The 57671-nt window shown below is 64.3% G+C and carries 50 protein-coding genes and 2 pseudogenes (2 of these 52 running past the window's edge); 29 read left to right on the forward strand and 23 right to left on the reverse strand.

Translation table 11 applies throughout. The features are described from left to right. A protein-coding gene (locus tag ADBZ9O_RS30225) for an arsenate-mycothiol transferase ArsC (protein ID WP_526527152.1) crosses the window boundary here: on the forward strand, nt 1-256 show its 3' portion. It extends 104 nt beyond the left edge of the window; only the last 256 of its 360 coding nucleotides appear in the window; the start codon falls outside the window, past its left edge; the stop codon is at nt 254-256. Here the strand turns inward: ADBZ9O_RS30225 and ADBZ9O_RS30230 are convergent. Together ADBZ9O_RS30230 and ADBZ9O_RS30235 are read right to left on the reverse strand one after the other, a co-directional pair. Beyond that, a complete protein-coding gene (locus ADBZ9O_RS30230; RefSeq protein ID WP_526527154.1) occupies nt 240-1418 on the reverse strand; it encodes an MFS transporter in 1179 nt (392 codons plus the stop codon). The genes ADBZ9O_RS30225 and ADBZ9O_RS30230 overlap by 17 nt on opposite strands. Next, nucleotides 1415-2740 carry an NAD(P)-binding domain-containing protein gene (locus ADBZ9O_RS30235; RefSeq protein WP_526527156.1) on the reverse strand — a complete coding sequence of 442 codons (1326 nt, stop codon included), beginning with the start codon at nt 2738-2740 and terminating at the stop codon, nt 1415-1417. The genes ADBZ9O_RS30230 and ADBZ9O_RS30235 overlap by 4 nt, the downstream gene beginning before the upstream one ends. Before the next feature lie 84 nt (nt 2741-2824). On the opposite strand from ADBZ9O_RS30235, the gene ADBZ9O_RS30240 reads away from it, so the two are divergent. The 4 genes from ADBZ9O_RS30240 to ADBZ9O_RS30255 all read left to right on the forward strand — a co-directional run bounded on the left by ADBZ9O_RS30240 (nt 2825) and on the right by ADBZ9O_RS30255 (nt 6061). Continuing rightward, nucleotides 2825-3187, forward strand: coding sequence for an ArsR/SmtB family transcription factor (locus ADBZ9O_RS30240; protein WP_526527158.1), 363 nt, complete (start codon nt 2825-2827; stop codon nt 3185-3187). A gap of 135 nt (nt 3188-3322) precedes the next feature. Then, nucleotides 3323-4174: an SDR family oxidoreductase gene (locus ADBZ9O_RS30245; protein ID WP_526533674.1), complete on the forward strand. Its 852-nt coding sequence runs from the start codon at nt 3323-3325 to the stop codon at nt 4172-4174. After that, nucleotides 4171-5145, forward strand: coding sequence for a Bug family tripartite tricarboxylate transporter substrate binding protein (locus ADBZ9O_RS30250; RefSeq protein ID WP_526527160.1), 975 nt, complete (start codon nt 4171-4173; stop codon nt 5143-5145). Before ADBZ9O_RS30245 ends, ADBZ9O_RS30250 begins: the two co-directional genes overlap by 4 nt. Nucleotides 5146-5155: 10 nt before the next feature. Beyond that, a complete protein-coding gene (locus tag ADBZ9O_RS30255; RefSeq protein WP_526527161.1) occupies nt 5156-6061 on the forward strand; it encodes an EamA family transporter in 906 nt (301 codons plus the stop codon). Between the two features lie 285 nt (nt 6062-6346). Here the strand turns inward: ADBZ9O_RS30255 and ADBZ9O_RS30260 are convergent. Then, nucleotides 6347-7255 (reverse strand): annotated as a pseudogene (locus tag ADBZ9O_RS30260) (FAD-dependent oxidoreductase); the annotation flags it as partial. A gap of 78 nt (nt 7256-7333) precedes the next feature. On the opposite strand from ADBZ9O_RS30260, the gene ADBZ9O_RS30265 reads away from it, so the two are divergent. The 3 genes from ADBZ9O_RS30265 to ADBZ9O_RS30275 all read left to right on the forward strand — a co-directional run bounded on the left by ADBZ9O_RS30265 (nt 7334) and on the right by ADBZ9O_RS30275 (nt 11853). Next, complete coding sequence (locus ADBZ9O_RS30265) at nt 7334-7939, forward strand: TetR/AcrR family transcriptional regulator (protein ID WP_526527163.1); 606 nt, start codon at nt 7334-7336, stop codon at nt 7937-7939. Next, on the forward strand, nt 7936-9303 hold the full coding sequence (locus ADBZ9O_RS30270; protein ID WP_526527165.1) for an FAD-binding oxidoreductase: 1368 nt from the start codon (nt 7936-7938) through the stop codon (nt 9301-9303). Before ADBZ9O_RS30265 ends, ADBZ9O_RS30270 begins: the two co-directional genes overlap by 4 nt. A 276-nt stretch (nt 9304-9579) precedes the next feature. Beyond that, nucleotides 9580-11853 (forward strand): GAF domain-containing SpoIIE family protein phosphatase, encoded by a 2274-nt coding sequence (locus ADBZ9O_RS30275; RefSeq protein WP_526527167.1) that lies wholly within the window; start codon nt 9580-9582, stop codon nt 11851-11853. Here the strand turns inward: ADBZ9O_RS30275 and ADBZ9O_RS30280 are convergent. After that, the gene (locus ADBZ9O_RS30280) at nt 11834-12478 is read right to left on the reverse strand and encodes a cation efflux transmembrane domain-containing protein (RefSeq protein ID WP_526527169.1); all 645 of its coding nucleotides are present in this window, start codon (nt 12476-12478) and stop codon (nt 11834-11836) included. The two genes, ADBZ9O_RS30275 and ADBZ9O_RS30280, sit on opposite strands and share 20 nt — an antisense overlap. Next, on the reverse strand, nt 12478-12816 hold the full coding sequence (locus ADBZ9O_RS30285; RefSeq protein ID WP_526527171.1) for an ArsR/SmtB family transcription factor: 339 nt from the start codon (nt 12814-12816) through the stop codon (nt 12478-12480). Before ADBZ9O_RS30285 ends, ADBZ9O_RS30280 begins: the two co-directional genes overlap by 1 nt. Nucleotides 12817-12916: 100 nt before the next feature. Here ADBZ9O_RS30285 and ADBZ9O_RS30290 point away from each other — a divergent pair, with 100 nt between their 5' ends. Then, nucleotides 12917-13621, forward strand: coding sequence for an SDR family oxidoreductase (locus tag ADBZ9O_RS30290; RefSeq protein ID WP_526527173.1), 705 nt, complete (start codon nt 12917-12919; stop codon nt 13619-13621). Here the strand turns inward: ADBZ9O_RS30290 and ADBZ9O_RS30295 are convergent. After that, nucleotides 13615-13893, reverse strand: a complete 279-nt coding sequence (locus ADBZ9O_RS30295) for a YchJ family metal-binding protein (RefSeq protein WP_526533676.1) — start codon at nt 13891-13893, stop codon at nt 13615-13617. The genes ADBZ9O_RS30290 and ADBZ9O_RS30295 overlap by 7 nt on opposite strands. A 63-nt stretch (nt 13894-13956) precedes the next feature. Then, a pseudogene (locus tag ADBZ9O_RS30300) lies at nt 13957-14001 on the reverse strand (hypothetical protein); the annotation flags it as partial. Nucleotides 14002-14222: 221 nt separating this feature from the next. Here ADBZ9O_RS30300 and ADBZ9O_RS30305 point away from each other — a divergent pair. Next, nucleotides 14223-15254, forward strand: coding sequence for a hypothetical protein (locus ADBZ9O_RS30305; protein ID WP_526527175.1), 1032 nt, complete (start codon nt 14223-14225; stop codon nt 15252-15254). Nucleotides 15255-15263: 9 nt separating this feature from the next. Here ADBZ9O_RS30305 and ADBZ9O_RS30310 read toward each other — a convergent pair whose 3' ends face one another. The 5 genes from ADBZ9O_RS30310 to ADBZ9O_RS30330 are packed head-to-tail and all read right to left on the reverse strand — an operon-like array spanning nt 15264 to nt 20088. After that, nucleotides 15264-16532 (reverse strand): amidohydrolase family protein, encoded by a 1269-nt coding sequence (locus ADBZ9O_RS30310; RefSeq protein ID WP_526527177.1) that lies wholly within the window; start codon nt 16530-16532, stop codon nt 15264-15266. 19 nt (nt 16533-16551) lie between these two features. Further along, on the reverse strand, nt 16552-17325 hold the full coding sequence (locus ADBZ9O_RS30315) for a class II aldolase/adducin family protein (protein WP_526527179.1): 774 nt from the start codon (nt 17323-17325) through the stop codon (nt 16552-16554). Next, nucleotides 17322-18929: a class I adenylate-forming enzyme family protein gene (locus tag ADBZ9O_RS30320; RefSeq protein WP_526527181.1), complete on the reverse strand. Its 1608-nt coding sequence runs from the start codon at nt 18927-18929 to the stop codon at nt 17322-17324. Before ADBZ9O_RS30320 ends, ADBZ9O_RS30315 begins: the two co-directional genes overlap by 4 nt. A 30-nt stretch (nt 18930-18959) precedes the next feature. Beyond that, a complete protein-coding gene (locus ADBZ9O_RS30325) occupies nt 18960-19730 on the reverse strand; it encodes a FadR/GntR family transcriptional regulator (RefSeq protein WP_526527183.1) in 771 nt (256 codons plus the stop codon). Between the two features lie 28 nt (nt 19731-19758). Then, nucleotides 19759-20088, reverse strand: a complete 330-nt coding sequence (locus ADBZ9O_RS30330) for an Rv1352/Rv1906c domain-containing protein (protein WP_526527185.1) — start codon at nt 20086-20088, stop codon at nt 19759-19761. Nucleotides 20089-20437: 349 nt separating this feature from the next. Between ADBZ9O_RS30330 and ADBZ9O_RS30335 the strand changes: the two genes are divergently transcribed. The 5 genes from ADBZ9O_RS30335 to ADBZ9O_RS30355 are packed head-to-tail and all read left to right on the forward strand — an operon-like array spanning nt 20438 to nt 26152. Next, nucleotides 20438-22090: an ABC transporter substrate-binding protein gene (locus ADBZ9O_RS30335; RefSeq protein WP_526527187.1), complete on the forward strand. Its 1653-nt coding sequence runs from the start codon at nt 20438-20440 to the stop codon at nt 22088-22090. Nucleotides 22091-22105: 15 nt separating this feature from the next. After that, the gene (locus ADBZ9O_RS30340) at nt 22106-23143 is read left to right on the forward strand and encodes an ABC transporter permease (RefSeq protein ID WP_526527189.1); all 1038 of its coding nucleotides are present in this window, start codon (nt 22106-22108) and stop codon (nt 23141-23143) included. Further along, entirely contained in the window at nt 23143-24105 is a 963-nt protein-coding gene (locus ADBZ9O_RS30345) for an ABC transporter permease (protein ID WP_526527191.1), read from the forward strand. The genes ADBZ9O_RS30340 and ADBZ9O_RS30345 overlap by 1 nt, the downstream gene beginning before the upstream one ends. Continuing rightward, entirely contained in the window at nt 24102-25148 is a 1047-nt protein-coding gene (locus ADBZ9O_RS30350; RefSeq protein ID WP_526527193.1) for an ABC transporter ATP-binding protein, read from the forward strand. Before ADBZ9O_RS30345 ends, ADBZ9O_RS30350 begins: the two co-directional genes overlap by 4 nt. Further along, on the forward strand, nt 25145-26152 hold the full coding sequence (locus tag ADBZ9O_RS30355) for an ABC transporter ATP-binding protein (RefSeq protein ID WP_526527195.1): 1008 nt from the start codon (nt 25145-25147) through the stop codon (nt 26150-26152). The genes ADBZ9O_RS30350 and ADBZ9O_RS30355 overlap by 4 nt, the downstream gene beginning before the upstream one ends. A gap of 146 nt (nt 26153-26298) precedes the next feature. Here the strand turns inward: ADBZ9O_RS30355 and ADBZ9O_RS30360 are convergent, their stop codons facing one another. From ADBZ9O_RS30360 to ADBZ9O_RS30375, 4 genes are all read right to left on the reverse strand, one after another. Continuing rightward, nucleotides 26299-26664, reverse strand: coding sequence for an Rv0313 family protein (locus ADBZ9O_RS30360; protein ID WP_526527197.1), 366 nt, complete (start codon nt 26662-26664; stop codon nt 26299-26301). Between the two features lie 89 nt (nt 26665-26753). Next, a complete protein-coding gene (locus ADBZ9O_RS30365; protein ID WP_526527199.1) occupies nt 26754-28589 on the reverse strand; it encodes an Hsp70 family protein in 1836 nt (611 codons plus the stop codon). Between the two features lie 119 nt (nt 28590-28708). Beyond that, nucleotides 28709-29764: an NAD(P)H-dependent amine dehydrogenase family protein gene (locus ADBZ9O_RS30370; protein WP_526527201.1), complete on the reverse strand. Its 1056-nt coding sequence runs from the start codon at nt 29762-29764 to the stop codon at nt 28709-28711. Between the two features lie 4 nt (nt 29765-29768). Then, the gene (locus ADBZ9O_RS30375; protein WP_526527202.1) at nt 29769-30998 is read right to left on the reverse strand and encodes a hypothetical protein; all 1230 of its coding nucleotides are present in this window, start codon (nt 30996-30998) and stop codon (nt 29769-29771) included. A 38-nt stretch (nt 30999-31036) separates the two neighbouring features. On the opposite strand from ADBZ9O_RS30375, the gene ADBZ9O_RS30380 reads away from it, so the two are divergent. Continuing rightward, nucleotides 31037-31657, forward strand: a complete 621-nt coding sequence (locus ADBZ9O_RS30380; protein WP_526527204.1) for a TetR/AcrR family transcriptional regulator — start codon at nt 31037-31039, stop codon at nt 31655-31657. Here ADBZ9O_RS30380 and wrbA read toward each other — a convergent pair. The 3 genes from wrbA to ADBZ9O_RS30395 are packed head-to-tail and all read right to left on the reverse strand — an operon-like array spanning nt 31611 to nt 33697. Next, the gene (gene wrbA, locus ADBZ9O_RS30385) at nt 31611-32228 is read right to left on the reverse strand and encodes an NAD(P)H:quinone oxidoreductase (protein WP_526527206.1); all 618 of its coding nucleotides are present in this window, start codon (nt 32226-32228) and stop codon (nt 31611-31613) included. The genes ADBZ9O_RS30380 and wrbA overlap by 47 nt on opposite strands. Continuing rightward, on the reverse strand, nt 32225-33028 hold the full coding sequence (locus ADBZ9O_RS30390) for a hypothetical protein (protein WP_526527208.1): 804 nt from the start codon (nt 33026-33028) through the stop codon (nt 32225-32227). The genes wrbA and ADBZ9O_RS30390 overlap by 4 nt, the downstream gene beginning before the upstream one ends. Before the next feature lie 24 nt (nt 33029-33052). Next, the gene (locus tag ADBZ9O_RS30395) at nt 33053-33697 is read right to left on the reverse strand and encodes a LysM peptidoglycan-binding domain-containing protein (RefSeq protein WP_526527209.1); all 645 of its coding nucleotides are present in this window, start codon (nt 33695-33697) and stop codon (nt 33053-33055) included. Between the two features lie 92 nt (nt 33698-33789). Between ADBZ9O_RS30395 and ADBZ9O_RS30400 the strand changes: the two genes are divergently transcribed. Next, a complete protein-coding gene (locus ADBZ9O_RS30400; protein WP_526527211.1) occupies nt 33790-34248 on the forward strand; it encodes a nuclear transport factor 2 family protein in 459 nt (152 codons plus the stop codon). On the opposite strand, the gene ADBZ9O_RS30405 is transcribed toward ADBZ9O_RS30400, so the two are convergent. Then, on the reverse strand, nt 34249-34914 hold the full coding sequence (locus ADBZ9O_RS30405; RefSeq protein ID WP_526527213.1) for a L,D-transpeptidase family protein: 666 nt from the start codon (nt 34912-34914) through the stop codon (nt 34249-34251). It lies immediately after the preceding gene. Between the two features lie 122 nt (nt 34915-35036). Here ADBZ9O_RS30405 and ADBZ9O_RS30410 point away from each other — a divergent pair, with 122 nt between their 5' ends. From ADBZ9O_RS30410 to ADBZ9O_RS30430, 5 genes are all read left to right on the forward strand, one after another. Next, the gene (locus ADBZ9O_RS30410) at nt 35037-35513 is read left to right on the forward strand and encodes a hypothetical protein (RefSeq protein ID WP_526527214.1); all 477 of its coding nucleotides are present in this window, start codon (nt 35037-35039) and stop codon (nt 35511-35513) included. Nucleotides 35514-35842: 329 nt separating this feature from the next. Beyond that, entirely contained in the window at nt 35843-36289 is a 447-nt protein-coding gene (locus ADBZ9O_RS30415; protein WP_526527216.1) for a hypothetical protein, read from the forward strand. Nucleotides 36290-37215: 926 nt separating this feature from the next. Then, nucleotides 37216-38589 carry a DUF5631 domain-containing protein gene (locus ADBZ9O_RS30420; protein WP_526527218.1) on the forward strand — a complete coding sequence of 458 codons (1374 nt, stop codon included), beginning with the start codon at nt 37216-37218 and terminating at the stop codon, nt 38587-38589. Continuing rightward, nucleotides 38586-39551 (forward strand): hypothetical protein, encoded by a 966-nt coding sequence (locus ADBZ9O_RS30425; RefSeq protein WP_526527220.1) that lies wholly within the window; start codon nt 38586-38588, stop codon nt 39549-39551. Before ADBZ9O_RS30420 ends, ADBZ9O_RS30425 begins: the two co-directional genes overlap by 4 nt. Nucleotides 39552-39575: 24 nt before the next feature. Then, nucleotides 39576-41066, forward strand: coding sequence for a bifunctional phosphatase PAP2/diacylglycerol kinase family protein (locus ADBZ9O_RS30430; protein ID WP_526527222.1), 1491 nt, complete (start codon nt 39576-39578; stop codon nt 41064-41066). Here ADBZ9O_RS30430 and ADBZ9O_RS30435 read toward each other — a convergent pair. Further along, complete coding sequence (locus tag ADBZ9O_RS30435) at nt 41020-41694, reverse strand: phosphatase PAP2 family protein (RefSeq protein WP_526527224.1); 675 nt, start codon at nt 41692-41694, stop codon at nt 41020-41022. The genes ADBZ9O_RS30430 and ADBZ9O_RS30435 overlap by 47 nt on opposite strands. 80 nt (nt 41695-41774) lie before the next feature. On the opposite strand from ADBZ9O_RS30435, the gene ADBZ9O_RS30440 reads away from it, so the two are divergent. Next, nucleotides 41775-43334, forward strand: coding sequence for a hypothetical protein (locus ADBZ9O_RS30440; protein ID WP_526527226.1), 1560 nt, complete (start codon nt 41775-41777; stop codon nt 43332-43334). A 110-nt stretch (nt 43335-43444) separates the two neighbouring features. Further along, nucleotides 43445-45103 carry a purine-cytosine permease family protein gene (locus ADBZ9O_RS30445; RefSeq protein WP_526527228.1) on the forward strand — a complete coding sequence of 553 codons (1659 nt, stop codon included), beginning with the start codon at nt 43445-43447 and terminating at the stop codon, nt 45101-45103. Between the two features lie 22 nt (nt 45104-45125). Here ADBZ9O_RS30445 and ADBZ9O_RS30450 read toward each other — a convergent pair whose 3' ends face one another. After that, nucleotides 45126-46559 carry an HNH endonuclease signature motif containing protein gene (locus ADBZ9O_RS30450; RefSeq protein WP_526527230.1) on the reverse strand — a complete coding sequence of 478 codons (1434 nt, stop codon included), beginning with the start codon at nt 46557-46559 and terminating at the stop codon, nt 45126-45128. Between the two features lie 92 nt (nt 46560-46651). Here ADBZ9O_RS30450 and ADBZ9O_RS30455 point away from each other — a divergent pair, with 92 nt between their 5' ends. From ADBZ9O_RS30455 to ADBZ9O_RS30475, 5 genes are all read left to right on the forward strand, one after another. After that, nucleotides 46652-48010, forward strand: coding sequence for a sulfatase family protein (locus tag ADBZ9O_RS30455; protein WP_526527232.1), 1359 nt, complete (start codon nt 46652-46654; stop codon nt 48008-48010). A 65-nt stretch (nt 48011-48075) separates the two neighbouring features. Then, entirely contained in the window at nt 48076-48879 is an 804-nt protein-coding gene (stf0, locus tag ADBZ9O_RS30460) for a trehalose 2-sulfotransferase (protein WP_526527234.1), read from the forward strand. After that, on the forward strand, nt 48876-49793 hold the full coding sequence (cysD, locus tag ADBZ9O_RS30465) for a sulfate adenylyltransferase subunit CysD (protein WP_526527236.1): 918 nt from the start codon (nt 48876-48878) through the stop codon (nt 49791-49793). Before stf0 ends, cysD begins: the two co-directional genes overlap by 4 nt. Then, nucleotides 49790-51667, forward strand: a complete 1878-nt coding sequence (gene cysN, locus ADBZ9O_RS30470) for a sulfate adenylyltransferase subunit CysN (protein WP_526533678.1) — start codon at nt 49790-49792, stop codon at nt 51665-51667. The genes cysD and cysN overlap by 4 nt, the downstream gene beginning before the upstream one ends. 110 nt (nt 51668-51777) lie before the next feature. Next, nucleotides 51778-57030, forward strand: a complete 5253-nt coding sequence (locus ADBZ9O_RS30475; protein WP_526527239.1) for a beta strand repeat-containing protein — start codon at nt 51778-51780, stop codon at nt 57028-57030. Here the strand turns inward: ADBZ9O_RS30475 and ADBZ9O_RS30480 are convergent. After that, nucleotides 57027-57671, reverse strand: the end of a protein-coding gene (locus tag ADBZ9O_RS30480) for a hypothetical protein (RefSeq protein ID WP_526527241.1). 1107 nt of this gene lie beyond the right edge of the window; the window shows 645 of its 1752 coding nt (coding positions 1108-1752); its start codon lies off the right edge, out of view — the gene reads right to left on this strand; the stop codon is at nt 57027-57029. The two genes, ADBZ9O_RS30475 and ADBZ9O_RS30480, sit on opposite strands and share 4 nt — an antisense overlap.

Below are 57671 nucleotides of genomic sequence, written 5' to 3' on the forward strand. Positions count from 1 at the left end.
TGCCGAAGTTGGCATCGACATCACCGCCGAGACGCCGAAACTCCTTGATCCTGAGGTCATTCGAGGCGCCGACGTAGTGGTCAGGCTCGGGCGTGAGGCGCAGGTCGAACCGGTGCCCGGCACGCGCTTCGAGAATTGGGATACCGACGAACCCTCGGAGCGCGGCATCGACGGCATCGAACGGATGCGGCTGGTCCGCGACGATATCGCTGCCCGCGTCGCCGACCTCGCCAAGCGCCTCAGCTTGGCGCTTTGACCGACGTGGCGGCGGCCATGGTCGCCGCGGCAGCGGCCACCCCGCCGAGGACGAGAAACATCGCCGCGTATCCGTTCAACAGGGTGGCCAGGGCCGCACCGGCGAATGGCCCCAGCGCCGTCGTGATCATGATGGGCGCCGACAGAATGCCACTGAGGTGTCCGTAATGCGTGCTGCCCCAACGCTCGGTGACCGCAGTGGCCTGCAACAGGGTCATGATGCCGCGGACCATGCCTGAGGCCATCGCCACCACGATCAGGACGGCCAATGATGTGAAGAGCCCCAGCAGCGCAGTGGTGGCCGCAACGCCGCCCATGATGAGCACCGTGCGCGGCACGACGCTGATGCGCTGCACCAACGCGCGATAGCCCAGTCGGCCCAGAACCTGGCCGACTCCGCCCAAACCGAGCGCTACCGCGGCGTCGCTCGTGCTGATCCCCCGTTGAGTCATCAGCGGAATCAGATTCACGATGACGGCGTATGAGGCCAATCCCGCCAACGCAAACGCCAGTGTCATCGCCACGAACGGGCGGCTGCGCGCGGTCCGCGACGGCGCCTCCACCGCATGATGGGTCGCGATCGCCGGCCAGGGTAGGCGTAGCCCGAAGTAATGGGCGGGAATTGTCACGACAGCGAGCGCAGCAGCCAAGATCACATACGTAGTGCGCCATGTGAAATGGGATTCGAGCAACGCCGTCAGCGGGGCGAAGACCGTACTTGCCAATCCGGCCACCAACGTCAACACCGTCAGCGCCCGCACCGCGTCCGGGGCGAAATGTCGGGTGAGGGTGGCAAAAGCCGGAGCGTAGAACACCGCACTCATGGCGAACCCGGCGAGCACCCACGCCGCCACAAAGCACCAGTAATTCGGTGCGGCAACCACTGCCAGCAGTGACAGCACTCCGAGAGCCGACCCGCTGGTCATGATCCAACGCGGTCCGTACCGGTCCAACCAGCGTCCGACGATGATGCCCATCAGCGCCGCCGTCACCAAGCCTGCGGAGAAGGCTCCGGTCACGGCGGGGGCAGACCAGCCCGTGTCGGCGCCAATCCGGGCAGACAACACGGTGAACGCGTAGTACAGCACCCCCCAGCTGGTGATTTCAGTGACGCACAGCGTCAGCAACACCTGGCGCAGCGTTGGTCCCCGAACGGAACTCATCCGCCAATCGGGCTCAGCGACAACGGTTGTGGCGCCGCGGCCGCGCCGCAACAACCTCCGACGGACGAGCCTTCGGGCTCGTCGAACAAGCCAGCTCCGCTACAAACCCCTGTCTCCGGCAGGACCAGCTCGACCCGGCGGGCCGCCTCATGGTCGCCGGCAAGTTCGGCGGCCACACTACGAACCTGCTCATAACCGGTCAGGGCCAGGAATGTTGGCGCACGACCGTAGGACTTCATGCCCACGATGTAGAGGTCCGGTTCGGGATGCGCCAACTCCGCTGCGCCGTGCGGGGATACGCTGCCACACGAATGCAGGTTCGGATCGATCTCGGGAGCCACCTTCACAGGTGCCTGCAAGATCGGGTCCAGCTCGATCCGCATCTCCGAGAGGAAGGACAGATCGGGCCGGAACCCGGTCAGCACCACCACGTGATCGGCCACCGGCAGTGACCGCCCGTCCTCGGCAATTACCGTGACGCGGCCATCGGCGACATCGATGCGCTCTGTGCGAAAGCCGGACAATAGTGTCACCCGACCATCATCGACGGCTTCGCGGGACCGCACCCCAAGGGCCCCACGCTGCGGAAGTTCGTCGGCCGCTCCCCCGCCGAAGGTGTCACCCACCACACCCCGGCGTAGCGCCCACGTCACCGTCGTAGACGGATCTCGGGCAACGATCTCGGCCAACTCGATCACCGCTGTCATCGCCGAATGCCCACTGCCGATCACCACAACGTGCTTACCGGCGAGCGCTGTGGTGAGCGCCGGCGTCGGCGGTAGGTAAGACAGCAGTCCCGCTGCCGCGGCGGTCCGCTCCCCGATCGCCGGAACCCCATCAGCTCCAGCAGGATTGGGCTGGGACCAGGTCCCCGATGCATCGATCACCGCGCGGGCCTCCAGTCGGGACTCGCTGCCCGCAGAGTCGGTGACATGCACGACGAATGGCTGCTCGCGGCGGCCGGGACTGACCAGGCGGTCGCGACCGCGCCGGGATACCGCCACAACCCGCGTCCCATACCGAACGTGTTCGCCCAGAGCCACACCCAGCGGGGTAAGGTAGCTGTCGATCCACTCGCGGCCGGTCGGGAATCCCTCTCGCGGTGGTGTCCACCCGGTGGGCTCCAACAACCTGACAGCCGCCGAGTCGATCAATTCCGGCCACGGCGAAAACGTCCGCACCTGTGACCACTGCTCGATCGCAGCGCCGGGGCCTGCACCCGCCTCCAGCACCAACGGCTCGAGGTTGCGTTCCAACAAGTGTGCCGCTGCAGCCAACCCCTGTGGCCCGGCACCGATCACAACGACAGGCAACGACGACATTTCACTCCTCAGATCGACAACTATCGATGCGTCGACTGTGATCGATACATCGATGATTGTCAATACGTGTGGCAGAATGCCAGCATGACCAGCGCAGCGGTGCCGATCACGGCCGACGATCTGGCCGCGTGCTGTTCACCATTGACCGGCGGCATCATCGACGATGACAGCGCACAACGACTCGCCGCGGTATTCAAAGCCCTGGCAGATCCCGCACGGGTGAAGCTGCTGTCGCTCATCGCGGCCGGGGACGGCGGCGAAGCGTGCGTCTGCGACCTCACCGCCCCGCTGAATCTGACGCAACCCACCGTGTCGCACCACATGAAGCAACTCGTCGCCGCTGGACTCGTCGGTCGCGAACAGCGGGGAAAGTGGGCTTACTACCGCGTAGATCAGACCGCCCTCGAACGGGTCGCGCAGATCATCTCGGTGCCCGTTCGACGCTGACCCAGCGAATAGGTTAATTTGCTGCAGTAGCACGCGGCGGGCTCTACATTCATCAGAAACGGCCAGCACTGTGCCGACCAGACGGGGGCGCAGGCAGTGATTTCAGACGTCAAGAGGGCCCTACGGCTGGCCGGAATGCGGCCGTTGCCGCACTTTCCCTCGCGAACATCGGTGGATCTGCGGGGTAAGCGGATTCTGCTGACCGGTGCGTCGTCGGGAATCGGGGCCGTTGCTGCACACAAGCTCGCCGCGCACGGCGCGATCGTCATCGCAGTCGCGCGTCGCGAACAACTGTTGAGCGAACTCGTCGAAGAGATCACCGCAGCCGGCGGGACCGCGACTGCCATCCCGACTGACCTGTCCGATCTGGAGCAGGTGGACCAGTTGGTGACGAGGATTGGCCCCGTCGACATCCTGATCAACAACGCGGCCAGATCCATTCGCAGGCCGCTCGGCGAGTCACTGGATCGTTGGCACGATATCGAGCGCGTCATGCAGCTGAACTACTTCGCCCCCCTGCGACTCATCCGTGGCCTCGCTCCCGGCATGATCGAACGCGGTGACGGGCACATCATCAACATCGCCACCTGGCGCGTGCTACCGGAATCTTCACCAATGTTCGCCGCCTACAACGCATCCAAGGCGGCCCTAAGCGCTGTCAGCCGCGTCATCGACACAGAGTGGGGTCGATCGGGAGTGCACTCGACGACCATCTACTACCCGTTGGTCGCGACCCCGATGATCGCTCCCACCCGCGCCTACGCAGGCGTACCGGCGCTGTCGCCCGACGAAGCGGCCGACTGGATGGTCACCGCGTGCCGCACCAGACCTATCCGGATCGCCCCACGTAAGGCACTTGCGCTGCGGGCACTCGACGTCGTCGCACCCCGCAAGCTCAACGCCATGCTGGAGCGCGAGACCAACCGGATGAACGCCAGGAGTGGCGCCACTGAACTCACTAAACCCCTTAGGAGCGAACGACTTTGATCATCAAATCCACCATCAGGGCAATACTGGCTGCCGCACTGGTCCTGACCGGCTGCCACGCCACCGCGCTGGCCGCCGCCGACGACAGCTATCCCTCAGGTCCGGTGACGATGACGGCGGGAGCCAACCCGGGCAGCGGTTTCGACCTCACGATCCGCTCGGTCGTCGACGCCCTGCAGAAGGAACGCATCGTCGATGTGCCACTGCCGGTGGAGAATCGACCGGGCGCCAGTGGAGCCGATTTCCTGGCCACCATGGTGGAGAAGTACCGGGGCGCCGACAACCACGTCTCCGTCACGTCGCTGTCGATGATGATGAATCAGCTTCGCGGCAAATCCCCGTACGGCTACAACGACGTCACCATGATCGCCCGACTGATGACCGAGTACTTCGTGGTGGTGACTCGACCTGACTCCGCTTTCAAGAACCTCAACGACGTCATGGCGGCCATCAAGGCTGACCCCAACGGTGTCACGGTCGGTGCCGCCAATGACGACCAAGCCCCCTTTGACCTACTGGTATCCGCCGCCGGTGGAGATCCGTCCACCATCCACTACGTCACCCATGAGGGCGGCGGTGACCAGATCACCGCGCTCAACGCAGGCGAGGTCAGCGTCGCAATCGGTGGGGTCAGCGAATTCATCAGCCAGGTAAGAGCCGGAGAGCTTGCCGCACTTGGTGTTCTGGCCGAAAACCGCCTGCCCGGCTTTGATGTACCGACCGCCAGGGAACAAGGACTCGACGTCACCCTGTCGAACTGGCGCGGCCTGTACGGACCGCCGGACATGCCCGCGTACGCCGTCGCGTACTGGCAGAACGTGCTCGGCCAGATGGTGGAATCACCCACCTGGAAGCAGATCGCCGAGCAGAACCAATTCACCACCACCTTCATGGTCGGTGACGAGTTGCAGGCGTTCCTGGCCGAGACCCAGGCAGACGTCACGGCCGCGCTCGACGATGCGGGCCAGTGACTGAAAGTCCATGAGCGACGCCGATAAGCCCGACGTCGGCGCCGGCCGCAGACCCGAGAACCTCGTCGTCGGCGCCGCGCTGACCACCGCGGCGTTCTTCTGCGTAGCCATGGTGGGCACTCTCGCCAAAGTGTCAGGGCAGTACACCTCCACCGGTGTGCTTCTGCTGTTCCAGAACTTCATCGGACTGTTGTTCGTCATACCGGTGGCACTGCGCAACGGCTGGTCAACTCTGCGGACCGAGAGGTTCGGACTGCACCTTCTGCGGGCGGCGACGGGAACCGCGTGTTGGTACGCCCTGTTCTTCGCGATCACGCAGATACCGCTGGCCAACGCGACTCTGCTGACCTACAGCGCGCCGCTGTGGATGCCGTTGGTGGCCTGGGCCGTAACACGCCAACCCGTGGCCAGAGCAACATGGGTCGGCGCCGCGGTCGGCTTCATCGGCGTGATGTTTGTTCTGCAGCCGCAGGGCCACAGCTTCAAGTTCGGTGAATTGTCCGCTCTGGCAGGGGCTCTCTTCCTCGCCGTCGCGATGATGTCGGTCCGCTGGCTTGGGGCAACCGAACCGATGATCAGGGTGCTCTTCTACTACTTTCTGCTGTCGACGGTGATGTCCATTCCCATCGCAATAGTGGGGTGGCGGCCAATACCGTCAGAGGCGTGGGGCTGGTTGATCGGCATTGGGTTCGCCCAGTTGTTATCTCAGGCCCTCATCGTGGTGGCTTATCGCTACGCCTCAGCGGAGAAGGTCGGCCCTTTCATCTACTCCGTGATCGTGTTCACCGCACTCATCGACTGGATTATCTGGGATCACCCGCCGACGCTGTTCACCTATCTCGGTATGGCACTGGTGATCGGTGGCGGGCTGGTGGCCATCCGGGCCAAACCGCGGGCCGCCGCGAAGAACATCTGAGGGGTCAAGCGCCAGTTCGTTCGCTGCCGATCGGAGCTGGGTCTGCAGCAGGTGGGCGAGGCCGAGTCGCTGCAGCGTAGGCACCAGGCACAGCTTGATATTTCGGCCCAGCAGCTGCCTGCGGGTACGCGAGATCACCGTGGAGTCGGTGCGCAGCGCCAAGTTCTGATTCTTCACGACGTAATCACGCAACCTGCGTTCGTACGCCGCGAAGGCACACTCCGGCTGCTCGTGCTGGACCAATTCAGCGGCGAGTACGTAGGCGCCGGCAATCGCAATGCTGGTGCCCTGTCCAGACAGAAACGCCGGCGCATACGCGGCGTCGCCGACGAGGGCGACTCGACCCGCGCTCCAGCAATCCATCCGGACCTGGCTGACCGTATCGAAGTAAAGATCGGTCGCGTCCGGCAGTGTGTCGATGATTTCCTTTGTGCGCCAACGGTCTCCACCGAATGCGCTGCGCACAGCGCGAAGAATCTCGTCGGGGTCGTACCGGTTCACCGTGCTAGGGTCCTGGTGCATGAAGGCCAGGAATGCCCGGGCCGGGCCACCGGCGGCGGGCCGTTCGACGAGGGCGGTTCGGCCGGCGTGGGAGTACATGAAACCGCCTCCAGGAGAGAACATGTCAGCGGGTAGGTCCCAGATTGCTGCGTACGGCCCGAGATGACGGATGAACCGTGACTCGTCACCGAAGGTCAGTCCACGCACCTTGGAGTGGATGCCGTCGGCGCCGATCACCACATCGAACGTCTGGGGTGCCCGGTGTTCGAAGCGGGCATCGACGCCTGCGTCGGTCTGAGTCAGCGCGGTGATCGAGTCGCCGAAGACATAGTCGACCCGATCGCTGCTCGCGTCGTACAGGATCTCACTGAGCACGCCGCGGGAGATCTCGACGTCGCCGGCGCCCTCATCGTTGAGCAGGTCACCGAAGTCCAGTGTCTGGAGCCGACGCCCGCGCGGGGTCAGCAAGGTCATCGGAACGTGCCGGTAGCGTTCGGCCGAAATCTGCTCCTGCAGACCCATCCGGCGGACGACTTCGACTGCGGTCCCGCGAATATCGACCGGGTAGCCGCTGGTGCGCAGACGCTCCGCCCGCTCGATCACGGTGACATCCCAGCCGGCGTCTGCCAACCAGAACGCGAGAACCGGCCCGGCAATACTCGCCCCGGAAATCAGGGCGCTGCGTGCGGTCATGGTCTTCCTCCAGACTCTTTAGCTACACATGTGTCGCTTATGGGCCAGGACGCTAACACCGTGCGATAAGCTACGCAAGTGTCCTCTAAAGGAACGGGCGGTGCCCGACGGCGTGGTGCAGCGCTGGAACACGCGATCCTCGACGCCGGTTGGGATCAGCTCCTCGAAGCCGGCTATGAACGCTTCACCATCGACGCCGTCGCGATGAGGTCTTCCGCGGCCCGCTCGGTGTTGTACCGGCGCTGGCCGTCGCGGTTTGACCTGCTCAAGGCCGTCATTCGTCGTCGCGGCGAGATCGACGAAATCCCGACACCGGACACCGGGACTCTGCGCGGTGACGTCTTGGCCATCCTCACCGAGTTCAGCGACCGGCGGTCCCGCATCATCGGTCTGATCGCGGCACGCCTGGGGGCGTACTACGACGAGGCAGGCGGTTCGCCGAAAGAGCTCCGCGAATGGTTCGTCTCCGAAGGGCCCAGCACCATGGACACGATCGTCGAGCGCGCCGTCGCCAGAGGTGAACTGGCGACAACTCCCCCGGCCCGGATTGTCGCACTGCCGGCCGACCTGATCCGGCACGAACTCTTCATGACGATGACGGCGGTACCGGCGGAGACCATCCGCGAGATCGTCGACGACGTTTTCCTCCCGCTGGCGACGGCGTACCCGAGAATCTATCCATGACCGCACAGCAGGTGGCGTTGACGGGCCGGGTGATCCGACCTGGCGACGACGGGTACGCCGACGCCAGCGCCGGATGGAATCGGCTCTTCACCCACCGGCCGGCGGCGATCGTCTTCGCCCAGGACACGGCCGACGTCGTCAATGCGCTGACATGGGCACGCCTGCAGGGCGTTCCGGTGCGGGCACGCAGCGGCCGGCACTGTCTGGAGGGCTGGAACGCCGTCGATGACGGTGTCGTCATCGACGTCAGCGACATCAAATCGGCGACCATCGACGCGGCGGCGCAGACCGCCACCGTCGGCGCCGGGCTCAACCAGTTGGAGGCTGTTACCGCGCTCGGCGCCGCCGGCTTCGCGGCGCCGACCGGGACCGAAGGCACCGTGGGACTCGTCGGTGCGACGCTCGGCGGCGGCTTTGGTTTACTCACCCGCAGCTACGGCATGGCCTCCGATAACCTGCTGGCCGCCGAAGTCGTGGTCGCCTCCGCCGGCGGCGGGGCCGAGGTGGTGATCGCCGATGAGCAGAACAACCCGGACCTGTTATGGGCGCTGCGCGGCGCAGGCAACGGAAACTTCGGGATCGTCACCTCACTGACCTACCGCATTCATCCACTGGCACAGACGATTTACGTGGTGGCGACCTGGTCGGGCCTTGACGACCTGGAAACGCTGTTCGACACCTGGCAGCGCTGTGCGCCGTACACCGACAACCGGCTCACCAGCCAACTCGAAATCGACCGAGACAAGATCGTCCTCATTGCCGTCCTCGCCTCCGGGTCGGAAGCTGAAGCCCGACAACTGCTTTCGCCGGTGCTATCGGTTGGCGCCCCCGGTATCGTCGTGACGGACGCGGGGTGGGCCGATACCTACGCGGGATTTCAGATCCCCTCTGACGAAGAACCCGCGAACTGGAAGTTCAGCTCCCAGTTCATGTCCGCGCCGCTACCACCCCAGGCGATCGGTGTGATCGCCTCCTTCGCCGCGGACGCCCCGCCAGGATGCAACTACTTCACCAACGCGTTCGGCGGGGCCGTCACATCCAGCGAACCGGCGGGCGGGTCGGCATTCGCCCACCGCAACGCCCTCTTCTACGCCGAGCCCGGTGCCGGCTGGGGTGTGCGCGGCGGGCCACCAGCCACCGATGACTCACTGGCCGAACGGTGCCTGACGTGGGTCGCGGAGTTCGCCAAAGCGATGCGGCCCTATGGCGACGGCGCCTACGTCAACGTGCCCAACGCCGGGGCGACCGACTGGGAGCGTGCGTACTGGGGACCCAACGCCGCACGACTGCGTGATGTCAAATCCAGCTACGACCCCGATAACGTCTTCAGTTTCGAGCAGAGCATCCCGCCACGGGCAGACTGACGCGTCAGCCATATTCGGTTGTCGTGCAATAACTTTCGCGAGGCGCCGACGAGCAATTCTCGGCAAGAGTCTTGAGCACATTTTGTGGCGGCGTGAGCCGATTCGCCCAGCCATTTCAGCAGTGCGTGTTTGTTTCTTCCCGCCAACGGGGACACCAAGCTGATGGTGATACGACATCTCCTGAGTGGCTACAGTGAACGCAAGTGACCAACGACCGACCGCGCGTGCGCAAACTACCAGCTGTCCGGCAGGCGCCGAATTGACCAAGTTGGTCTCATGAGCAGCGGCGATAGGCGTCTGTCGGCCCTCGATCTAGCCAAGGACCTCGTCCCGCACGGCACACCGATCGATTTGGACAACTGTGCCCGCGAACCCATCCACATTCCGGGCAGTATCCAACCGCGCGGTGTGCTGGCGGTGGTGCGAGAGCCCGACTTCGAGGTACGTCAGGTCAGTGCCAACGTCTCTGACCTGCTCGGCCGGTCCGTCGACGATGTTCTGTACCGGCACCTCTCCGTGCTGATCGGCGCGCAGCAGGCCGCCCGGATCGAGCAGGCGTCGTCGACCTTCAGCGACCTTCACGAACGCAATCCGCTCAACTGCACGCTCGATGTCAACGGCGAGCTACGCGCCTTCGACGTCATCCTGCATCGCGAGCCGGGCGGGGTCCTTCTGGTCGAGGTCGAAATCGCCTACGGCGAGCGACCCTTCTCTTTCCCGAACACCTATCAGGCGGTGCGCAGTTCGGTCGAGGCGCTGAATATGGCCAACACTCTGCCCGAGTTGTACGAGACCACCACGCGAGCAGTCCGCGACCTGACCGGATTCGACCGCGTCATGGTGTACCGCTACGACGAGGACTACAACGGCGAGGTCGTAGCCGAATCCAAGCGTGAGGACCTCAACACGTTTGTCGGCTTGCACTACCCGTCCACCGACATCCCGGCGCAAGCCAGGGCGCTGTATGAAAAGAGTTGGCTGCGACTCATTTCCGACGTCGACTACACCCCGGCTCCCCTACTACCGGCGATCGATCCGACCACCGGGGCACCGCTGGACCTCACGCATGCCACGCTGCGCAGCGTCTCGCCCATCCACATCGAATATTTGCAGAACATGGGGGTGCGGGCATCGATGTCGATCTCATTGCTACGGCACGGGCGGCTGTGGGGACTCATCGCATGCCATCACTATTCCGGTCCACACCTGCCGCCATTCGGTGCCAGGGTTGCGGCCGAGTTCCTCGGTTCGACCTTGTCGTTGAGACTGGTCGATCGGTTCGAAGAGGACCAATTACATACACGGCTGGCGGCACAGGCAGTACTACTTAAACTCTCCGCCGCCACCCTGGACGGCCATAAACCGCTCACCACAGCCCTTCTCGGCGCACCCGGCTTGCTCGACCTGGTGCCCGCCGATGGTGTCGTCGTGAACGTTGAGGGTCACCGACAGACGCGCGGGACCGTTCCGTCGAGGGATGTCGAATCGGCTATCACCGCCTGGGCCCGCGACGCGGGCGACGAGATCGCCGCTAGCGACTACTTGTCTCGTGAGCTGTCCGCTGAAGACCTCGACCCGGAGTCTGCCGCAGGCGCGCTGGCCATCAATCTGCCCGACGGGCAGTACGTGGTCTGGTTCCGCGGCGAGGTGCTGCGCACCGTTGACTGGGGCGGCGACCCGCACAACAAGGACATCGCCGTCGGCGAGGGCGACGGCGTCAGGCTCAGCCCACGCAAATCGTTCGAGCGGTGGCGCGAGACTGTCAACCAGCACAGCGAATCGTGGTCATTGAACGAGACGGAGTCCGCCGAGGCGTTGCGACGCCACCTCGTCGAGACGCTGTATCGCCGTACCCGTGACGAGCTACGCATGGCCGAGACGCTGCAACGCAGCCTGTTGCCCCAGTCGATACCGACCGTTGCGGGCTGGCAGCTATCGGCGCACTACGAGCCTGCTGCGGGCGGTCGCATCGGTGGCGACTGGTACGACGCGTTCGAGTTACCCGACGGCCAGTTGGTTGTGCTGCTCGGTGACGTCGCCGGGCATGGCATCGCCGCCGCAGGCACGATGGCGCAGCTTCGGAATGTGCTGCGCGCGCACCTCTTCGCCGGAGCCGCACCGGCTGAGGCGCTCAATCGGCTCAATGCCTTTTGCGTGCACATGATGCCAAGGGCGTTCGCCACCGTCATCGCCGCGCGCGTCGACCCGAGTTCAGGGCACGTCGAGGCAGCGTCTGCCGGCCACCTGATGCCGTACCTGACGAACTCGGCGCCGAAGGCGGTCGCGGCACCCATCCGGCTCTCCCCACCCATCGGCATCAGAGAGATGACCTACACATCCAGCTCGTTCTCCATCGCGCCCGGATACGGCCTGGTGATGTATTCCGACGGCCTGGTAGAACGCCGCGGGGAGGCGGTCGACGACGGTATCGACCGGTTGGCTACCACCCTTGGCGGCGTCGGCGATGTGCCGGCCTCCTGGATCTCGACGGCGATGGCACGGGGTAACTCCGACGACGACATCACCATCGTCACCCTGTACCGCCACTGACTCCTCGGTCGCAGCAGGTGTCACCTCTCCACGCGTCCAGTCCTTCTCTGATCGCAATCGCGGCGATCGCCAGGCCTGCGATGGGGTCGGCCCACGACCAGCCGAACACGGTGTTGAGCACCAGTCCGACGAGCAGGACCGCCGACAGGTAGGTGCACAACAGCGTCTGTTTGGAATCGGCCACTGCCGATAGTGATCCGAGCTCGCGGCCGGCCCGCCGTTGCATCCATGAAAGCACCGGCATGACAGCCAAACTCAGCGCCGCGAGAACTATGCCGATGGTCGAATGACGTGCTTCGCCAACGCCGGCGAGCGACCGGACCGCGTCGACGGTGACGAAGGCGGCCAACCCGAAGAACGAAAAAGCGATGATGCGCAATGCCGTCTTTTCCCGTTCCTCAGGGTCACGGCCGGCGAACTGCCACGCCACCGCGGCGGCGGAGGACACCTCGATGACTGAGTCCAGTCCGAAGCCGATCAGCGCGGTGGATGACACTCGCGCGCCTTCACTGAGCGCGATGGCGGCTTCAAGAACGTTGTACGAAATGGTCAATGCCACAAACCATCGGATACGTCGGCCGAGCAGAGCGCGCCGCGCATCGGAGAGCGTAGGAGTGGTGGGCATCAGCAGCAGCCGCAACCCTGGCCATCGCCGCCACTGCAGCAGCAATTCGGATCGACCGCGAGCACCAAACCCATCAAATCTTTGAGCGCGTGGCCAATCCGAGGATCGGCCAGCTCGTAGCGGGTGCGACGGCCTTCGGGAATGGCGGCGACCAACCCGCAACCGCGAAGGCAGGCAAGATGATTGGACAGAATCTGCCGGGAGACGCCGATGTGGTCGGCAAGTTCGGACGGATAGCCGGGTGAGTTGTTGAGGCTCAACAGGATCTTCGTGCGGGTGGTATCGGACAGCGCATAGCCGAAACGCGCCAGCGCATCGCTATGGAGCAACGTCTGCATGACTGCCACAGTACAGCTAATTCTGTATTCAGCGAATTCTGTATCTCCAACTAGACCCAATGAGCCTGCGGCCCGGAGGTGCGTGACGCACGATGGTCAGATGGACCTCTCTTCGTGCACTGCTCTGGTCACCGGCGCCAACCGTGGGCTCGGCTCGCAGTTCGCCACCCAACTCCTCACGCGGGGCGCCAAGGTCTACGCCGGAGCCCGTAACCCGGACTCCGTCGCTATCGACGGCGCCATCCCCGTGGCTGTGGACATCACCGATCCGGCATCGGTTGCCGCCGCAGCAGCGGCGGCGGGCGATGTGACGCTGCTGGTGAACAACGCCGGAATCGCAGCCGACGTCAATCTGCTGACCTCCGATGACCTCGGTGGCGCTCACCGGGAGATGGAGACCAACTACTTCGGCACGCTGTCGATGATCCGGGCGTTCGCCCCCGTTATTGCGGGTAACGGCGGCGGCGGAATCCTCAATGTCCTCTCGGTGCTGTCCTGGGTGAGCTTCCCTGACCTGAGCGGGTACTGCGCCTCGAAGTCGGCCGCCTGGTCGATGACGAACGCGGCGCGGGCACAGCTGGCCGACTCCGGGATCGTGGTGACGGCGTTGCACGTCGGCTTGATGGATACCGACATGGCGGCCGGTCTCGATGGCCCCAAGTCGAATCCGGCCGACGTCGCCGCGCTCGCGCTCGACGGCGTCGCGGCGGGCGCGTATGAAGTGCTCGCCGACGATACGAGCCGCGGAGTGCAAGCCGGACTCGCCAAAGGGGTTGCGGGCGTTTATCCCCAGTTCGCTCAGTAGTCACCGTCGACGTAGAACCAACGGCCGGCACGACGCTCGAATCTGCTGCGCTCACGCAGCACATCGCTGTCCCCGGCGAACATGTAGTGCGCCGCGAATTCGACCTCTCCGCTGTTGTCGCCCACGCCACCAGCGTCGGTCTCCAGTAGGTCAAGACCTGTCCACGTGATGCCTGGGTCGACACGCACATCGGCGGGCCGTGTCCGTGGATGCCAGGTGCGGAACAGGTAGTCGGTGTCGGAGCGGACATAGGCCGCATATCTCGATCGCATCAGTTCTTCCGCGGTCTCTGCCTGCCGCGCGCCGTGATGCAAGGGCCCGCAGCACGCCTGGTAATCGGCTCCGCTGCCACACGGGCACGGCTGCCCCAAGGCGTTCATCACTACGTCAACCTAGCCCGTGCCGGTATCAAACGAGCTTGAGCAAACCAGTAGAAGTTGTCCATATCTACAGCTCGGTGCAGCGATTTCTGCGATACCGCATCTAAATAGGCATTACAACGAACAGATGGACAATCAAATAAGTTCGCTGGTATTGCGTCAGCGGGAAATATTGCGATAGGTTTCCCTGCGGTACGGGTCGTCTCAACCAAGGGGAAACCATGCGCGCTGCTCTTAGCACTTCTATCGCCGTCGGCGCTGTCGTGGCCACGGCCGGCGCACTCGTCGCTACCCCCATTGCGGCGACACCAGCGCCGGCCATTCCGCCGATCCAGACCCATCAGATCGAACTGGCCTCCCTGCCGGTGGGCACGCTTGCTCTGGCCTTACTCCAGAATCAGTTCGAAAATGTCAGCTACGTCGCCGAATCGGCCTTCATCATCGGATCCAGCGCGTTTGAGGCCGGCGCCGCCGCAGTCACTGCGCCGATCACGTTTGTCCAAGCACTGACGGCCCCGAACGGAGATGTGCTGAAAGCCGTGGGCGCGACCGCAGCGTCGATCGTTGTTCCGCTGTCCAACGCGGGTGCGGCGATCATCGATCCGATCTATGCGATCGGCGCACGCGGTATTAGCGTCCTCATCTACACGGCCGCCGGTGCCGTCGTCGTCACGCAGGAAGCTATCGGGTTGGGACTGATGACGGTCCGGGGCATTCTCGCCGCACCGGGCGCGGCACTTGAGAACCTCGCAGCCACCGGCGATATCGGCCAAGCCATCGGCGCAGGCGGCGACGCTTTCAACACCTATGTCGGCATCGGAGTTGCTGATCTTGCCGGCAGCATCGATTGGGCTCGCGACGTGATCAACAACGCCCTGAACCAACCCCTGGTCGGGACATCCGACCGCGTCGGGCAGGCAAAGTCGGCCGGCCCCGAAGTCTCTTCGGCCCCAACGAAAGCGGCGGTGTCAACCTCGGACGCCTCCAGCACGGAGAAGGCCCAGGTCTTCACGGACGCAATCAGCCAGAACAAGCTCGTCAGTAGCCAAAAGTTCAGTACGGCGCGCAAGGTTGCAGACAGCCTCAAGGACAGCTTCCCCGACTCTGCCGCCGCGAAGAGCAATGACGACACAACGCAGGCCGCCGGCGGCAAACATGCCTCTGACGTCGATAAGGCGAGCAGCACCGCCGGGGCCAAGCAGAACTCGGCACCCGCCAATACCAGCGGCAAGCGCACCAAGCACGCCAAGTAGCCGCCTCAATCAGAACGCGTTGGGATCGTCCTGGATCGCGGCCGGTACTGGGTGCTGATAGAGCCGAGCCGCGTTCTCCCACGTCACCTTTCGGATGATCGGATCGGGTAGACCACGAATCTGCTCATGGATGGTGCGCTGGGTGTGCGGCCATGTCGAGTCACAGTGCGGATAATCGGCTTCCAGCAGAATGTTGTCCTCGCCGATCCGCTCGTACTGGATGAAGGATGACTGATCCTCGACGGCACAGAACCAGAAGTTGCGCTTGAACACTTCCGACGGGTGCAGTGTCTCTCCGAGCTCACGCCACGTTCCGTACATCTCGTGGTAGCTCAGCATATGGTCGAGACGATCGAGAAGTCCTGCCACCCAACCTATTCCACCTTCGGATAGACAGATCTTGAGGTCCGGGTACCTGGTGCAGACGCCCGAGTACAACCAGTCCACCGCCGCGGTGATGGCATAGGCGAAAAACAGCACACCTTGGACGTCAGGGGGTGCGTCGTCGGTGGTCGACGGTGACGTGCCCGAGGACCCGATGTGCAGGTTGACCACCGTCCCGGTCTCGGCGCAGGCCGCCAGCAGCGGATCCCAGTAACCCGAGTGGATGGTCGGCAACCCCAGCATCGCCGGATTCTCGCTGAAGGTCACGGCATGGAATCCGCGTTCGGCGTTCTCGTGGATCATCTTCGCCCCGACGTCGGGGTCCAGCAGCCAGGGCAGCTGGCACGGAATGATCCGGTCGGGATAGGGACCGGCCCACGCATCGATATGCCAATCGTTCCAGGCGCGAACACACGCCATGGCCAGGTCGCGATCCGCGGTCACCTGCTGTAGGCGCTGACCGGCGAAGCCGGGCAGAAACGAGGGAAAGTTCAGTGATGCGTAGACACCGTTGAGGTCCATATCTTTGACCCGCGCATGGATATCCCATGCGCCGCGCCGCATTTCGTCGAACCGGGCCGGCTCGAATCCGTACTCGGAGACCGGGCGCCCGACCACGGCGTTGAAACCGACGTTGGGCAGAGACTTCCCGTCATACATCCAGGTCTGCCCACCGTCGCCGGTCTCGACCACCCTCGGGGCGCGCTCGGCGAACTTCTGCGGAACGCGGCCTTCGAAGGTGTCCGGTGGTTCGACGATATGATCGTCGACCGAAATCACCGTATAACGGCGTTCGGCCCGTTCGGGTTCGGGCAGAAAAGTCACCGAGCGGTCGGCCCCGGTCTTGGCCTTGGTGAAGTTCAGATTCCCGGCGAGCTCGTCAATCGAAGCCATGGTCTCAACTCTCGTTTCTCTAGCTCAGCACATCGTGGTCGGCTTTGATGGTCATTCGGGCGGCGCCCGCCCAGTACACGTCAGCGGCGCGTTCGATCAGGGACGCTTTCATTCCGACCAAGTCGCCGCGGTTCATCTGCTTTGGCGTGCGGCCGGTGAGCATGACGTCGTAGGCCAGTTTGCAGACCCGCTCGATCGACGCCGCCCGGTACACCGCCTCTGGGATGTTGCGCCCAGTGATGATGACACCGTGATTGGCCAGCAGCACCATATGCGCGGACCCCATCTGCTCGATCAATTGCACTGCGCGCCAGGGCTCGTCGATTTCCCCGTCATAATCGGGCACCAGGTACATATCGTCGAGGAACAGAGCGCCGGTCTGGTGGAGCAACTCGGGCAGCATGCCCAGAGCGGCGAGCACGCTGACGTAGTACGGGTGGTTGTGAATCACCACACGCGCATCTGGGTGAAGACGGTGCAGCTCGGTGTGGATGTGAATGGCAGGCGTGACGTCCCAGCGACCACGGACCACCCTGGCATCCTCGTCGACGACGCAGATGTCCGAGGCAGTCAGCTCCTGCCACCACAGCCCCCACGGGTTTACCAGCATGTCGGTCTGGCCGTCCGGTTGCCAGGTGATATGCCCGGCCATATTCTCGGCGAACCCGAGCCCGGCAAGATGACGGAACGCCACCGCCAGCATCTGCTCGTTGGTGAGCTCGACGCCGATGGGCGGTACTTTCGACGGCGCCCACACCGCGAGGCCGCCGCGCCGCACTTCTCCTGTGCTCATGTCAGCTCCAAGGTAGATCGAATCTTTTCGCGGAGTTCGCCTTTCGCGACTTTTCCGCCCGATGACCGTGGAAGTGCGTCGAGGACCTCGAGCCGCTCGGGTAGTAGTTCCGTCGATACCCCGAGCCCGCGAAGGTGCTCGACAAGCGTCGGCAGGTCAAGGGTGTCGGCGCGTTTGAGTTCGACGAAGACGCATACCCGTTCGCCGAACAGCGGGTCGGGCATCGCCACGGCCGCGGCCACCGCCACGGCGGGGTGTGTGGCCACCACTTCCTCCACCTGCACGGCACTGATGTTTTTGCCGGCGCGCAGAATGAAATCCGATGTTCGACCCGCCAGGGTGAGGTAACCGTCGGCGTCCAGCTCGCAGATGTCCCCCATCCGCATCCAGCCGTCCTTGGTGAACAGCTTGTCGTGATCGGTACCGCCGAGATAGCCGAGACTGGTTGCGGGACCGCGGCACACTGGCTGCCCGCGACCGGATTCCGTGACATCCAGATCACCGTCGAAGAGCCGCACCTGCATTTCCGGCACGATCCGACCGGCGGTACGCAGTCTCCGATGGAACGGATCCGCGACGCTGGTGGCGCTGAGCATGCCCGTTTCGTTGGATCCGTAGAACTGCAAGATGGTGGCGCCGGTCAGCTCCTCGAACTGGGCGGCCTGCGCATACGGCAGTGGCTCGCCGCCGGTGAACACCACCCGCAGACTGCTCATATCGTGATCCCCGAACGCGTCATCGGCCAGGATCATCGCCAATTGGCTACTGACGCAGCATAATACGGTCACCCGATGACGATCGATGGCCTCGCACGTCGAGGCGGCGCTGAAACGTTCGATACGCACGGTCGTGGCACCGAGGTGAATCGGCGTGGAGTGGGAGGTCCAGATGCCGAATCCGAAAGGGGTGGGGATCACCGGAAGGAACACGTCATCGGGCGTGAGTTCACCGTTGGCAGTGGCCTTCTGGTGAAAGTAGTACCACCGGTTCTGGGTGTGGACAACACATTTGGGCAGCCCTGTGGTGCCAGAGGTCGAATTGATCAGAAATACATCGTCGGGGCCGACAGGCACCGGGCCGGTCCCCTGCGGGGGGCTGCTGTCGATGACGAGATCGTCGGCGTCATCGCCGAATGCGGCCACGCGCAAGGCGGGGTCAGCGTCGACCGCCGCCTGCGCCCCGGGCTGGCGGCGTTCGACATCGCTGACAAGCAGGACCGGTCGCGCCGTCCGCAGAATCTGTGTCACCTCGCGCACACCTGCACGCGCCCCGAGACCGACCACCACCGCGCCGCACCGTTCGATCGCGACAAGCAGGACGTGAATCGCCACACTGTCGCGATGCCAGACCGCGACGCGATCACCGGGCACCACCCCCAACGCGACGAGGCGCTGCGCCAGGTTGTCGGCGGCGTGGTCGAACTCGCGCCAGGTCAATTGCCCCTCATCGACCACGCTGTCAGCGAAGTCCACATACGCCGCTTTGACCGGCGATGCGCTGGCGTTATGCCGGACACGCTGCGACAGCGTGGTGTCCGACCACCACCCGTGTGCCCGGTAGTGCGCGGCTTCCGCGCTGGTCGCGGCGGCTACATCGACGCCCATCACCAAATCATATGAAAATAAGCCTGCCCGTCAATGGTCCGGTGCCCATGTGCGCACCATCGACGCGTCGACGACTCCGGACGAGCCCGGATAGTGCTGGGCGTTGATCAAGTGCGCCGCGGCCAGGTCGTGGGCACGGCGCTCGTCACCGGCTTCGATCGCGTCGATCACCTGCCGATGGTCTTCCAGCACCGCCAGGCGCTCGGCGATCGGGACGATGCTGTGGTCGGTGACGCGGCTCGACCAGCTGGTTTCGTGCGCCGACCACAACGTTTCCAGCGCACCGACCAGCATGATCATCGTTTGGTTCCCGCAGAGCTGGACCAGCGCTTCGTGATAGCGCCGGCTCGCCGACGTCGCCTGGTGCAGGTCATCGACGGCGTCGACGGACTCTGCGTGCAACAGCCGCAAGGCAGGGACGACGACCGTGGCACGGTCAGAACGCTTGGCACACAATGCCGCGCACGCCGGTTCGACTTCAAGGAGCGCGTCTCCGACATCGGAGAGGCCGACCTCCTGCGAGCCCAGCACCAAACCGATCGTGTACGCGACATTCGCTGCGTTGGGCCGTCGCACCACTGCACCACCGAGCTTGCCGCGCCGAACCCGGAGTAACCCCTCGGCCTCGAGAATGCGCATCGCCTCCCGCAGTGACGGTTTGCTCACCGGGAATTCGCGCAGCAACTCATCTTCGGTAGGCAACACACTGCCGTCGGCGAGGTCGCCGCGCAGAATCCGCCTGCGCAGCTGATCCGCGACCTGTTCAGCAAGACGCCGGAACTGGACCGTCTGTTCTGCCACCGACCGAGTATCTACCCCGCGCCGGACTCTAGTTCAGAACGCGCGTCACCAGCTGCCACGGTGTGCAGCCCTCGGTGCGGAATGACGCGACCCGCTGATTCACCGACGCGGTCAGCGGTTTGGCGAAAGTGCTGACGGTGTCGATGGGCTGACCATCGGCGCTGTAGGTGGAAAACGTGCACCCGGCCGCGCCAGGGGCGATCTCGGCGACGTACTTGCCATAACCCATGGCAGTCGGCACTGCGTAGTCACCTTCTGGGAACTCCGGTGCTGCCGACGCAGGGGCCGCCACCAGGACCGCAGAGGTGACCATCATCGGCAAAACCAGGTATCTGCTCAGTACGCGCACGGTCGCCATTCTGCGATATTGACGCTCAGAACGCATACCTTGTGGGCGCCTCACGGTGCTGACCCGCGACCGGGTCCGCATCGGACGAATTCTGGCCGCATTTTTCGTCGCGGTCGCGATGCATTCGGTCTGAAAACCGACCGCGCCAGATTTATTCGGCTACTTTTTCAGCCAGTGCTGATCGCCTGGGCGCTGTGGTCAACGGCGATTCCGCGCCGCCACAGCTAGCTGAAACAGGAATTTTTCGCTTCCGCCGGGATGCAAACTGGAAAATTTCCGGCCAAGATCTACCCAGGGTGCGCCAAGGTGGCGTACAGCTGTACTGGAGTCGGCGAGCCCGCCAACGTTTTGGAGTGAGATGAACAAGCTGCGCAAGGTCACCGCGATCGGATGCGTCGTCGCATTTTCTGCCTTCGGCGTCGCCGCATGTGGCGGAGACAGCTCCGGAGGTGGTGGCTCGGGCGGTGATTCCGGTGGCGATGTCAACGTCTCGATGACGTCATTCCCCGATTACATCGACCCGCAGCTGTCGTACACCGTCGAAGGCTGGGAGACGTTGTGGAACGTCTACACGCCGCTGCTGACCTATAAGCACGCCAAGGGTGCAGACGGCGCGCAGGTGGTTCCCGGCCTGGCCAAGGACATGCCGGAGATTTCCCCGGACGGCCTGACCTACAAGCTGACCATGCGGCCCAACATGAAGTACTCCGATGGCACACCCATCAAGGCCTCGGACTTCACCTACGGGATCCAACGACTGTTCAAGGCCGATTCCGGTGGCTCGGTGTTCTTCGAAGGCATCGTCGGCGCCAAGGACTACGCCGACGACAAGGCCCCCACGATCAGCGGGATCGTCACCGATGACGCGACGGGTGCCATCACCATCACCCTCGAGAAGCCCAACGGCACCTTCAATAACGTTCTGGGCCTGATGTTCTCGGCGCCGGTTCCCCCCAGCACTCCGCTGGACAAGGACGCAACGAACACGCCGCCGCCGGCCAGCGGACCGTTCATGATCACCCACGTCGAGTCGCCCCAGACGATGACGCTGGAACGCAATCCGCAGTTCAAGACTGTCAAGGACGCCGGGGCCACCGAGGTCGCCGACGCCCAGGTCGACAAGATCACCATCACCCAGAACAAGAGCAATAGCGCGCAGGTGACGGGTATCGAGCAGAACACCATCGACTTCATGGCCGATCCCCCCGACGCCGATCGGCTCGCCGAGGTCAAGGCCAAGTACGGCGACCGGTTCCGCATGGAGGAGTCGATCAACACCTACTACTTCTTCATGAACAACAAGACCGCCCCGTTCAACGACATTCGAGTCCGTCAGGCGATCAACTACGCGATCGACCCCGAGGCGCTCAACCGCGTCTTCGGCGGTCGCATGCATCCCACCCAGCAGATTCTGCCGCCGGGAATGCCCGGTTACGAGGAGTACAAGCTCTACCCGGGTCCGGATATGGCGAAGGCGAAAGCGCTTATCGCCGAAGCGAACCCGACCGATAAGGACATCACGGTGTGGACCGATGACGAGCCGGATCGCAAGCGGATCGGCGAGTACTACCACGATGTGCTGACCCAGCTGGGTTTCAACGCCACGCTCAAGGTGGTCGCCGGTGACGTCTACTTCGCCACCATCGGCAATACATCGACACCGGATCTGGACACCGGTTTCACCGACTGGTTCCAGGACTTCCCGCACCCGGACGACTTCTTCCGGCCGCTGCTCAACGGTGCGAACATCCTGCCGACCAATAACAGCAACTACTCGCAGGTGGCCATCCCCGAGAACGACGCCACGATGAACAAGCTGCAGGAAGAACAGCTTTCCGACGACGTCAAGAAGCAGTACGCCGCACTCGACAAGGCCTACATGGAACAAGCTGTCTGGGCGCCATACGGTAACGAGGAGTTCACCACGTTCGTCTCGGACCGACTGGACTTCGATAAGGCGTATAGCCATATCTTGTTCAATCAGGACTACTCGGCGTTCGACGTCAAGTAGATAAGGCACATCTAGATGGCAGCCCCCATCGACGACGTGCAGGTCCCGGACACCCCACCGATTCCAGCTGGGGTGTCCACGGCCGAGATCCGCGGACGCAGTCCCTGGTATCTGGCCTGGATCCGCTTGCGGCGCAATAAAGTTGCGCTCCTATTCGGAGCGTTGTTCCTGCTGATCGTGGTGTTCTGTCTGGCGGCGCCGTTGTGGGCCGACCACGTGGCGCACACCGGGCCCAACGAGAACCACATCACCGACAAGATCATGATCGACGGTCAGGAGGCGTACGTCGTCGCGCCCGACGGCAAGCCTCTTGGCCCCGGTCTGCACGGTCGCTATCTGCTCGGCGCCGACCAGAACGGTCGCGACGTGATGGTGCGGCTGATGTACGGCGGTCGAACGTCGATCTACATCGGCGTGGTCGCGGCCATCGTCACCTCTGTGCTGGCGGTCATCGTCGGTGTGCTCTCCGGCTATTTCCGCGGCTGGGTCGACTCGACGTTATCCCGCATCATGGACGTCATCTGGGCCTTTCCGGTGCTGCTCCTCGGTATCGCACTGGGCACCGCACTGGCCATCGGCGGACTGAATGTCTTTGGCGCTCAGATCGCCGGTGACTCGTTGTGGATCCCGATCATGATCATCGGTTTCGTGTACGTGCCCTATATGGCACGCCCGATTCGTGGTGAGATCCTGGCGCTGCGGGAGAAGGAGTTCATCGAAGCCGCGGTCGCGCAGGGCAACGGCCCACTGCGGATCATGGTTTCCGAGCTGCTACCCAATATCGTCTCCACGATCATCGTGTTCTTCACCCTGAACATCGCCAACAACATGCTGCTGGAATCGGCGCTGTCCTTCCTGGGCGCCGGGGTGCGCGCACCTAACGCGTCATGGGGCACGATGATCGCCGATGGCTATCAAGTCATCTACACGGCACCACATTTGACGGTGGTGCCCGGGTTGATGATCGTCTTGACGGTGCTCTCACTGAACGTGTTCGGCGACGGATTACGCGATGCGCTCGATCCCAAAGCCAAGATCCGGCTGGAGCACTGATGGGACGCTTTATCGCCCGACGCCTCGCCGGCATGATCGCTGTGCTGTTCGCGATCTCGGTGATCGTCTTCCTGATCTTCAACGTGATTCCCAACTCGGATCCGGCCGCACGCATCGCAGGCAAGAACGCCAACCCCGCCCTGATCGGCAGGGTCCGTGCGGATCTCGGACTCGATCAGCCCCTACCCATGCAGTACCTGAAGATGATGAAGCAGATCTTCACCGGCCAGCTGACGTCATATGCCAGCTCGCAGAACGTCGGCGAACAGATCTGGAAAGGGCTGCCTGCCACCCTGTCGCTGTGCATCGGCGCTGCGGTGTTGTGGATGGCGCTGGCGGTCTGGTTCGGCTATCTCAGCGCCGTGCACGCCGGGAAGTTCACCGACCGCGCATTGACAATCCTTGCTCTGGTTGGCATTTCACTGCCAGTGTTCTGGCTGGCGGCCATCCTGCTGTACTACTTGAGCTTCAAGGCGCAGCTGTTCCCTACCGGGAGCTATGTGCCGTTTACCAAAAACCCCGGGCAGTGGGCGTATCACCTGATACTGCCGTGGCTCACCCTGGCGGTGCTTTACGTCGGGTTCTACAGCCGTGTGCTGCGCTCCAACATGCTCGACGTGATGAACGAGGACTACGTCCGCACCGCCCGCGCCAAGGGGATCAGCGAACGTCAGGTCCGGATCAAGCACGTCCTGCGGAACTCGATGATCCCCATCGTCACCCTGTTCGGTCTGGACTTCGGCGCGGTGGTTGGTGGCGGCGCCATCCTGACCGAAACGGTGTTCAATATCAACGGTGTTGGCCTCTACGCCGGCCAAGCGATCGGCAGCCTGGACCTGCCGCCGCTGATGGGTGTCACCATCTTCGGAGCGTTCTTCATCGTGTTCTTCAATACCGTCGTCGACATCCTCTATGCCTTCCTTGATCCCCGGATCCGGCTCGGAGAGGCGGCACCGACATGACCACTGACCACGATGGACCCATTCTCGATGTGGCGGAGCTGCAGGTCAGCTTCACCACCGAGGACGGTGTCCTGCGCGCCGTCGCCGGTGCCTCCTTCGATCTGCACAAGGGTGAGATCCTGGCGATCGTCGGCGAATCCGGCAGCGGAAAGAGCGTCACCGCACAGACTTTGATCGGCCTGACCCGGTCGTCGAACACCACCATCGCCGGTGCGGTGCGATTCCGTGGCCGCGATATCACCGGGCTGGACGATGATGAGCTGCGCGAGATTCGCGGCCAGCACATCTCGATGATCTTCCAAGATCCGATGACATCGCTGAACCCGGTCTACCGGGTCGGCGACCAGATCATCGAGATGATCCGGGCACACAGCAAGGTGCCCAAGGCCCAGGCCCGCGAACGCGCCGTCGAGTTGCTGCGGTCGGTCGGAATTCCCAACCCCGAGAGGCGCGTTCGCGATTATCCGCACGAGTTCTCCGGCGGTATGCGTCAGCGCGTCATGATCGCGATGGCCCTGGCCCTGGAACCTGAGGTGCTCATCGCCGACGAGCCGACCACCGCGCTCGACGTGACGATTCAGGCGCAGATCATGGCACTCATCGAACGGCTCAACGCCGACCGCGGTCTGGCCGTCGTGCTGATCACCCACGATCTCGGGGTGGTGGCCGAAGCCGCCGACCGCGTGGTGGTGATGTACGCCGGGCAGATTGTCGAGGACGCGTCGCTCGACGAGATCTTCTACAACCCGCAGCATCCCTACACCTGGGGTCTGCTCGGGTCGCTGCCGCGGCTCAACGAAGATCGCCCGGAGCGTCTGCCCTCGATCGCGGGATCGCCTCCGTCGCTGCTGAATCCGCCCACCGGGTGCCGCTTCGCGCCGCGCTGCCCACACGTGTTCGACAAGTGCGCCGAACCACCTCCGCTGACCGCTCCGGAGGATGGTGGCAGCCATCTCGACCGATGCTGGCTCACGCCCGAGGACAAGACCCGACTGCGTGACGTTGACGGCCGGATCGGCCTACGGAAGGCGGTGTCGCAATGAGTGCCGGCGAACCCTTGCTCGAGGTGACCGATCTGGTCAAACACTTCCCGATCAAATCTGGCGTCATCGTCGAACGCGAAGTCGCCAGGGTGCGCGCGGTGGACGGCGTCAGCTTCACCCTGCACGAGGGCGAAACACTGGGCCTGGTCGGCGAATCCGGCTGCGGTAAGTCAACGCTATGTCGGGCCCTACTGCAGCTGACGGCACCGACATCGGGTTCGGTCCGCTTTCAGGGGCAGGAACTCGTCGGCCTGTCGCGACGTGAACTGCGGCCGCTGCGCCGGCAGATGCAAATGATCTTCCAGGATCCGTTCGCCTCGCTGAATCCCCGCAAGCGGATCGGCCAAATCGTCGGTGACCCAATGGAACTGCACGGTCTGGCCAGTGGCGCCGATCTCAAACGGCAGGTGCAGACCCTGCTGGATCGGGTCGGATTGCAGGCCGAGCATTACAACCGGTATCCGCACGAGTTCTCCGGCGGACAGCGCCAGCGGATCGGAATCGCCCGCGCGTTGGCGCTACGTCCGAAGCTCGTGGTCGCCGATGAACCGGTCTCGGCCTTGGATGTGTCCGTGCAGGCGCAGATCATCAACCTGCTCGAAGAACTGCAGGACGAATTCAAGTTGTCCTACCTGTTCGTCGCACATGACCTCAGCGTCGTGCGGCATGTGTCCGACCGGGTCGCGGTGATGTATCTGGGCAAGATCGTCGAGAACTCCGACTCGGACATGTTGTACCGCAAGCCGATTCATCCGTATTCGAATGCCCTGCTGTCAGCGGTGCCGATCCCCGACCCGAAGCTCAATGCCAGCCGTGTTCGGGTGGTGCTCGAAGGCGATGTGCCCAGCCCCATCAACCCACCGGACGGCTGCCGGTTCCACACCCGCTGCCGCTGGGCCACCGAGATCTGCTCAGCCGAGGAACCCGCACTACGCGACTACGGCGAAGCCCACGAGGCGGCGTGTCACCACCCGCAGAACGTGGGTGACGTCGCGCGGGTCTAGTCTCTCTGCGACGCTCTGCTCGAGTTCATCATCATGGTCGCTTATGGCTGCGGTTTTCCACCGATCCACGACCATCAGCAGCCGTGGTGGTGAACTCGGCCAGAGCACCGATGACAGTCTGTCGGCAAGGCCGAGCGGGGCGTTTCCTAGTCCGCGACCTCGTCGGGTTCTGACTCGTCGAGCACACTGACGCCGATCCCGTACGGCAGGAAACGCACTTTCCGGTTGGCGTCGGTGTTGTGCTTGTTGGCGCGCAACGCATCGAGTTCGTTGGCGTACACCTGTTCGACGGTGGCCCCGCCGCTATCACCGATGGTGAAGATGGCCCACACGCCGTCACCCGTTTCGCCGGCTGTCTCTGGTTCCGGTCGGGACCGGCGGCCGCCTGTGGCCTGGTCGAAGAAGACTCCCAGACCGCCTTTGCCGAGCGCGTCGCGAAGACCCTCGCCTGCTTCGCGCACGATGCGGTCCAAATCTTCTGGGTCGAATCCGAACGGTCCGTTGTTCGCCATTTGTGGTCCTCCTGACCGCACTGCCCCGCATCTGCGCGGCGTTGATCCCAGTGTGCGCGAATTCGGTCTAACGCGCCACGACGGTTCGCTCAGGGCTGCGTTGCCTGGTTTGGCACCTGGATCGGGATCGGCAGCGGGAGCAACGGGATGTTGAGGTAGGTCGTCGTCATATCGGGCCGCGTCGTCGTCGTGGTGGTCGGCTCAGTGGTGGTCGTCGTCGGTGGAGTCGTCGTCGTCGTGGTCGTGGTCGTGGTCGTTGTGGTGGTGGTGGTGGTCGTCGTGGTTGGCGGCGTCGTCGTGGTCGTGGTCGTCGACGGGGTGATGTACTCCGTCACCGGTGGAGGTGGCGCCACAGTGACGGTCTCCGGAGGTGGCGGAGGTGGTTCGGTGGTGATCACCTCAGGCGTCGTCGGGGGCGGCGGTGGTAACGCGGTGGTGGACAGCACCGGCGCAGTGATACTCGGCGTGGTGGTCGGGGTGGTGTTGGTGGAGTCGGTCGTCAGTGTGTACGCGACTCCGCCGACGGCAACCAACGCGATGAGGGCGGCCACCCCGACGAAGAGCTGCGGCAGCCGATACCAGGGCCGTCCCTGCGATTCGACCATTCCCGTCGATGGCGTGTACTCCACGCGCGGGCGCGCCCCAGTTCCATCGAACGCGTAGGGGTTTGCGTTGCCGGCGTAGGGATTTGGTGAATCGTAATGGTCCGGCCCGTCGTAGGGCACCGGGTCGGCGACGCCCTCGTCGTCCTGCGACCAGGCCAGGGCACGGAACGTCGACGATCCTGGCGCGTCACCGCCGAACCCGGCCGGCGGCGCGGCCGGCATGCGTGCCATCGTCGCGGCGTCACCCACCGCGGTGGCCATGCCGGTGGGTGCGTCGGCGTCGGGTCCGCGCGCAGCGATCAATGCCGAGCCGACCGCGGTATCCAGATCGGGCCGTGGCGTGGTCACGACCGGCGCCGTGGTGTGCTCGGAGAGTCGTTGGGTGATCAGCGGGATGCTCGCGCCGCCGCCGACAGTGGCGATGGCGCTGAGATCGGCCCAGCCGATCTGGTTGCGGGTCAACAGGTCCTCGAGCGCGGCGATCACACCGTCCAGCGGCACCTGGATCAAGGTTTCGAGCTCGGCCCGGGTCAGCCGGATCTCTGAGCTGAAACCGGGCAGCTCGGCCATCAGATTGGTCGCGGTCTCACGCGAGAGCCGTTCCTTGGCGCGCCGGCATTCGTCGCGCAATTTCGCCAGCGAACCGACCGCGGCCGTGACGGCGGGATCGACGTCGCCGGACCGGGAGATATCACCAAGCACCGAGGTCAACAACGCCTGATCCAGGAGATCGCCAGAGAAATCCGGATACCGAACGGTCTCCCCGAGCGGCCGGAACGTCCGTTCGGCATCGGCCAGGGTGATGCTGGTGCCGCTGCCGCCGAAATCGAGCAGGGCGACCACACCACGGGCCGCCAAACCGGGATTGACCTGCAGCGCAGTCAGTGCGCTGACGGCGTCGGAGACGAGGCGGGGCGCGACCCCGTTGGGCGATAGTTTGCGATCGGTGCGCAATCCGGCGCCGAAGGCCTGCACCGTGGCCGGTGACCAGTAGGCGGGTACGGCGATCACGACGTCACTCGTCGGGGCAAGCCCGCCGACCGTGTCGGCCATCGCGCCCAGCGCCTCGGTCATCAGCCGGTCGGCGTAGTGGGTGGATCCATCGACGGCGACCAGCGGGACCCGATCGCCGACGCGTTCGACGAAACCGCGCATGACCAGGCCGGGCTCAGTCAGGCTGGGGTTCTCCGACGGCAGCCCGACCTCGGCAGGGCGGTGGCCGTAGAGCGTCAACACTGAGCGGCGCGTCACCGGTGGATTTCCGACACGCGCCGCCACGAGGTTGGTCGTCCCGATCGACAACCCGAGCGGGTCGGTCACTGAGTACACCTTGCATTGCGTCGGTCAGCGGGCAGTGGCCACCATAACCGCCCCACAGCAACCGTTGCGCCCCCGACACCCGCTTGGGCGCGCACTCATAGCCTGCTCACAGGCCCGACCTAGGTCGCAGCGGTGCGATTCCAGACGAATGGGATATCGGCCATCGTCACGAAACCGGGTGCTGCCGCGCACACAGCGGGCACGGCGTTGACCGCCTGCATCGCCGTGGCCACACTGGCCGACTGCACGTGATCGCTGATTGGCACATCGCGAACGAAGCTGGCCAGCGTCACCACATGAGCCTGCACCGACGGCGTGCCCTCGATGGTGATCGTCCAGCCGTGCTGCGGAGTGGGCCAATGCTTGGGCTGGCGCTCCCCCACCACCCAGAGGGTTTCAACCTGAATGATCGCCTGCCCAGCCCGGCGACCCGTCCAACGCCACCGCTGCCCGGCCACGGTGCCTGCCTTCAGTATGCGGCCGAAGATCTCCCTGTCCTCGCTTGCCGGCACCACGTCCAGCTCAGTGCTCACCTCGTCCAGGCCGGCCCCCAACGCCTCGCCGAGTAGCCAAACCTGTTGCTGGAAAAGGTCACTCGTGTAGCGCAGGCTGGGCGCATCGGGTGTGACATCGGCCGGGTCGGCGCCGAACATCATCTGCCCGAAGGTGATGTCGACGCTGTCGTACATCGACCAGTCGGCGCGTTCCTGCACGGTCACGCGCTCGATGCTGCGGCACATGCCTGCCATCGCCAACGGCAGGACGGCACCGAGGTTGCCCGGATTCAGCCCGGTGCCATGCAGGGAGCTACCACCGGTTCGGCACGCGTCGAGCAGGCGTTCCCGGTCGGCCGGTTCGGTACTGGCCGGATGGAAGGCGAACGCGGTGGTCACCACATTGGCGCCCGAGGACAGGATCCGGCAGACGTCATCGACCGACGGGGTCCGCGGCGTGTACAGCACGCAGTCCACACCACCTGCCAATACCTCGGCGATGTCGGTCGTGGCCGCGATGCCGACCGGTTGGCGGTCCACAAGATCACCGGCGTCGACGCCGTGCTTATCGTCGGAGTACACCTTGACCCCGGCCAGTTGCAGCTCGGGATGGTCGAGGATGCCGCGCAGGGATTCTCGTCCGACTGCACCGGTCGCCCACTGCACGACGCGATACGGCATCGGTTCAGACCACAGTCAGTGGCAGCGACTTGCGCGTCTCGAACTCCCAGGTGGCGCCGCCGCTGAACTTGACGACCTCCACCTCGGGGGCCACCTTCGCGGCGGTGTCGCTGTGCTGCAGTTCCAGAGTCCAATCGGTATCGGTACCGGTGACGTGGACGTGCAGATAGGGGTCGACTGCGGTCGCGACAGCCTGCAGGGGTTCCACCGAGGCCGGCGAGCACAGTGCGATCCACGTCCCGTCGTCCTGGGATGCGCACTGGTGCACGTGCAGCCGACCGCCTTCGATATCGGCCTCGACGTAGCCGGCCGGGTTGAGCATCGGATGCAGCTCCAGCACCCGGAGCACACCTTCGGTCCCGCTGGGCAGATTGAGTGCCTTGTGGATGCGCTCGGCGGCGATCCCGGCCAGCCCGATCAGCTGTTTGGTGCAGATCTGTTTCTTCAGATCACCGTCGGCGCGTTTACCCACCGAGTGGATGAAGGACAGGTTCAGCAGATGCATCTGCAAGCACACCTCGTCGGCCATCCGCACCAGCGCCGAATGCGAGAAGGCGGCGAAGTCGAAGTCACTGACCAGCGGCCCCGAGTAATCCGCCAAACCGTCGTCACTGGGGTCGATCGGGTTCAACTCCCATGTGGCCGCACGGCTTTCGCCGATGACCGCCAGGTGTGGGTGATCCTCGACCTCGGGGTAGGACTCGTCGATGATGACCGTCCAGGCGCAGTGCGGGTTGCGGTCGACGGGAGTGCGGGGCGGGCGGTGAATGGGCCGGATCTGCGCCCGACGGTTGGTGGCGACGGCGGTGGCGTCGAAGGTCGGATCTTCGATGTCGTGGCACATCCCGCGGACGTACTCCTCGCCCATCGGTTCGACGTCGAGCAGCGCACCGCAGTGGTCGAGGTGGAATTCGCCATGCCAGCGGTCGTGCACCGTGTACCGGAAATCCATGAACTGCGGCGGGGCGCCGATGTCCAACTGGAGTCCCTTGAAAATCGTGATGAGGTCGACGCCCTCGTACTTCAGGGCCTTCTGCATGCGCCGGGTGTAGATCGGGCTGGCGCCCATCCACTCCTCGATGGCGATCTGCAGCATCTCTTCACGACCGAAATTACTGATGCACCAAGCCATTCCGGATCGATCGATGAGCTGACCGATCAGCAGGAGTTCGGGAACCAGGGTGGCGAGTTCGTCGCGGGACAACGATTCAAAGCGACTGTGGGCTGGAGTCACGCGCCAAACATAGAGCGATTAATGTTATAAAGTCAACAATGACAACCGGCATTCCCACCCGCAACACCGACGCTCCCCGTAAGCGCGGTGATGACACGCGCGCCAGGATCATCGGTGAGACGGTGACCTGCATCGTCGAGGAGGGCTTCGCCGCGGCGACGGCCAAGCATGTCGCCGAACGTGCCGGTGTCACCTGGGGTGTGATTCAGTACCACTTCGGCGACCGCAACGGCCTGCTGATGGCGGTCGTGGATGACGGCGTGGCCAAGCTGGTGGAGAGTCTGTCGTCGGCGCACGTCAGCGATCTTCCCTTGGAGCAGCGCATCGAGACCGTCGTCGATATTGCCTGGAACTGCTACAGCAGCCCGACGTCGTTGGCCGCCTTCGAGATCCTGCGCGCCACCCGGGGCAGCCTGGGCGAATCATCGCTTCGGCACCTGCTGGAGATGAATGACGCCATCAGCGGGCTGGGTCGGCTGATCTCCGATGATCCGGCCGATCGTGATGTCGCCGAAGTCATTTGGGCGGCCCTACGCGGCATGGTGTTGGTCGAGATGATTATGCATGCGCCTATCGACTGGGAGCGTGAGCGCCGCACGCTGGTCGAGATGGCTAAGCAGTATCTGCAGCGGACCCGACCAGCCGGTCGGTCACGGTGACCACCCGTCGCGCCAAGTGATCGAGCGCCGCGGTGGTCGCGTCGCTTATCTCGGCCTTGTTCTCCGGGCCGGTCACATGGCTGACGCCGTAGGGATTCCCATCTGAGAATTTGAGGGCGTCGGTGTAGCCCGGCGGCACCAGAATGCCGCCGAAATGCATGAGCGAGATGTACAGCGCCAGCAGGGTGGTCTCCTGACCGCCATGCTCGGTCTGCGACGAGGTGAACCCCGCATAGACCTTGTCGGCCAGCTTTCCCTGCGCCCACAGCCCGCCGAGGGTGTCGATGAAGTTGCGGAATTGCGATGCGGGAGAGCCGAATCGGGTCGGTGAGCCGAAGATGACGGCATCCGCCCAGACGATATCGTCACCGGTGGCCGCAGGTTGGTCCTTGGTGGCCTCGTAATTGGCAGTCCACGCCGGGTTATGCGCGAACGACTCGGGGTCGCGGGTCTCGGCGATGTGCCGGACCCGCACCTCCGCGCCGGCCGCTTTGGCGGCCTCAGCGATGCGATGGGCCATCTTTGTGCCGTGCCCGGTGGCCGAGTAGTAGATGACAGCCAATTTGCTCATGCGCTGGACTCCTGATCGGACGGGACGAACTTTCGGACCAGCGCGCTACCCACGATTCCGGCGATGATCATGGCGATCCCCACGGCGTCGGGCAGCGCGTCGGTGACCCAGCCGAAGATACCCGCGATCAAGATAAACGCAGGTAGCCAGTCGAAGAGCTTGAATACCGATGGCGCGCGTTCGTCCTCACCCGCCTCGGGATCGTTGGCGGTGGCGTAGTCGGGGTAGAACTCGGTGAACGCGATCGCGAAGAACAGCGCAGCCAGTTGCAGCACCCAGCCGGTCCAGAAGTTGTTGGGATCCTTGAGCACCGCATCACCGATGAGGCCGACAGCGGCGGAAAAGGCGAACGCCGCGGCCCACACTGCCGAGATCACGTAGTTGATTCTGCGGAAAAGCGCGGTGTCCCAATACTCTTCGGGAGCTTGCTTCTTCGCATAGGCCAGGGTGAACGGTTTGCCGACGATGATCGTGGCGAGGACGAAAACGGCCAGGACGATATTCGTGAGCTCGCCGGCCCATAGTTCCAGGAAGGCGATCTGGTTTTCCGACGCCACCAGTCCCACCACCGCGAGGACGATGAAGAACACCACGCCGACGACGTCCAACGCGTAGACGCCGATCCCGCGGCGGCTACTGGCCCATAACGTCAGCAGCGAGAGGCCCAAGGCCGAACACACCGCGACCTCGAACCGCCCCGGTGACGACAGCACCGCGAACAGCACCCAGGGGGCGATGCCGGAGACCGGCGAATTGAGGTAGCCATCGATAAAGCTGCCGAAGCTTGCCGACTTGGACATGCGCCGACTTTATGGGTACCCGCGTCAAAATTCAGCGAGGTCCGGGAAGAACAGCAGCTGCCCGGTCGTGGGCGGTTCGCTGATGGTGAGCCCATTGGCGGCCGCGATGAGCCGATCCAGGGCTGGGTCGCCGTACCAGCACTGGCTCAGCTGCGACCACGTCTCCCCCGGCTCGACCGTGTGCCTGCGGTTCAGCCCGGGCCGGATCAGCATTTGTCCCACGTGGATATCCTGTTGTTCTGCAAGGTTATTCGCGTAGGCGATGATCAGCGCTGACTGCTCGTCGTTGTACCAGCGGATCGCGAAGTCCAGCAGGGTGTCACCGGGGTAGACGGTGTGGCGGCTGATGTGGACCAGGTCGGGCACCAGGATCACCTCGCCCGCCTTGACGACGTAGGGCGGCGCGATGTGGTTGGCCGCCGCCAGGACGGGAAACATCGCGCCATTGCCGTAGTGCAGCTGCGCGAGGTCGTAAAGGGTGTCATCGACCGCGACGGTATGCCGCAGGGTGATGTAGGGGATGACGAGTTCTTGACCGGCCGGCAGTGGCGCGTCTTCGGCAGTGCGGTTGGCTGCAGCCAGAGCCGCCGACAGTGTGCTGTTTCGATAGAACTGCCAGGCGAGTGAGCCAAAGGTGTCGCCGGCGACGACGCAATATTTCGTAGCCATCTGCCCACGGTGGGTAGTCGCGGGGCTCGGTGCACGCGTAGTGGACTACCTGTGTCACCGGAGCGAGTGTGACGTGTGTTGCAATGTTGTCCATGGGTGACCTGGAAGACATCAAAGTCGTGAAGTACCGCTACATGCGCGCGTTGGATACCAAGCACTGGGACGATTTCGCCGACACCATGACCGAGGACATCATCGGCAATTACGGGTCGTCGCTCGGCGAGACGCACAGCTTCACCGATCGGGCGTCGCTCGTGGAGTACATGCGCTCGTCACTGCCGGCGAACGTGATCACCGAGCACCGGGTGACGCATCCGGAGATCGCGATCGACGGCGACGAGGCGACCGCCACCTGGTATCTGCAAGACAAGGTGATCGTGCCCGAATTCGACTTCATGTTGATCGGTGCCGGTTTCTATCACGACAAATACCGGCGCACTCCCGACGGCTGGAAGCTCAGCCTGACCGGGTACGACCGCACCTATGACGCACAGTTGTCACTCAAGGCACTGGACTTCAAGCTGAATCCGGGTGCAGCGCTAGCGCTGTAGTTACTTCGACACCGCGATCACGGCGCCGGGCTGCAGCCACTTCATGATCGTGACCAGGGTGGCGTCGTCGATGGCGACGCATCCCGCGGTCGCTCCCCCGTCGGTGGTGTGGACAAAGAACGCGCCGCCCTTACCCGGCACGCGTTCCTTGTTCACGCCCATGACGATGGCGTGCTTGTAAGCAGAGATGTCGAGGTTCTCGGTGCCGCTGGACAGGTTGGTGTCGAACGGGCAGTCGGCCTTTTTGCAGACCTGCATGGTGTTGTAGGTCGGGCTCTTCATATCGCCGTCCCACCAATGGTCCGGCGTGACTTGGACGTACTGCAGGCCGCCGCCCGGATTGGGCGCGGTGCCGAAGGCGAAGTCCAGCGTGTAGAAACCCATCGGGGTCATCATCGAGCCGTCGTAATGGTCGGCCGACATGCCCTTCGCGCCGATCTTCGCGGGAATGCCCGCGCTGACGGGCTGCCAGCCGGTCGCCGTGCGCTGGTAAACGTCCATCTTGGCGTCCGAGCCGCCCGTGCCGACGACCGATAGGACCTGGGTGGCGTTGCCGACCTGGTTGGCGAACCACGGCGTGGTGTCTGCGGTGCCGATAGGCGCCGACGCCAAGGCCAGCAGCGCGACGCAGGCAGCAGCGCACAGCACACTCAGGAGTCGGCGCATCAGTCCATGCTTAGGGCTGGCCGCGCCAGGGTCAAGTCAAGGTTTAGACACGATTTGGCTGCTGTCTTGGTCTTCGATTTTCAGTGACTGGCGTTATCACCGCTGGTAGTTACGCTTCGGCCATGACCACTCCGCCGTATTACGGCCCCCCGCAACCGACTTGGGGACAGCCGCCTGTCGTCAAGCCCTCGCGGGTGCCCCTGATCGTCGCGTTCGTTGGGATTTTCATCGCCATCGCTCTTGGTGTCGTCGCCCTCTTCAGGCCCGCCGCCCAAGCCGCCGCTCCTGCCGAGACGGCACCGAAGTACAGCGAACAGCAGGTGGCGGAGGCGAAGAAGGCGGTGTGTGCCGCGCATGAATTAGTTGGCCGGGCGACCCAGACTGCAGGCGCCCAGACTAGTGATGACCCGACTGTGAAATTCTTGTTCGCGGTGAACGGCAGAGTTGGTGCAATTACTAGTGCAAATTATTTCTTAGCGACGCTTGATCAGTACCCGGCGACCGTTGAAGGATTAGCTAGTGCGGTACGTGCAACGGCTCTGGCGTATCAAGAGACGAATCTGCTTCACCCTCGCCAGCGCAACCAAAGAGGAAATTGATGTTGTGTACGCAAAACTCGATGCGGCAGATGCAGAGTTTGTAGACGCCTGCAAATGAGCGGGGTGGCGGTCAACTATCGCAGAGCACACGTCGCCGTCGGCGACTCACAGGACAACGCAGAGCTCGGCAGCAGTTAGCCGCACCCCCACCCGGGAGTGGGCCAGAGGTGAGTAGCGGTGGCGCGGATCGCCGCTAACATCGAGGGATGACCAATCCGCCGTACGGACCCGGGGGACAATGGCTACCGCCCGGATCGCCTGGGGGCCCACCGCCTGCTTGGCCAGCTGTTGCCACAAGGCAATCACGGGCACTGGTTGTCGTATCGCTGGTGGTCGCACTGATCGCGGTTGCCGTCGCCATCGGGTCGTGGTTCCGTCCAGTTCCGGAGACATCGACAACGGCTGATGCGGTTCCGCAGTTCACCGACCAACAAATCTCTGACGCGAAGAACGCTGTTTGCGGTGCCTACGATAAGACCAAAAGGGCAATCACGGGTGCTGCTACTCAGACCAGCCCTGACCCTACACTCACGTTACTAATCGCTGTGAACACACGTTTAGCGACGCAGTTTTCTTCGCGCTACGTAATGGACACTTTGAAGGCCAATCCCGCAACGCCAGGTAACCTTTCAGATGGAATCCGAAAAATATCAGCTGCTTGGGACGGCATGGTATTGGCGCAGCTGTCTGGTGCCGGTCGCGACGACCCCGAGCTCAAGCCCTTGTTTACAGAGATTGACTCGTCTGACGTGGAAATCGGTCAGGCCTGCAAATGAGCGGGGTTGCCGACTACCCCCCAGGTCAGTACACGCCAATTCTTATAGAACCTTATTGGCCACATGGAGCATCCAGCGAGGCGGCGGCCGCGTCCTCTCGGAATAGAGCGACAATTCAATCTGCGTATGAGAATTATCAGGCAGACCTTTCCAGCACTAGGCAGGGACCGCTAGCGCAGCAGCAAGGAGCGGCGGCGGATGCAGCTAGCGAAGCGTTCCTCCGAGGTGAAATGCAAGCGGCAAGCATAGCCGAGAAAAATCACGCAAAGAGCAGCGCTTTTTCCACTGTGGCAACAGCATTCGAACACTTGCGCTCAACCCTGCGACAGACTGCAGCTGTCGGCAATGAGGCCATTAATGACGCACTCAACTCGAAAGAACCCGCCACAAAGCTCGGCAAAATCGTTGCTGCCATCGAAACTGCACAACAGGATTCGAGTCGCGCGACGATCCAAAGCGTCGATCAAATAAAGGGCGCGATGCAAACCGTACTGACAGCCCAGGGGGACGGCAGATCGCCTGAAACTTGGGCGGCAGACAACGGCATCAACCTAACCCCGCCGCCACCACCCGGCCGCGAAGCTATTGAACAGCAGGTGAAGAGCTTGCTTGGTAAATCGCCGGCTCAGCAGCTGAGCAATTCGGGATCCGCGTTGCAAAATAGTGGATTCTCGGGTGATATTCAGAATCTGACTGTCGGCGACCCTCAACCGTCGTCACTTGGAACAACCGCAGGCGCGGTCCCAGCGTCCTTTAGCGCTCTGCCTGGGCAGGGCTTCGCAGACAACAGCTCGGCTACAAGCGCAGTGCCCCCGCCGCCGTCGGGCGGAGCGTTCGCGGCCTTACAAGGCAACGGCACGGGGCAGGTCACAGGCGGTTCAGTCCCCGGAACCAGCTCCGCTCCCCCCGCCGCGGCAATGGGCCCCATGCCCGGCGCAGCAGGAGCAAGCTCCGGATTTGGCAGTGCTGCCAGCGCAGGTGGAGGCAGCGCAGGCGGCGGCCTCAGCGGCCTGAGCTCAGCCGCGCACGGCGGAGGTGCAGGGTCCCTGCCGTCCGCGGCAGCATCCAACCTGACACCAGAAGGCCTCGCCCAGAGCTTCAACAACGGTATGCAGTCTGGCGGCCCGATGTCCTCTGGCGCAGAAGGACTTTCGCAGGGGATCACCCAGGCGGCACAAGGTCCCACCGCACCGGTTCACGATTTCGCCGCTCCTGCCAACGTCTCCCCTGCCACGGCTCCAACATCGGGCGGTCACTACAACTTCGACAGCGCGCAGCAGTACAGCCAGCCTGCCGCCCCGGCCTACACACCGACCGCGGACACCAGCTCACAGATGTATGCGGCCCCCGCGGCGCCGGTGGCCGGGCCGGCACCCGCCGGCGGTGCAATGCCCGCAGCCTCGGCAGGACCGCTGCCCACCTACGGATCCGACCTCCGACCGCCGACGTCCACAGCGGCACCGGCACCGATGGCACCCGCGGCAGGAAGTCCACTGTCGGCACCGGTGAATCCGGCCAGCGGCCAAGGAGCGCTCGCCCAACCAGCGGTGGTCAAACAGGTACCGGCCTCCTCACCCGCGCCAGTGACTGGCGCCGCGGGTCTGACCGAAAACGCCGTCGCGGCAACGGCAGCGGGTGCAGTCGCGGGTGCGGCCTCAGCGCGCACCTCAGCACAGAATCACCTGCAGAAGCTAGTCGATTTCGTTGCCCGCCAAGAACCCAAGCTGAGCTGGATCGTCGGCGATCGCGAGGACGGGACCACGGTCCTCGCCACCGACCTGGCCTCCGGGTGGATTCCACCCCACATCGAAATACCCTCCGGTGTAAAGCTTTTGGAACCAGCACGGCGCCGCGGCAGCCTGGAGCATCTGCTCGGCGAGACCACGGAAACAGCCACCTGGACGCCGGGCCACTACCTACCGCCGGAGAACGACGTCGACCCGATTCCGACGTCGTTCCGCTCGCGTCAAGTGCCGGATATCGACGAACTCAATTGGGAACTGAGCCAGGCCACCAACTGGCGTGACGGATTGCCCCGGCTTGCACACACTTTGGCGAAGGCGGGTGCGGCAGGCACCGGCGTCTTGGACTCCGAGGCTGAGATGCTCCATCAGCATCTCGACGCCATCGCGCATAAGGTCCTCGCGACGTACCCGGATGGTGTTGACGCCGCCGAAGTCGGCAACTGGCAGCTGCTGGCATCTATCGATGCGCTGCTCTCGAAGCAGCAGACGAACCTGAAATATCACTTCGCCTGGTTCCAGGTGTTGGGCATGGCCACGCAGGGGGGTTCTCGATGAGCGGAGACCAGTACAAGGACACGGGCCAATGGGGGAACATCGCCACAGGACCGCCGCCGCCACCGGCGATCACTCCGGATACGCCTATCACGGGAACTTCCCCCGCTGAAGTGGCGGGCGGGGCATTGGGTCTTTTGGCTGCGTCGGATGACCCCAAGGACCTAGCCGAGGCCGAGGCAGGCCACGCCAAGCGCTCAGCTGCGGCCGCCGATGCTGCATTGAAATCTCAAGAGCAGGAAGCCCAGGCCGACGCCCAGATGAAGGGCCTTGGCCAGGAATCGCAGATGGCACAACAGATTCCGCAGATGCTCAGCAGTGTTGGCGGGGCAGTCAGCGGCGCGCTCGGCGGCCTGATGCAACCACTGACCCAGATCCCACAGCAGCTCGCCCAGACCGGCCAGCAGTTACTCCAGCAGGGCATGGGCGCCATGAAGGACGCGGGCGGCGAACTAACGCCGGAAGAGCTTGCAGCGCAGGGACTTGGCGGCGGCCTGCCCGGTGAAGGTGACCCTGCAGCTGGCGAGGGCGGCGGCGGTTCCGGCGGCGGCAGTGGCGGGGGCGGTATCGGCTCCACGACGCCGACAGCAATGCTCGGCCCGCCAGCGACACCTTCGGCGACAACAACTCCCACCTCGGGCAGGGCGATGCCGCCGATGCCGGCCGCAACAGGCCCCGCTCAGACCACTCCCATGGGCGGCATGGGCGGGATGGGTGCGATGCCGCACGGCGGCATGGGTGGTGGCGGCGGAGAAAGCAAGGACGACAAGGCCGCCACCAAACGCGTCGCCGTCCCGTCGCTCAAGAACGGCGCACCCGTGCAGGGCCGGATCGCCACACCGCCCCCGTCCCCACCCACCGTCTCCAAGAAAGTGGACGGCAAGACGGTCTCGTCGAAGCGGATCGTCATCCCGAGCGACCGAGCTAACGACAAGAGCGAAGGCGACGACAACAAAGGTCGCTGATCGCCACCCCTTACTGTGGGTTAGATGAAACGTTGGCCGCGTCGACGCAATCAGGGATTCCGCCAGATCACACGCGGACTGGGCACCCTCGATCGCGAGGTGTTCGAAGCGATCGCGGAGTCCGAAACCCCTCTGCTCGACGGTGTGATGCCGTCACTCACCCGTGCGGCCGACCATTCGAAACTGTGGTTCGCAGTCGCCGCTGCACTTCTGGCGACGCGGCGGCCCGCCCTGCAACGCGGGGCCACCCGAGGAGTGTTGACACTCGCCGCCACCAGCCTGTTCACCAACCAAATGGCAAAGCGGATATGGAAACGCCCCCGGCCGTTGCGGACATCGGTGCCATTGGCCCGCCAGATCCGCCACTTCCCGTCCTCGAATTCGCTACCGTCCGGCCATTCCGCCAGCGCCGCCGCGTTCGCCGTCGGGGTCGGGCTGGAGAACGCGCCCGCGGGCTTCGCACTCGCCCTGGTGGCCGGGATGGTGGGGCTGTCCCGGGTGGCCACCGGTGCGCACTATCCAGGTGACGTCATCGCCGGCTTCGGAATCGGCGCGGGCGTCGCAGTCCTCGGCGGTCGCCTCATCCCGCCGATCGTCGAGGCCAGGCTCCCCGTCACCGAACCGTTGATCGTGGATACCCCGAAGCGACAAGACGGCAAGGGCGTCGTCGTGGTGATCAACCCTGCCTCTGGCAGTGGCACCGGCGCCCGCGTACTCGATGAGGTGCGAGAAGCGCTCCCCGCCGCCGAGGTCATCGAACTCGGTCCCGATGACGACCCCGAGGCAATCCTGCGCGACGCCGCCGGGCGAGCCGAGGTGCTGGCAGTCGGCGGTGGCGACGGCACTGTCTCGACAGCGGCGTCCATCGCCGCCGAGGCAAAGCTGCCGCTGGCGGTCTTCCCCGCGGGCACGTTCAACCACTTCGCCAAGGACATCGGCTGCGACACCGTCGCGAAAACCGTGACCGCGATCAGCGAAGGCACGGTGTCGTGCGTCGACCTGGTCTGCCTCAACGACGATTTCATCGTGATCAACACCGCCAGCATCGGCGCCTACCCGCTGTTCGTGCAGACCAGGGAAAAGCTGGAGAAACGGGTCGGCAAACCGCTGGCAGGCGTCTACGCCATGCTGCACACGCTGCGGCACGACAATCCAGTACGCATCCGCTACGACAACAAGACGCTGCAGACCTCGCTGTTCTTCGTCGGCAACTCGGTCTATCTGCCGCCCGGTTTCGCTCCCTCGCGACGGACCCGAATGGACGACGGCCTCATCGACGTCCGGTTCCTGGAAACCGGGCGCAAGTTCGCCAAAACCCGGATCCTGGGCGCGCTCGCCCTCGGCCGCCTGCCCCGAAGCCCGCTGTATCACGAGCTACAGGTGCCGGAGTTCGCGTTCGAATCGTTGGACGGTCCCATCCCCGTCGCCCACGACGGCGAGGTCGGTCACGAGTTCGAGTCCGTCAGCTTCACGACCCGCTATCGAGGGTTGCCGGTGTTCCGGCCGTTGCGCTGACCCCGAACCTTGTCAGCGGCAGTGGCCGCACCACCAGCAGGCACGCCAGGTACCAGAGGTACCCCAGCGCCCAGCCGGCCAGCACATCGCTGGGATGGTGCACGTTGAGCACCACCCGACCTACACCGATGGCCACGACGATCACCGCGCCAAGCACCGTCAGCGGTACCCGCCAGCGCGGCACCAGCAGCGGCAGCCCCACTGTCAGCAGCGCCAGCACAGCAGCAAGGACCCCGACCGCATGGCCCGACGGGAATGACGTACCGAAGGCATCCACCATCGCCGTCGGTGGCCGCGACCGGTTTGCGAGCAATTTCGCCACCTGTGTCACCAGCCCGGCAAGTTCGACGCTGAGCACCAGGAAAAGCGCCGCGCGCAGATAACGCCGGACCAGCAGCCAGATGATGAACCCGAGAGTGAGCAGTCGGAACGCGTTCGGCCCCAGCACCGTGCAAAACACATTCCAGCAGGTCACCCATGCCGGGTGTGCCGCGCCGATCGGATACAGGCCGTCCAGGAACCAGTTGTCGACCACCGCCAACCAGGCCCAGCCCTGCAGCCAACCGATCCACATCGCCGCATAAACCGACGCTGCAGTGGCCGCTGTCACAGCCGTCCGTTTGCTCACTCCTTACACGTAACCACAGAACTAGTTCTGCTTTGTTTGCTCGGACCCTCTACGATGCCTTTGTCTAGGAGAGGATGACGATGTCGTCAAATAAGTACATCGGCTATTTCAGCGGAGCTGCGGTTGCGGCTGGCGTGGGAGCTGCCATCGCGGTGGCCGGGCAGGGCACGGCCCATGCCGACGCCGACAGCACCAAGCCGGCATCGAGCGAGTCGAAGTCAACGGGAGCGGCCAAGTCCGCCAAGCCCGCGAAGAAGGACTCCCCCTCGGCGGGCCCGAAGCGCCCGGTGGCTAACGCCGCCGATGACGTCGCCGCCACGCCGACCACGCCGAAATTCGATCCGGCCGACGCCGTGGACGGTTTGAAGAAGCAGTTCGCTGGCGCCAAAACCACTGCCGTTGAGTCCGTCGACGTGGTGGTCCCGGAAAGTGCCGCGACGCCCAGCGAAGCCGCACCGACCACTGACACGGCCATTCCCGACCTGGCTACGAAGGCCTCTGAAGCCGCAGCCGTACTGGTGAAGCCCCTCGCGGCCGCGTCGTCCTCAGAATCCGCCCGGACCGCGGCACGAGCCGCAGCCGCCGACAGCAGCTGGTACGTCCCGAATACCGCTCCCGTGCCGTGGGATTGGAACCCGTTCCGCGCCGGTGACCCCATCCCTGTGGGCATGCCGGAAGTGATCTGGCAGCTCGAGCTGGGCACGGTCGGCCTGTTCGACCCCATCCCGTTCTTCCAGCCGCTGGTCCGCGAGACATTCGAGTTCGGCTACCGGGTATCCCAGATCATCCCCTGGGTGAACGTCGTCCTCCCGCTGACGAACATCCTCGGACAGATCCCGAACTTCACCAGTGGCGATCCGGTGCTGGCCAAAGACGCCGCCCAGAGCATCATCAACAACCTGCTGGTGACGACGCAGCCGGTGGCCATTCTGTTCTACGGCTACGACCAGATCGCCGACATCTTCAACCTCGAATACGAAGCCGAAGGTGTGAAGACCTGGTTCTACGCGACCACCTGGGACATCCTCGATTTCTTCGGGATTTTCCACAACAAGGGCGAATCGGGTCTGCCGCTGTCGCAAAATCCGGCGGGCAGCAGCAGTACCCCCGCGCCGGCCGCGCCGGAAGAAGCGGATGTCCAGTCGGCGTCGTACAGCAAGTCCGATGCAGCGTCACTCGCAGCCGTGGCCTCGTCGGTGGCCGCGACCACCGACGAACCGGGGTCGGATCCGCTCCGTGCGGATGACCCCTGGCCGACGGATATGCCTGCTGACATCCTGAACACCGAAAAGGCCATTGTCGGTTTCCTTCCGGCAGAGATCGCGCCCGTCGTCCGGGAGGCCTACGAGGCCATCTACCGGCTCAGCCAGGTCATCCCGTTCGTGAACGTGCCGATCCCGGTCACCGAGATCCTGCAGGCGCTCACTAGTGGAAATGGCACAGCCGTTCAGACCACCGTCAATCAGCTGCTGCTGACGACACAGCCGGTGTCGTTTCTCTACTACGGCTTTGACGAACTCGTCGACCTGCTGAACATCGAGGACCAGGGTTACGCCGCGAAACAGGCGATCTACAGCACCATCTGGGACCTGGTCGATCCGTCGGGCGCCGTACATGTGCTGGGGTCCTCCGGCATCTGAACCCCGTGACGCGCACGTCAATTCATCGCTTTATGACGGGAACACGTCCGTCATATCGCTGAAACACGGCGAATTTACTGTCCTCCCAGCGCGCTATGGGAAGGGCAGCCATGACGGAAATCAGCAAAGAGCCGGTGTCCGAGATCGAAGAAGCCGATCTGGACACGATGACCGCCACCAAGGAAACCTTGGAGGACTACACGCTGCGCTTTGCCCCGCGCAGCTACCGCAAGTGGTCGACGCGGGTGGTTGGAATCTCGGCTCTCGGCGGCATCGCGTATTTGGCTGATTTCGCCATCGGCGCGAATATCGGTATCGCCTATGGCACGACAAATGCGTTGTGGGGCATCCTGATCTTCGCCATTGTCGTGATGGTGACCGGCTTCCCGGTGGCTTACTATTCTGCCCGCTACAACATCGATCTCGATCTGGTCACCCGCGGCAGCGGGTTCGGCTACTACGGCTCGGTGGTCACCAACGTCATCTTCGCGACGTTCACCTTCATCTTCTTTGCCCTTGAGGGCTCGATCATGGCCCAGGGTCTGCAACTGGGACTAGGGATCCCGCTGTGGGTCGGCTATGCGGCATCGACGATCATCATCTTCCCGCTGGTCATTTACGGCATGAAAGTCCTTTCCACACTGCAGGTTTGGACGACACCGCTGTGGCTTGTGTTGATGGTCGCACCGTTCGGCTACCTGGTGGTCAGCCACCCCGAGTCAGTCGGGCAGTTCTTCGCCTATCAGGGTGAGAACGGCGTGCAGGGCTTCGATCTCGGTTCGACGCTGCTGGCCGCGGGCGTATGCCTGTCGCTGATCGCGCAAATTGCGGAGCAGAACGACTACCTGCGTTTCATGCCACCGAAGACTGCTGAAAACAAGCGCAGTTGGTGGACCTGGATGTTCCTGGCCGGACCTGGCTGGGTCATCTTCGGTGCCATCAAACAGATCGTCGGCCTGTTCCTCGCGGTGTACCTGATCGCCAATGTCGCAGACAGTGCGGGGATCGCCAATCAGCCGGTGCATCAGTTCCTGGAGATCTACCAGAACTTCCTGCCACCTTGGCTCGCAATGACATTGGCCGTCGTGCTCGTCGTCATCAGTCAGGTCAAGATCAACGTGACCAACGCCTACTCGGGCTCGCTGGCCTGGACCAACTCGTTCACCCGCGTCACCAAGACCTACCCCGGCCGGCTCGTGTTCCTGGGCTTCAACCTGTTGATCGCGTTGATCCTGATGGAAGCCAACATGTTCGACTTCCTCAACACCATCCTCGGCTTCTACGCCAACTGCGGTATGGCGTGGGTGGTGGTGGTCGCTTCCGACATCGTCTTCAACAAGTACCTATTGAAGCTGTCGCCGAAGCAGCCGGAGTTCCGTCGCGGCATGCTCTACAACTTCAACCCGGTCGGCTTCGGCTCCATGCTGATCGCGGCGGGCGTGTCCATCCTGGCGTTCTTCGGTCTGCTCGGCGCGGGCATCCGGCCGTACTCGCCCCTGGTTGCCATCGGACTGGCCCTGATCCTGCCTCCGATCATCGCGGTTGCCACGAAAGGCAAGTACTACCTTCGCCGTACCGATGACGGAATTGATCTCCCGCTACTAGACGAGCTGGGCAACCCGTCTGATGTGCATCTCAAATGCCATGTCTGCCACCATGATTACGAGCGGCCAGATATGTTGAAGGCTGCCAGCCACGATGGGCACATCTGCTCGCTGTGCCTGAGCACCGATAAGACCGGCGTGCACGTTCTCCCAGCACAGACCTAGGTCTGGCCGTGAGGTCCCCAGCTTAGAAGGGTGGGGGTCCGACTTCGGTGTAGAGGCGTTTGTGGTTTCGGGCGCGTTGGTAGTCGATGTGTTGGCGTTTGTCTTCGGCGCGGGTGCGGTCGCGTACGGGCATCTTTAGGGTGCCGTTTGGTGGTCGTGGCACCTCTGAAGGCAACACGAGTGTCCCGGTGGGTGCGGCGAGTTGTGGGAAGAACAGGGCGCCGCCGGGGGTGGTGGTCCAGATGTGTCCGGTCGGGGAGGTCCATTCCACTGTGCCGTCGGGGTGTTGGCGGTCTCGCCAGCCGTCGGGGCCGGTGTAGAACGTTTTGATCAGATGGTCACCGCGGCAGAGGCATTTGAGGTTGGAGGCGTGGGTGGGCCCGTGGGGCCAGGGCACGGTGTGGTCGAGATCGCAGAACCTCGCGGGCACGTCGCAGTAGGGGAATCGGCAGGTCAGATCACGCAGGCGGATGAACTGGGCCAGGGCGGTCGAGGGCCGGTAGTAGGGTTCGGCCGGGGCATCACCGGGGTGGTGGATTGTGCGTTTGTTGGCCCCGGCGGCAATGTTGCGGACCGCCTCGGCGGGGATGGGCCCGTATCCGGGGACATACCCGGGGGTGTCGGAGTCACCGGTGAGGGTGGCCTGCTCGGCCACAACCTGTACCAGCACATTGCTGGGTGTTGGGGGTGCACCGCTGCCAACGGGGCAGTCGTTGCGCCCGCACAGACACGTTAGGCGGTGGGCGCCGGCGGCGAGGGCGCCGGTGGCATCGGCGCGGCGTTGGTCTTTGGTCCGCGGGTCGTGGGGGCAGACGGTATCGGCCAGTTGCGAGAGGCGGGTGTCCAATGCGATGGCGTCGGGGGCGCGCAGGGTGCCGCAGATTTGGGCGGTGCCGGCGGGGTCGGGGCCGATGGTGATGTAGCGGTCCTCGTCGCGGGTGTGGGTGTCTTTTTTGGCCAGCAGATCGATCTCGGTGACGCACCAGTCGATTTTCTCGGCGAGTTTCTTCTTTGATAGCCGGTTCCAGAACGGCAACCGTGGGGCCAGCAGGGCATCGACGCGGGCGATATCGTCATCGCCGGTGACCAGGGTGGTGCGGGATACCACCGCAGCGATGACCCGGTAATCGACCCGGCCGTCGGCGAACACCGCGGCCACCGTGGGCAGGTGATCGGCCAGGAACACGGCCTCGTCGAGGAGGTAGCCGGCGCGGGCCCGGCTGATGTGTTGGGCGGCGGCGATTTCAGCGGCCACACAGGACTGCACATCGATGACCAGCCGGTCGCGGTCGGTGTACTGCCGTGCCCGGCGGTGATACAACTGGGCTATCGCAGCGAGCCGTCGTGCCATCGTCGCGGCCTCTAACCGGGCCGCGGCACCAATGGCGTCGATCAGCCCAGTGTCATCAACGGCCAGCACCGCCGACACCGCAGGCAACGAACCGACTTCGAACATGTGTTCTATTATCCAGACAGCGGCGACAAAATATGGCGCCACAACCCCTACCTGTGGATGAATACCGGGCTGTGGACAGGCAAGCTAGCGGGGTGACCTCCGACGAGAATGTCCTGATCGTGCACTGGCACGACCTCGGTCGCTACCTCGGAACGTACGGGCACGCCGACGTATCGAGCCCGAGACTTGATCAACTTGCCGCCGAGGGCATCCTGTTCGCGCGCGCCCACGCCACCGCGCCCCTGTGCTCACCGTCGCGCGGTTCACTGTTCACGGGACGCTATCCCCAGACCAATGGTCTGGTCGGACTGGCCCACCACGGCTGGGAATACCGCCAAGGCGTGCAGACGATACCTCAGCTGCTGGGTGAATCTGGTTGGTACACAGCTCTTTTCGGAATGCAGCATGAGACGAGCTTTCCGGCTCGCCTTGGTTTCGAGGAGTTCGACGTGTCCAGCGCGTACTGCGAGTACGTCGTGGAGCGCGCCACCGCGTGGTTGCAGAACCCGCCGAGCAAAAAGTTTCTGTTGACCGCCGGCTTCTTCGAAACCCACCGCCCCTACCCGCACGACCGGTACGCACCCGCCGACCCTGGCGGCGTCGAGGTCCCCGACTATCTACCCGACACTCCCGCGGTCCGCGAGGACCTTGCGGACTTCTACGGATCGATCACGGTCGCCGACGCGGCCGTCGGGCAACTCTTGGACACGTTGGAAGAAACCGGCCTCGACAAGAACACCTGGGTGGTGTTCATGACCGACCACGGACCGGCGCTACCTCGGGCCAAATCGACGCTGTACGACGCAGGTACCGGCATCGCCACGATCATCCGCCCACCGCGAAACCGGCAACTCCCCGCGCAGGTGTACGACGACCTGTTCAGCGGCGTCGATCTGGTCCCGACCCTGCTGGCCTTGCTCGGAGTTGATATTCCAGCTGAAATTGACGGCATGTCGCACGCCGACAATTTGCTGACTTATCAGCATGAAATTCGCAATGCCGTGTACACGATGAAGATGTATCACGATTCTTTTGACCCGATCAGAGCCGTTCGGACCAAGGAATACAGCTATATCGAGAATTACGCCGACCGACCACTTCTCGATCTCCCGTGGGATATCGAGGAAAGCGCACCCGGCCAGGCGGTCGCTGCTCACATCGGTGGTCAACGGCCCCCACGCGAGCTTTACGATCTGACGGCCGACCCGACAGAGAGCTGTAACCTGCTGGTCGGCGAGGTAAGCGCCAGACACGAGACGATCGCTAAGGACCTCGCCCTACTGCTGAACGAATGGCGGCAAAAGACGAACGATGTCATCCCATCGGAATTCGCGGGCAGTCGAATATCCGAGCGCTATACCGAAACCTACGCACATATTCATGGCCTGACTCCGAGCAGCCGTTCAGCAAACGCAGCCGAACGCGGTATCGATATCGAATCGGCGCAATAGTTAAATTCACCATGAGCATAACCGCACATGTGCGGCACAAATGAAGGCCAGATAGGCTCACGCGCATGGCCGCCAGCCCAACCGCCTATCTGGTCCTCGCGTCGCAGCGCAGCGGAAGCACCCTGCTCGTGGAGTCGCTCCGCGCGACCGGCGTGGCCGGCGAACCCCAGGAGTTTTTCCAGTACCTGCCGCAGACCAGCATGTCCCCGCAGCCCCGTGAATGGTTCGCCGATCTCGCTGACGATTCGGTGCTGCGGCTGCTTGACCCGCTGATCGAGGGCAAACCCGATCTCGCGCCCGCAGAGATCTGGCGCGACTACATCCGCACCGTCGGGCGTACCCCCAATGGCGTGTGGGGCGGCAAACTGATGTGGAACCAGACTCCCCTGCTGCTGCAACGGGCCAAAGACCTGCCGGAGCGCTCCGGTCAGGGGTTACTGTCCGCCATCCGTGACGTCGTCGGTTCCGACCCGGTGCTGGTGCATGTGTACCGGCCAGACGTCATCTCCCAGGCCGTGTCGTTCTGGCGAGCTGTCCAGACCCGAGTATGGCGTGGCCGCCCCGACCCCACCCGCGATGCGCGAGCGGAGTACCACGCCGGCGCCATCGCCCACGTCGTCACCATGCTGCGCGCCCAGGAAGAAGGGTGGCGCGCCTGGTTTGCCGAGGAACAGGTCGACTACATTGACGTGTCCTATCCGGTGCTGTGGCGCAATCTCACCGAGGTGGTGGGTTCGGTGCTCGAAGCACTGGGGTTAGACCGCAGCCTGGCGCCAGCCCCGGTGCTCGAACGCCAGGCCGACCAACGCTCCGACGAGTGGGTGGAGCGGTACAAGGCGGATGCGGAACGAGAAGGGTTACCGGTATGACGATCGCGGTGGACGACATCCACGTCGACGAACTACGGCTGCTGGAAGCCGAAGCGGTGCACATCATCCGCGAGGTGGTGGCCGAGCTGCAGCGCCCCGTGCTGTTGTTCTCCGCAGGCAAAGATTCCATCGTGCTCCTGCGCCTGGCAGAGAAAGCCTTCCGCCCGTCGCCGCTGCCCTTCCCGGTCCTGCACATCGACACCGGCCACAACTTCGACGAGGTCATCGCCTTCCGGGACCGCCGCCTCGGCGATCACGGACACAAGCTGATCGTCGGATCCGTCCAGGAGACGATCGACAGCGGCCGGGTGCCTGATCCCGGCCCGACGGCCTCGCGTAACCGCCAGCAGACTCGCACCCTGCTGGATGCGCTGGAAGCCGGCGGTTTCGACGCGGCATTCGGCGGGGCGCGACGTGACGAGGAACGCGCCCGCGCCAAAGAACGCATCATGAGCTTCCGCGACGAGTTCGGCCAGTGGGATCCGCGGGCGCAGCGCCCCGAGCCGTGGTCGCTGTACAACGGCCGGATCAAGAAGGGCGAACAGGTCCGGGTGTTCCCGTTGTCCAACTGGACCGAACTGGACATCTGGCGCTATATCGAACTCGAAGGCCTTGAGCTGCCGTCGATTTACTTCGCCCATGAGCGCGAAGTGGTGCAGCGGGACGGGATTCTGCTCGCCATTTCCAAGTACGTACAGCCCACGGCCGATGAGACAGCCGCCGTCGAATGGGTGCGCTACCGCACCGTCGGCGACCTGACGATCACCGGTGCGGTGCGCTCGCGGGCCACCGATATCGCCGGCGTCATCACCGAGATATCGGCAGCCACCGTCTCCGAGCGTGGCGAGACCAGGGCCGACGACCGCACCTCGGTGGCCGCGATGGAAGACCGCAAACGCGAGGGGTACTTCTGATGACTGCGACCACAGTGACCACCCGGTCCCTGCTTCGGCTGGCCACCGCCGGCTCGGTCGACGACGGCAAGAGCACGTTGATCGGTCGGCTGATGCACGACACCGACAGCCTGCCGCTCGATCACCTCGAAGCGGTCACCGACGAAGAGGGTGTTGCCGATCTGGCTGCACTGTCCGACGGTTTGCGCGCCGAACGCGAGCAGGGCATCACCATCGATGTGGCCTACCGATTCTTCTCCACCGAGTCCCGCAGTTACATCCTGGCCGACACCCCCGGCCACGAGCGCTACACCCGCAACATGTTCACCGGTGCGTCCAACGCCCATGTCGCGATCCTGCTTGTCGACGCCCGCGCCGGCGTGCTTCGCCAGACCCGTCGGCATGCCCGCATCGCAAAGCTGTTGGGTATCAAGCACTTCGTGGCCACTGTCAACAAGATCGATCTTGTCGACTTCAGTGCCACCCGGTTCGCCGAGGTCGAGGCGGAGTTGCAGCAGATGGCGGCGCGCCTCGGCGGTGCCGAGCTGTCGGTCATCCCGATCGCCGCCAAGCACGGAGATAACGTCGTGCACCGATCCGACCGGACACCGTGGTACGACGGCGCGACATTGCTGGAATATCTGGAAGGCGTTGAGCTGTCGGCGCCGCAACCGGAGGCGTCAAAGCTGCGGCTGCCGGTGCAGTGGGTGTCGCGACCCACCTCCGAGCAGCGCCGCCGCTACACGGGGCGACTTTCTGCGGGCACCGTCACCGTCGGCGACGAAGTGGTATCACTGCCTGCCGGAACGCGATCCACGGTCACGGCGGTCGACACCCTCGACGACGGCCGCGCCACCGCGGTCGCGCCGCTGTCGGTATCGATCGAACTCGCCGACGATATCGATGTCGGACGCGGCGACGTATTCGTCAGTGCTGCCGACGATGCCACGCTGCCGGTGCTGGCTCGCGAGGTCGACGCCACGGTGTGCTGGTTCACCGACACCCCGCTTCGGGCCGGCGATCGGCTGGCGTTCAAACAGGGCACCCGCACCGTCCGCGCCACCGTGCAGGCTCTGCACACCAGGCTCGACCCGGAAACTCTCGACGAGCTGGATGGCCCAGTCGAGTTGGCGCTCAACGATATCGGGTCGGTCACCCTGCGCACCAGCTCGATCGTCATCGCCGACCCGTATCAGGACAACCGCGACAGCGGTGCCTTCATCCTGATCGACGAGAGCTCCAACGACACCGTCGGCGCAGGCACCATCCTAGAAGCCCGCGAGGTCAAACCCGGGCAGGCCACCCGCAACGACATCCGTTGGCACCCTTCGTCTCTCGACCGCGACTATCGCTGGGGAAAGACCGGCCAGAAGGGCGCCACCATCTGGTTCACCGGGCTGCCCGCCTCGGGTAAGTCCACGCTCGCGGTCGCGGTGGAACGCGCACTCGTCGAATCCGGGCAGGTCGCCTATCTGCTCGACGGCGATAACCTGCGCCACGGTCTATCGGACGATCTGGGTTTCTCAGCCGGTGACCGGACCGAGAACATTCGCCGGGTCGGTCACCTGACCCGCCTGCTGGCCGACGCTGGTGTGGTGGCGCTGGCCTCGCTCGTGTCCCCGTTGAAGTCCGACCGCGAGATCGCCCGCACCCTCAATGATGCCGCGAAGCTGCCGTTCATCGAGGTGTTCGTCGCGACATCGTTGGCCGAATGCGAAAAGCGGGACCCGAAGGGTCTTTACGCGCGGGCCCGGGCAGGTGAGCTCAAGGGAATGACCGGCGTGGACGCACCCTACGAACCGCCGGACAACGCCGACCTTGTTCTCGACACCGCCGGTGCCGATATCGACGCGCTGGTCGCTCAGGTGTTGGAGCTGCTGAACAGCCTGCGTTAGGTCACCCGCAGGTTGCGGACATCACAATTCGCGCCAAAGAGCTGTCCAGTCGCGTACTGCGTTCTTAGACTGCCCACGACGTCTACGGTTCGTCGACACGGGGGTAAGTGATGTCAGTTCCTCGGCGGGTGACCCACATCGGTGCCGCGGCCTGTGTAGTGGGCATATCGCTACTGGGTCCGCAGAGCGGCGTCGCCGCCGCCGATGACGGCGACTCGACATCGGCCTCGGCTTCGGCTTCAAACTCGGCCTCGAACTCGGCGGTGGGTGGCACGACCGATCGTGGAAAGACCGGTGCCAAGCGCAAGTCACGGCAACTGCCGGTAAGCACGCACCTTTCCACGGCCGAGCGGGCACCGTCGGCGGCAGGTCCGGAGGCCCGGCACCGCTCGACGTCGGCCGCCAGCGACCGGGTCACGAGAGCTCGCCCCGTCGCCGCTTCCGGGGGGTCCGCAGCGCCGACGGCATCGGTCACCTCCGGCGGCGTGCCATGCGCCAGCTGCTGGGGATTGACCGCACCCACCGTCGAACAGGGCGTCGTCACCGCGATCAACCACGTGTTCAACGATGCGTTCAACTGGTGGTCGAACTTCCCGATCAGCCCCGTTTCGGACTTCGCAGAGGGGGCGCTGCTACTGGTCCGCCGCAGCTTCTTCGACTTCGTCCCGACCGGGGTCAGCGCCACCCAGACCGGTAACAGCTTGATCATCGCGGTGAACACCGGAAGCGTCGCGTACTTCCGCAACACCGGCACCACCGTCGAAGTGGCCGGCGACCCGAGCTTCATACACGCCCAGCAATTCGTCGCCACCTCGATCACCGATGTCATCGCAAACGCCAACGGCAACGGCAACGTCGGCTGCGCCGGATTCTGGTTCAGCGCAGGCACAGTCGATGCCAACCTGACCACCAACGGGATCGACTCGCTGCAGTTCGGCTCGACGGCCAATTTCCTGGACGCGGTCACGGCCGCGGGGACTCCCGGCGCGCTGGTCGTCAGCGGCGGTGTGCGTGGATTGGCCGGAGTCACCTTGAACGCACCGGTCATTCTGGCCCGCGATACCGCAATCGACGCCGGTTCGGGCAACGCGGTATTCAACGGCACCGTCGACGGGCAAGGCTGGTTCGGCGGCCAATCGCTGACCGTAACCGCTTTGGGAACAACGACTTTCGCCGCCAATGTGGGCAGCAGCACTCCGCTGGGCAACCTCATCACCCGCGGTGTGGCTCCCCTGGTGATCGAGCAATCGGCCGACTCGAAGACCATCCCGCTGTACTTCATGCAGATTCCCGACGGGAATGGCGGGTTCCAGAACAAGTACGGCATCGACGTGGCGATCGGTGACAACCCGGCACGCCGGTATCTGTTCGACACCGGCGGCAACGGCTTCTTCGCCAACTACACCCCCGGCTACTGGGACGGCACGACGCTGGGTACCGAACCGGTCAACATCACCTACAGCTCGGGTGGATACCTCGACGGCTACGCAACCAACGCGGTCGTCACCATCGGCACCGGCAGCCAGACCGTGTCCACCGGGCAGCCTGTTCTGGTCTCGGCAGTCACCACGTCGGATGGCTTCTTCACCCCTGGCGCCGGGCAACCCACCAACCCCTACGCGCAGACCGCCCCGTTCGCCGGTGACTTCGGCGCCGCCTTCGGCGTGCAGCAGGTGGGCAACGAGCAGCTCTACACCCCGGGCTCGTTCATCACCAGCCCGCTGTTCCAACTTCCCGGGAACCTGTCCAGCGGATACCTGGTCCAGGTAGGGCCGATTGGCAGCACCCCGCAGCTGACGGTGGGTATCACCGACGCGCTGCGCGCTCAGTTCCCGTACGCGGTTCCGGTGGCGCAGGTCAGCGACCCGTCGGGAACGTACCCCGTGTCGGACTACCCGATCCTGCAGCAATTCGGCTTCTACCCCACCTATTCCGTCACCGGGCCGGACGGTACGCCAGTCCAGCTCTTCGGCGGGAATCCCCTGCAGTCGCTGGCCGACACCGGGGCCGCCTCCACGAACGTTCGGCTACCCGACCCGCTCGCCCGGCCCTATGAAGAAGGCGGCCAGCTCGCGCCCGGGACGATTTTCACCGCCGAGATCCCCACCGTCGGTGGTACCCCGCTGACGTGGCAGTTCGTCGCCGGCAACAACAGCTCGGTGAACGCGGTCGCGTACACCAACGGCACGGGCGCGGCGACGCCCTACCCGAACGTCAACACCGGCCTGAACATGTTCAACGACTTCGACATGATGTTCGACGTCGAATCCGGGCTGATCTGGTTGCGGCCCAACGGCGGACAGTCGACGGTCAACCTGCAGTCGGTCACCACCAGAGGCGAGCAGTCCTATGGTCAGAACGCCGTCCTCAACGGTACCTACACCACCGGTGGTGGCGCCTTCACGGTCGGTGGCGTGACCACGCTGGCCGGCAACACCGTCGTCGACACCGGACGGGGAGACGTCACGTTTTCCGGCACCGTCGATGCTGCGACTGCAAAAGTACAATGGCTGCAGGTGAATTCACGCGGTGACACGACATTCACGCGCGCCGTGGGCGGCCAGAATGCGCTCGCGAAGCTGGTGACCACAGGCGGCGGATCGACGACCACCAACTCGGTCACCACCACCGGTGTCCAGTCCTACTCCGGCAACACCACTCTCAACGGCACCTACGCGACGTCCTCGGGGGCGTTCTCGATTGCCGGTTCGACGACGATCGCCGGCCCCACGTCGGTGACGACCGCCGACGCACCCATCACCTTCGGCGGGGCCGTCGATTCCGCGCAGGGAGCGGGCAACGTGCTGACGGTGTCCGCCAAGAACAGCGGCGTGCAGTTCAACGGCGCAGTCGGCGCCAACAATCCGCTCGGTGGCCTGGTGGTCACCAAGACCAATACCCTCACCGCGACCGGATCGGTCACCCTCGACGGCAGCCTGCCCCAATCGCAGGGCACCGGACTGTCCATCGGTGACGGCGTGACGGCAGTCTTGCCCAAGGGCGGCTCGATCGCCAACTTCACCGGCAATGGTATTGTCTTCCAAGGTGATTCGCGATCCTCGGTGGTACAGGGATTCACGATAGTCAACAATGTCTACGACGGTATCCAACTCGCCGGCCAGAACTACGCGGGCACGTTGATCGCGAACAACACCATCATCGGTAACACCGCATACGGTATCGAGACGCTGCAGGGGACCACCGGGCTGGCAATCTACAACAACACGATCGGAGCCGTGGGCACCAGCAACCAGTGGGGGTACACCACCTCCGGCCCCAACGCCCAAGGCATCGTCCTGGCGCCAGGGAACTACACCGGCACCGTCATCGCCGGCAACACCATCGCCTACAACCGCCGCAGCGGGATCGTCGCGCCGGGCGGCGTTCAGGGCGTACTCATCTCCGGCAACACGCTGGCGAACAACACCGGCAGCGGCATCGAGTTCAGCGGCGGCGACTTCACCGGCACCGTCGTCACCGGGAACACCATCACCGCCAACGGCGGCGACGGCATCTCCCTGAGCCCCGGCCTACAGCAGGCACTCAACGACCACGGAAATCCGTTGACCGGCTACCAGGACTCGGTCGGCGGCGCCAACCCCTACCAATTCGGGCACTATGTGCTCAAGTACGCCAGCGACCCGGGCTTCTACACCGGAATACCGACCGATCCCCAGGTCACGGTGTCCCTCAACGGCGGCACCCCGTTGGTCGTCAACCTCGACACCGGTTCGCGTGGACTGTATTTCGATCAGAACCAGGTACCGAACCTCGACACGACCGGCGGCACCCCCGGCTATATCTACCTCAACAGCTCCAACCGGCTGTACTTCGGCACATGGGTGAGCACCACCGTCACCTTCCCGCAGTCCGAATGGGTCGGCCCCGGCGGTGACAAGGTGGCCACCGTCGAGATGCCGGTTCTCGTCGTCACCGCCATCGGCGCCTCGATGGCGCCACCCCCCGGCAGCACGTCGGCCACCACCACCTTCTTCACCACCACCGCCAGCGGGACGGTGACCATCACCAACGGCAGCCAGACCCAGCAGGTGGCGATCGAGCCCAACACCGGGACCGGCGAGCCGGGATTCGTCACCATCCCCGGCGGCTGGTGGGCCAACTACGCCGACAACATCGACCCGATGACCGGCGACGAACTCCTCGGGCCAGTTTCCAACTTCGGCGTGGGCTTCGACCGCAGCGGCCTGGGCACCGTCCCGACCACCAATACCGCCAGTCAGGCCTACAACGCATTCCTCAATCTCAGCGAAATGCGCGACGGCACAATGCGTCCCGGCTACGTCATCACCGCCGAAGGGGTGACTCTGGGTCTCGACAGCTCGGTGACCGCCAACGGACAGTCCTACGCGTACACCGACCTGAGCCCGTCAGGCCTGCCGCAGAGCGGCCAGACTGCCCCGGACTGGCAGCCCGCCACCGGCCAGGTGACGCTGCCCTCAAACGCCAACGAGCCGCAGCCGACGGGCCCGCTGGTCATCGACATCGGCATAGCCACCGGCATTCTCACCCTTCCCGGCGCGTCACCGTCGTCAACGTTCACCGGTCCGATGACCGTCGATCTGCTCAATTCGGGCGGCAAGATCAGCTACACGGTGGACCCGACCGATGAAACCAATCAGATGACCGCGACCGCGGTGAGCTACTTCGATCCCCTTGCCGGCGCCTATTCACAGAACATGCCGCCGGTGAGCAATCAGTTCTTCAACACCGGCCGCCGGGTGATCGCCGGGATGAACTATCTCTACGATGCCGCCGGCGGTTATCTGGGCCTCTGGGCGCCGGTGACCGGCGACAGTGACCAGGCCAGTGCCTTCGCCAGCGCCGGTGGGGTGTTCGAGGCCGAGCATTTCACCAACCCGACCATTCCGGCCGCGGTCACCAACCTCAGCATCCAAAACAACACCATCACCGGTAACGCCGGCAATGGGGTCACTGTGAACGGCAGCGGCTCGAACGGTAATGCGCTGTACGGTAATTCGATATCCGGCAATACCGGCCTTGGCATCGCGTTGACCAACGGCGGCAATGGCGGCCAGCCGACGCCGGTGGTCCACTCGGCCACGCTGACCGGCTCCTCGATACAGGTCGCCGGTTCGGTAACCGGTGCCGACGGGTACGCCGGACCGTTTCAGGTACAGGTGTTCTCCAGCCCCGCCTCCGACGCCGGCAACGTCCAGGGCCGCACGCTGCTGGGCACGTTCAACACCGTCTCCTCCGAGTTCGACGTCGACATCGCCTCCGGCACAGCCACTTCCGGTGACTGGATCACCGTGGTAGCCACCCCGGTTCTCGGCGCACCCAACACATCGCAGTTCTCGTCGGGGGCTCAGGTCGCGGGTTAGGCGTCCTTACCGTCGCTACCGGTCTGACCGGGTTTACCCAGCGATCCGCCGCTGCCACCGGCTCCGCCCTTACCGCCCTTGCCCGCCGCGGCTCCGCCCTGCCCACCGGTGCCGCCACTTCCGCCGCTGCTCAGCGGTACCCGGGCGTTGCCGCCGACGCCACCATTGCCGCCCCGTCCACTGCCGGTACCGCCAATGCCTCCGGTGCCGCCCGGACCGCCATTTCCGACCGCAACACCACCCCGACCGCCGGTTCCCCCCACCCCGCCGGAACCGCCGTCCGGACCTCCGGTGCCGCCTTTCCCGCCGGCGCCGCCAGCGCCGACCGAGCCCCCGTCACCGCCGGCGCCACCAGCTCCGCCTGCATCGCCAGATCCGTTGGCATCAAAGCCATTACCCCCAACGCCGCCGTCACCACCTGAGGCCCCATAAGCCCCGGTAACACCGTCTATCGCGGGCCGCGCACCGGTTCCGCCGGGCTGACCGGCAATGCCACCGGATCCGGGTGCACCTGGCTCACCGCCGGTGCCGCCCGTGCCCCCCTCACGGTGCGTCGCGTCGCCGTTGCCGCCCGTGCCGCCGGTGCCGCCCAACCCGGCGCTTCCGCCCGGGCCGCCCCAGCCCGCAGCACCGGCGGTCCA

Origin of the sequence: Mycobacterium sp. (assembly GCF_965229105.1) — a bacterium.
Classification (GTDB): Bacteria; Actinomycetota; Actinomycetes; order Mycobacteriales; family Mycobacteriaceae; genus Mycobacterium.

Coding starts and splice junctions, on each gene's coding strand:
- ADBZ9O_RS30405 (WP_526527213.1), bottom strand. CDS start 34,914: ATGCGCCGACTCCTGAGTGTGCTGTGCGCTGCTGCCTGCGTCGCGCTG.
- ADBZ9O_RS30430 (WP_526527222.1), top strand. CDS start 39,576: ATGAAACGTTGGCCGCGTCGACGCAATCAGGGATTCCGCCAGATCACA.
- ADBZ9O_RS30275 (WP_526527167.1), top strand. CDS start 9,580: ATGAGCAGCGGCGATAGGCGTCTGTCGGCCCTCGATCTAGCCAAGGAC.
- cysD (WP_526527236.1), top strand. CDS start 48,876: ATGACGATCGCGGTGGACGACATCCACGTCGACGAACTACGGCTGCTG.
- ADBZ9O_RS30380 (WP_526527204.1), top strand. CDS start 31,037: ATGACAACCGGCATTCCCACCCGCAACACCGACGCTCCCCGTAAGCGC.
- ADBZ9O_RS30395 (WP_526527209.1), bottom strand. CDS start 33,697: ATGGCTACGAAATATTGCGTCGTCGCCGGCGACACCTTTGGCTCACTC.
- ADBZ9O_RS30305 (WP_526527175.1), top strand. CDS start 14,223: ATGCGCGCTGCTCTTAGCACTTCTATCGCCGTCGGCGCTGTCGTGGCC.
- ADBZ9O_RS30240 (WP_526527158.1), top strand. CDS start 2,825: ATGACCAGCGCAGCGGTGCCGATCACGGCCGACGATCTGGCCGCGTGC.
- ADBZ9O_RS30290 (WP_526527173.1), top strand. CDS start 12,917: ATGGACCTCTCTTCGTGCACTGCTCTGGTCACCGGCGCCAACCGTGGG.
- ADBZ9O_RS30475 (WP_526527239.1), top strand. CDS start 51,778: ATGTCAGTTCCTCGGCGGGTGACCCACATCGGTGCCGCGGCCTGTGTA.
- ADBZ9O_RS30315 (WP_526527179.1), bottom strand. CDS start 17,325: ATGAGCACAGGAGAAGTGCGGCGCGGCGGCCTCGCGGTGTGGGCGCCG.
- ADBZ9O_RS30370 (WP_526527201.1), bottom strand. CDS start 29,764: ATGCCGTATCGCGTCGTGCAGTGGGCGACCGGTGCAGTCGGACGAGAA.
- wrbA (WP_526527206.1), bottom strand. CDS start 32,228: ATGAGCAAATTGGCTGTCATCTACTACTCGGCCACCGGGCACGGCACA.
- ADBZ9O_RS30445 (WP_526527228.1), top strand. CDS start 43,445: ATGACGGAAATCAGCAAAGAGCCGGTGTCCGAGATCGAAGAAGCCGAT.
- ADBZ9O_RS30420 (WP_526527218.1), top strand. CDS start 37,216: ATGCCCGGCGCAGCAGGAGCAAGCTCCGGATTTGGCAGTGCTGCCAGC.
- ADBZ9O_RS30245 (WP_526533674.1), top strand. CDS start 3,323: ATGCGGCCGTTGCCGCACTTTCCCTCGCGAACATCGGTGGATCTGCGG.
- ADBZ9O_RS30350 (WP_526527193.1), top strand. CDS start 24,102: ATGACCACTGACCACGATGGACCCATTCTCGATGTGGCGGAGCTGCAG.
- ADBZ9O_RS30330 (WP_526527185.1), bottom strand. CDS start 20,088: ATGGCGACCGTGCGCGTACTGAGCAGATACCTGGTTTTGCCGATGATG.
- ADBZ9O_RS30285 (WP_526527171.1), bottom strand. CDS start 12,816: ATGCAGACGTTGCTCCATAGCGATGCGCTGGCGCGTTTCGGCTATGCG.
- ADBZ9O_RS30320 (WP_526527181.1), bottom strand. CDS start 18,929: ATGGGCGTCGATGTAGCCGCCGCGACCAGCGCGGAAGCCGCGCACTAC.
- ADBZ9O_RS30440 (WP_526527226.1), top strand. CDS start 41,775: ATGTCGTCAAATAAGTACATCGGCTATTTCAGCGGAGCTGCGGTTGCG.
- ADBZ9O_RS30340 (WP_526527189.1), top strand. CDS start 22,106: ATGGCAGCCCCCATCGACGACGTGCAGGTCCCGGACACCCCACCGATT.
- ADBZ9O_RS30255 (WP_526527161.1), top strand. CDS start 5,156: ATGAGCGACGCCGATAAGCCCGACGTCGGCGCCGGCCGCAGACCCGAG.
- ADBZ9O_RS30410 (WP_526527214.1), top strand. CDS start 35,037: ATGACCACTCCGCCGTATTACGGCCCCCCGCAACCGACTTGGGGACAG.
- ADBZ9O_RS30310 (WP_526527177.1), bottom strand. CDS start 16,532: ATGGCTTCGATTGACGAGCTCGCCGGGAATCTGAACTTCACCAAGGCC.
- ADBZ9O_RS30360 (WP_526527197.1), bottom strand. CDS start 26,664: ATGGCGAACAACGGACCGTTCGGATTCGACCCAGAAGATTTGGACCGC.
- ADBZ9O_RS30450 (WP_526527230.1), bottom strand. CDS start 46,559: ATGTTCGAAGTCGGTTCGTTGCCTGCGGTGTCGGCGGTGCTGGCCGTT.
- ADBZ9O_RS30230 (WP_526527154.1), bottom strand. CDS start 1,418: ATGAGTTCCGTTCGGGGACCAACGCTGCGCCAGGTGTTGCTGACGCTG.
- ADBZ9O_RS30355 (WP_526527195.1), top strand. CDS start 25,145: ATGAGTGCCGGCGAACCCTTGCTCGAGGTGACCGATCTGGTCAAACAC.
- ADBZ9O_RS30390 (WP_526527208.1), bottom strand. CDS start 33,028: ATGTCCAAGTCGGCAAGCTTCGGCAGCTTTATCGATGGCTACCTCAAT.
- ADBZ9O_RS30400 (WP_526527211.1), top strand. CDS start 33,790: ATGGGTGACCTGGAAGACATCAAAGTCGTGAAGTACCGCTACATGCGC.
- ADBZ9O_RS30335 (WP_526527187.1), top strand. CDS start 20,438: ATGAACAAGCTGCGCAAGGTCACCGCGATCGGATGCGTCGTCGCATTT.
- stf0 (WP_526527234.1), top strand. CDS start 48,076: ATGGCCGCCAGCCCAACCGCCTATCTGGTCCTCGCGTCGCAGCGCAGC.
- ADBZ9O_RS30345 (WP_526527191.1), top strand. CDS start 23,143: ATGGGACGCTTTATCGCCCGACGCCTCGCCGGCATGATCGCTGTGCTG.
- ADBZ9O_RS30235 (WP_526527156.1), bottom strand. CDS start 2,740: ATGTCGTCGTTGCCTGTCGTTGTGATCGGTGCCGGGCCACAGGGGTTG.
- ADBZ9O_RS30295 (WP_526533676.1), bottom strand. CDS start 13,893: ATGCGATCGAGATATGCGGCCTATGTCCGCTCCGACACCGACTACCTG.
- ADBZ9O_RS30280 (WP_526527169.1), bottom strand. CDS start 12,478: ATGCCCACCACTCCTACGCTCTCCGATGCGCGGCGCGCTCTGCTCGGC.
- ADBZ9O_RS30425 (WP_526527220.1), top strand. CDS start 38,586: ATGAGCGGAGACCAGTACAAGGACACGGGCCAATGGGGGAACATCGCC.
- ADBZ9O_RS30270 (WP_526527165.1), top strand. CDS start 7,936: ATGACCGCACAGCAGGTGGCGTTGACGGGCCGGGTGATCCGACCTGGC.